The sequence below is a fragment of the Roseibium salinum genome, assembly GCF_026240905.1.
Lineage (GTDB): Bacteria > Pseudomonadota > Alphaproteobacteria > Rhizobiales > Stappiaceae > Roseibium > Roseibium salinum.
Genome location: NZ_JAPEVI010000003.1, coordinates 3410001 through 3466333, shown reverse-complemented (window position 1 = coordinate 3466333; position 56333 = coordinate 3410001). Strand labels below are relative to the sequence as shown.

Annotated in this window: 56 protein-coding genes (1 of these 56 only partly in view); 30 read left to right on the top strand and 26 right to left on the bottom strand. The window is 63.5% G+C overall.

What is annotated here, in order from left to right:
• Window positions 1–81: 81 nt before the first annotated feature.
• Window positions 82–399, top strand: coding sequence for a heavy metal-binding domain-containing protein (locus tag ON753_RS20585; protein WP_265964979.1), 318 nt, complete (start codon window positions 82–84; stop codon window positions 397–399).
• Window positions 400–545: 146 nt separating this feature from the next.
• Here ON753_RS20585 and ON753_RS20580 read toward each other — a convergent pair whose 3' ends face one another.
• The 4 genes from ON753_RS20580 to dut form a co-directional block, all read right to left on the bottom strand.
• Window positions 546–1073 (bottom strand): DUF2199 domain-containing protein, encoded by a 528-nt coding sequence (locus ON753_RS20580; RefSeq protein ID WP_265964977.1) that lies wholly within the window; start codon window positions 1071–1073, stop codon window positions 546–548.
• Between the two features lie 5 nt (window positions 1074–1078).
• Window positions 1079–2038 (bottom strand): cysteine synthase A, encoded by a 960-nt coding sequence (cysK, locus tag ON753_RS20575; protein ID WP_265964975.1) that lies wholly within the window; start codon window positions 2036–2038, stop codon window positions 1079–1081.
• 138 nt (window positions 2039–2176) lie between these two features.
• Window positions 2177–2836 (bottom strand): HAD family hydrolase, encoded by a 660-nt coding sequence (locus ON753_RS20570; protein ID WP_265964974.1) that lies wholly within the window; start codon window positions 2834–2836, stop codon window positions 2177–2179.
• Window positions 2837–2858: 22 nt separating this feature from the next.
• A complete protein-coding gene (gene dut, locus ON753_RS20565) occupies window positions 2859–3308 on the bottom strand; it encodes a dUTP diphosphatase (RefSeq protein ID WP_265964972.1) in 450 nt (149 codons plus the stop codon).
• A gap of 275 nt (window positions 3309–3583) precedes the next feature.
• Between dut and ON753_RS20560 the strand changes: the two genes are divergently transcribed.
• Window positions 3584–4369 (top strand): DODA-type extradiol aromatic ring-opening family dioxygenase, encoded by a 786-nt coding sequence (locus ON753_RS20560; protein WP_265964971.1) that lies wholly within the window; start codon window positions 3584–3586, stop codon window positions 4367–4369.
• Window position 4370: 1 nt separating this feature from the next.
• On the opposite strand, the gene coaBC is transcribed toward ON753_RS20560, so the two are convergent.
• Window positions 4371–5594 carry a bifunctional phosphopantothenoylcysteine decarboxylase/phosphopantothenate--cysteine ligase CoaBC gene (gene coaBC / locus ON753_RS20555; protein WP_265964970.1) on the bottom strand — a complete coding sequence of 408 codons (1224 nt, stop codon included), beginning with the start codon at window positions 5592–5594 and terminating at the stop codon, window positions 4371–4373.
• A gap of 41 nt (window positions 5595–5635) precedes the next feature.
• Window positions 5636–6847: a penicillin-binding protein activator gene (locus tag ON753_RS20550; RefSeq protein WP_265964968.1), complete on the bottom strand. Its 1212-nt coding sequence runs from the start codon at window positions 6845–6847 to the stop codon at window positions 5636–5638.
• A 208-nt stretch (window positions 6848–7055) separates the two neighbouring features.
• Here ON753_RS20550 and rsmI point away from each other — a divergent pair, with 208 nt between their 5' ends.
• The 4 genes from rsmI to ON753_RS20530 all read left to right on the top strand — a co-directional run bounded on the left by rsmI (window position 7056) and on the right by ON753_RS20530 (window position 9923).
• Window positions 7056–7970: a 16S rRNA (cytidine(1402)-2'-O)-methyltransferase gene (gene rsmI / locus ON753_RS20545; RefSeq protein ID WP_265964967.1), complete on the top strand. Its 915-nt coding sequence runs from the start codon at window positions 7056–7058 to the stop codon at window positions 7968–7970.
• A 3-nt stretch (window positions 7971–7973) separates the two neighbouring features.
• Window positions 7974–8360, top strand: a complete 387-nt coding sequence (locus ON753_RS20540; RefSeq protein WP_265964965.1) for a YraN family protein — start codon at window positions 7974–7976, stop codon at window positions 8358–8360.
• A 199-nt stretch (window positions 8361–8559) separates the two neighbouring features.
• Complete coding sequence (gshB, locus tag ON753_RS20535) at window positions 8560–9504, top strand: glutathione synthase (RefSeq protein ID WP_265964963.1); 945 nt, start codon at window positions 8560–8562, stop codon at window positions 9502–9504.
• Between the two features lie 89 nt (window positions 9505–9593).
• Window positions 9594–9923, top strand: a complete 330-nt coding sequence (locus ON753_RS20530) for an antibiotic biosynthesis monooxygenase family protein (protein WP_265964961.1) — start codon at window positions 9594–9596, stop codon at window positions 9921–9923.
• A 144-nt stretch (window positions 9924–10067) separates the two neighbouring features.
• Here the strand turns inward: ON753_RS20530 and hppD are convergent, their stop codons facing one another.
• The gene (gene hppD / locus ON753_RS20525) at window positions 10068–11180 is read right to left on the bottom strand and encodes a 4-hydroxyphenylpyruvate dioxygenase (protein WP_265964958.1); all 1113 of its coding nucleotides are present in this window, start codon (window positions 11178–11180) and stop codon (window positions 10068–10070) included.
• A 127-nt stretch (window positions 11181–11307) separates the two neighbouring features.
• Here hppD and ON753_RS20520 point away from each other — a divergent pair, with 127 nt between their 5' ends.
• Window positions 11308–11778, top strand: a complete 471-nt coding sequence (locus ON753_RS20520; RefSeq protein ID WP_265964956.1) for an Lrp/AsnC family transcriptional regulator — start codon at window positions 11308–11310, stop codon at window positions 11776–11778.
• 34 nt (window positions 11779–11812) lie between these two features.
• On the opposite strand, the gene ON753_RS20515 is transcribed toward ON753_RS20520, so the two are convergent.
• Together ON753_RS20515 and ON753_RS20510 are read right to left on the bottom strand one after the other, a co-directional pair.
• Complete coding sequence (locus ON753_RS20515; RefSeq protein WP_265964954.1) at window positions 11813–13288, bottom strand: MATE family efflux transporter; 1476 nt, start codon at window positions 13286–13288, stop codon at window positions 11813–11815.
• A gap of 117 nt (window positions 13289–13405) precedes the next feature.
• Complete coding sequence (locus ON753_RS20510; protein ID WP_265964952.1) at window positions 13406–14491, bottom strand: class I SAM-dependent methyltransferase; 1086 nt, start codon at window positions 14489–14491, stop codon at window positions 13406–13408.
• A 173-nt stretch (window positions 14492–14664) separates the two neighbouring features.
• Between ON753_RS20510 and ON753_RS20505 the strand changes: the two genes are divergently transcribed.
• Window positions 14665–15687, top strand: coding sequence for a GlxA family transcriptional regulator (locus ON753_RS20505; RefSeq protein ID WP_265964950.1), 1023 nt, complete (start codon window positions 14665–14667; stop codon window positions 15685–15687).
• Window positions 15688–15743: 56 nt separating this feature from the next.
• Here the strand turns inward: ON753_RS20505 and ON753_RS20500 are convergent, their stop codons facing one another.
• Window positions 15744–16283, bottom strand: coding sequence for a hypothetical protein (locus ON753_RS20500; RefSeq protein WP_265964948.1), 540 nt, complete (start codon window positions 16281–16283; stop codon window positions 15744–15746).
• Between the two features lie 142 nt (window positions 16284–16425).
• Between ON753_RS20500 and ON753_RS20495 the strand changes: the two genes are divergently transcribed.
• Window positions 16426–17163 carry a tellurite resistance TerB family protein gene (locus ON753_RS20495; protein WP_265964947.1) on the top strand — a complete coding sequence of 246 codons (738 nt, stop codon included), beginning with the start codon at window positions 16426–16428 and terminating at the stop codon, window positions 17161–17163.
• An 84-nt stretch (window positions 17164–17247) separates the two neighbouring features.
• Here ON753_RS20495 and ON753_RS20490 read toward each other — a convergent pair whose 3' ends face one another.
• Window positions 17248–18351 (bottom strand): citrate synthase/methylcitrate synthase, encoded by a 1104-nt coding sequence (locus ON753_RS20490; protein ID WP_265964946.1) that lies wholly within the window; start codon window positions 18349–18351, stop codon window positions 17248–17250.
• A gap of 46 nt (window positions 18352–18397) precedes the next feature.
• Here ON753_RS20490 and ON753_RS20485 point away from each other — a divergent pair, with 46 nt between their 5' ends.
• Window positions 18398–19597, top strand: a complete 1200-nt coding sequence (locus ON753_RS20485; protein WP_265964945.1) for a citrate/2-methylcitrate synthase — start codon at window positions 18398–18400, stop codon at window positions 19595–19597.
• A gap of 24 nt (window positions 19598–19621) precedes the next feature.
• On the opposite strand, the gene ON753_RS20480 is transcribed toward ON753_RS20485, so the two are convergent.
• Both ON753_RS20480 and ON753_RS20475 read right to left on the bottom strand, forming a co-directional pair.
• Window positions 19622–20455 carry an isocitrate lyase/PEP mutase family protein gene (locus ON753_RS20480; RefSeq protein ID WP_265964943.1) on the bottom strand — a complete coding sequence of 278 codons (834 nt, stop codon included), beginning with the start codon at window positions 20453–20455 and terminating at the stop codon, window positions 19622–19624.
• Window positions 20456–20682: 227 nt separating this feature from the next.
• On the bottom strand, window positions 20683–21144 hold the full coding sequence (locus ON753_RS20475) for a DUF1203 domain-containing protein (RefSeq protein WP_265964941.1): 462 nt from the start codon (window positions 21142–21144) through the stop codon (window positions 20683–20685).
• 493 nt (window positions 21145–21637) lie between these two features.
• Between ON753_RS20475 and ON753_RS20470 the strand changes: the two genes are divergently transcribed.
• The 11 genes from ON753_RS20470 (at window position 21638) to ON753_RS20420 (ending at window position 33295) form a co-directional block, all read left to right on the top strand.
• Window positions 21638–22504, top strand: coding sequence for a hypothetical protein (locus ON753_RS20470; RefSeq protein WP_265964940.1), 867 nt, complete (start codon window positions 21638–21640; stop codon window positions 22502–22504).
• A gap of 111 nt (window positions 22505–22615) precedes the next feature.
• A complete protein-coding gene (gene modA / locus ON753_RS20465) occupies window positions 22616–23377 on the top strand; it encodes a molybdate ABC transporter substrate-binding protein (RefSeq protein WP_265964939.1) in 762 nt (253 codons plus the stop codon).
• A gap of 23 nt (window positions 23378–23400) precedes the next feature.
• Window positions 23401–24108 (top strand): molybdate ABC transporter permease subunit, encoded by a 708-nt coding sequence (gene modB / locus ON753_RS20460; protein WP_265964938.1) that lies wholly within the window; start codon window positions 23401–23403, stop codon window positions 24106–24108.
• On the top strand, window positions 24101–25213 hold the full coding sequence (gene modC, locus ON753_RS20455; RefSeq protein ID WP_265964936.1) for a molybdenum ABC transporter ATP-binding protein: 1113 nt from the start codon (window positions 24101–24103) through the stop codon (window positions 25211–25213). The genes modB and modC overlap by 8 nt, the downstream gene beginning before the upstream one ends.
• Window positions 25214–25261: 48 nt before the next feature.
• Window positions 25262–27046: a sensor histidine kinase gene (locus ON753_RS20450; protein WP_265964934.1), complete on the top strand. Its 1785-nt coding sequence runs from the start codon at window positions 25262–25264 to the stop codon at window positions 27044–27046.
• A gap of 5 nt (window positions 27047–27051) precedes the next feature.
• The gene (locus tag ON753_RS20445; RefSeq protein WP_265964932.1) at window positions 27052–28386 is read left to right on the top strand and encodes a sigma-54-dependent transcriptional regulator; all 1335 of its coding nucleotides are present in this window, start codon (window positions 27052–27054) and stop codon (window positions 28384–28386) included.
• Window positions 28387–28507: 121 nt separating this feature from the next.
• The gene (locus ON753_RS20440) at window positions 28508–28939 is read left to right on the top strand and encodes a carboxymuconolactone decarboxylase family protein (RefSeq protein WP_265964929.1); all 432 of its coding nucleotides are present in this window, start codon (window positions 28508–28510) and stop codon (window positions 28937–28939) included.
• 1 nt (window position 28940) lies between these two features.
• Window positions 28941–29855 (top strand): RNA polymerase sigma factor SigJ, encoded by a 915-nt coding sequence (sigJ, locus tag ON753_RS20435; RefSeq protein WP_265964927.1) that lies wholly within the window; start codon window positions 28941–28943, stop codon window positions 29853–29855.
• Between the two features lie 270 nt (window positions 29856–30125).
• Window positions 30126–31133 (top strand): DctP family TRAP transporter solute-binding subunit, encoded by a 1008-nt coding sequence (locus ON753_RS20430; RefSeq protein ID WP_265964924.1) that lies wholly within the window; start codon window positions 30126–30128, stop codon window positions 31131–31133.
• Between the two features lie 128 nt (window positions 31134–31261).
• Entirely contained in the window at window positions 31262–31882 is a 621-nt protein-coding gene (locus ON753_RS20425; protein WP_265964923.1) for a TRAP transporter small permease, read from the top strand.
• Window positions 31883–31891: 9 nt separating this feature from the next.
• Window positions 31892–33295 (top strand): TRAP transporter large permease, encoded by a 1404-nt coding sequence (locus ON753_RS20420; protein ID WP_265964922.1) that lies wholly within the window; start codon window positions 31892–31894, stop codon window positions 33293–33295.
• Between the two features lie 271 nt (window positions 33296–33566).
• Here the strand turns inward: ON753_RS20420 and ON753_RS20415 are convergent, their stop codons facing one another.
• The 9 genes from ON753_RS20415 to ON753_RS20375 all read right to left on the bottom strand — a co-directional run bounded on the left by ON753_RS20415 (window position 33567) and on the right by ON753_RS20375 (window position 46534).
• Complete coding sequence (locus ON753_RS20415) at window positions 33567–33848, bottom strand: SCP2 sterol-binding domain-containing protein (RefSeq protein WP_265964920.1); 282 nt, start codon at window positions 33846–33848, stop codon at window positions 33567–33569.
• Between the two features lie 151 nt (window positions 33849–33999).
• Window positions 34000–35799, bottom strand: coding sequence for an IlvD/Edd family dehydratase (locus ON753_RS20410; protein WP_265964918.1), 1800 nt, complete (start codon window positions 35797–35799; stop codon window positions 34000–34002).
• An 18-nt stretch (window positions 35800–35817) separates the two neighbouring features.
• Window positions 35818–37464, bottom strand: a complete 1647-nt coding sequence (locus ON753_RS20405) for an HAD family hydrolase (protein ID WP_265964917.1) — start codon at window positions 37462–37464, stop codon at window positions 35818–35820.
• A gap of 660 nt (window positions 37465–38124) precedes the next feature.
• The gene (locus ON753_RS20400) at window positions 38125–39846 is read right to left on the bottom strand and encodes an ABC transporter ATP-binding protein (protein WP_265964913.1); all 1722 of its coding nucleotides are present in this window, start codon (window positions 39844–39846) and stop codon (window positions 38125–38127) included.
• Window positions 39847–39853: 7 nt separating this feature from the next.
• Window positions 39854–40810, bottom strand: a complete 957-nt coding sequence (locus ON753_RS20395; protein ID WP_265964910.1) for an ABC transporter permease — start codon at window positions 40808–40810, stop codon at window positions 39854–39856.
• A gap of 13 nt (window positions 40811–40823) precedes the next feature.
• Window positions 40824–41798: an ABC transporter permease gene (locus ON753_RS20390; RefSeq protein ID WP_265964907.1), complete on the bottom strand. Its 975-nt coding sequence runs from the start codon at window positions 41796–41798 to the stop codon at window positions 40824–40826.
• Window positions 41799–41896: 98 nt separating this feature from the next.
• Complete coding sequence (locus ON753_RS20385; protein ID WP_265964905.1) at window positions 41897–43480, bottom strand: ABC transporter substrate-binding protein; 1584 nt, start codon at window positions 43478–43480, stop codon at window positions 41897–41899.
• A gap of 122 nt (window positions 43481–43602) precedes the next feature.
• Window positions 43603–44772, bottom strand: coding sequence for an acetylornithine deacetylase (argE, locus tag ON753_RS20380; RefSeq protein ID WP_265964903.1), 1170 nt, complete (start codon window positions 44770–44772; stop codon window positions 43603–43605).
• A gap of 19 nt (window positions 44773–44791) precedes the next feature.
• On the bottom strand, window positions 44792–46534 hold the full coding sequence (locus ON753_RS20375; protein ID WP_265964901.1) for an adenylate/guanylate cyclase domain-containing protein: 1743 nt from the start codon (window positions 46532–46534) through the stop codon (window positions 44792–44794).
• Between the two features lie 192 nt (window positions 46535–46726).
• Between ON753_RS20375 and ON753_RS20370 the strand changes: the two genes are divergently transcribed.
• Window positions 46727–47086 carry an ArsC family reductase gene (locus tag ON753_RS20370; RefSeq protein WP_265964899.1) on the top strand — a complete coding sequence of 120 codons (360 nt, stop codon included), beginning with the start codon at window positions 46727–46729 and terminating at the stop codon, window positions 47084–47086.
• A gap of 37 nt (window positions 47087–47123) precedes the next feature.
• Here ON753_RS20370 and ON753_RS20365 read toward each other — a convergent pair whose 3' ends face one another.
• Complete coding sequence (locus ON753_RS20365) at window positions 47124–47540, bottom strand: YcbK family protein (RefSeq protein WP_265964897.1); 417 nt, start codon at window positions 47538–47540, stop codon at window positions 47124–47126.
• A 489-nt stretch (window positions 47541–48029) separates the two neighbouring features.
• Between ON753_RS20365 and purU the strand changes: the two genes are divergently transcribed.
• Window positions 48030–48887 carry a formyltetrahydrofolate deformylase gene (gene purU / locus ON753_RS20360; RefSeq protein WP_265964895.1) on the top strand — a complete coding sequence of 286 codons (858 nt, stop codon included), beginning with the start codon at window positions 48030–48032 and terminating at the stop codon, window positions 48885–48887.
• Between the two features lie 2 nt (window positions 48888–48889).
• Here the strand turns inward: purU and ON753_RS20355 are convergent, their stop codons facing one another.
• Window positions 48890–49390, bottom strand: a complete 501-nt coding sequence (locus ON753_RS20355) for a LysR substrate-binding domain-containing protein (protein ID WP_265964893.1) — start codon at window positions 49388–49390, stop codon at window positions 48890–48892.
• Window positions 49287–49814: a LysR family transcriptional regulator gene (locus ON753_RS20350; protein WP_265964892.1), complete on the bottom strand. Its 528-nt coding sequence runs from the start codon at window positions 49812–49814 to the stop codon at window positions 49287–49289. The genes ON753_RS20355 and ON753_RS20350 overlap by 104 nt, the downstream gene beginning before the upstream one ends.
• A 179-nt stretch (window positions 49815–49993) precedes the next feature.
• Between ON753_RS20350 and ON753_RS20345 the strand changes: the two genes are divergently transcribed.
• Entirely contained in the window at window positions 49994–50152 is a 159-nt protein-coding gene (locus ON753_RS20345; protein WP_265964890.1) for a hypothetical protein, read from the top strand.
• 35 nt (window positions 50153–50187) lie between these two features.
• Here ON753_RS20345 and ON753_RS20340 read toward each other — a convergent pair whose 3' ends face one another.
• Window positions 50188–50784, bottom strand: coding sequence for a LysE family translocator (locus tag ON753_RS20340; protein ID WP_265964889.1), 597 nt, complete (start codon window positions 50782–50784; stop codon window positions 50188–50190).
• 107 nt (window positions 50785–50891) lie between these two features.
• Here ON753_RS20340 and ON753_RS20335 point away from each other — a divergent pair, with 107 nt between their 5' ends.
• From ON753_RS20335 to ON753_RS20310, 6 genes are all read left to right on the top strand, one after another.
• Window positions 50892–52301: an aminotransferase-like domain-containing protein gene (locus ON753_RS20335; protein WP_265964888.1), complete on the top strand. Its 1410-nt coding sequence runs from the start codon at window positions 50892–50894 to the stop codon at window positions 52299–52301.
• A 232-nt stretch (window positions 52302–52533) separates the two neighbouring features.
• Window positions 52534–53310, top strand: coding sequence for an energy-coupling factor ABC transporter ATP-binding protein (locus tag ON753_RS20330; RefSeq protein ID WP_265964887.1), 777 nt, complete (start codon window positions 52534–52536; stop codon window positions 53308–53310).
• A complete protein-coding gene (locus ON753_RS20325; RefSeq protein WP_265964886.1) occupies window positions 53307–53915 on the top strand; it encodes an energy-coupling factor transporter transmembrane component T family protein in 609 nt (202 codons plus the stop codon). Before ON753_RS20330 ends, ON753_RS20325 begins: the two co-directional genes overlap by 4 nt.
• 139 nt (window positions 53916–54054) lie before the next feature.
• Complete coding sequence (locus ON753_RS20320; RefSeq protein WP_265964884.1) at window positions 54055–54609, top strand: biotin transporter BioY; 555 nt, start codon at window positions 54055–54057, stop codon at window positions 54607–54609.
• A 27-nt stretch (window positions 54610–54636) separates the two neighbouring features.
• Window positions 54637–56085, top strand: coding sequence for an AMP-binding protein (locus ON753_RS20315; protein WP_265964883.1), 1449 nt, complete (start codon window positions 54637–54639; stop codon window positions 56083–56085).
• Window positions 56082–56333, top strand: the 5' end (the start) of a protein-coding gene (locus ON753_RS20310; RefSeq protein ID WP_265964881.1) for a thiolase family protein. 903 nt of this gene lie beyond the right edge of the window; only the first 252 of its 1155 coding nucleotides appear in the window; it begins with the start codon at window positions 56082–56084; its stop codon lies beyond the right edge, outside the window. The genes ON753_RS20315 and ON753_RS20310 overlap by 4 nt, the downstream gene beginning before the upstream one ends.

Sequence of the window (56333 nt, the reverse complement as noted above, 5' to 3'; positions counted from 1 at the left end):
GCATTCCCCCGCGAATGCTTCCATGTCCTTGATCGTGCTTCTGGATCAACCGATCCACCATGAACTGAGAGGGGGAACCGCATGCTGATCACGACAACGAATACAATCCAGGGCAAGGACCTGGACTACAAGGGCCTGGTTACGGGCGAAGCGATCCTCGGCGCCAACCTGTTCAAGGACATCTTCGCCGGCATCCGGGACATCGTCGGCGGCCGGTCGGCCGCCTATGAAGAGGAACTTGCCAGGGCCCGCCAGATCGCACTCGACGAAATGTGCGCCCGCGCCGAGGCGCTTGGCGGCAATGCGGTGATCGGGGTCGATCTCGATTACGAAACCGTCGGCCAGAACGGCTCCATGCTGATGGTCAGTGCCACGGGAACGGCGGTCAAGATCCGCTGACCTCCATGACGGCAGATGTCCGCATCAGCGCCGGGTTCCCCGAGGACCAGAGACCTTTCGCTGCGCGGCGGTTCTGACGGGATGCGGTGAACGCGCGGCCGTAGGGGCCACGATCCCGTCGCCTCGCGCTCAGGTCCCGCTGCGCCTCAATGGGTCAGCAGCAATGCCAGTTCAACCGCCCGGTCCCAGGAAATTCCCTCTCGCTGGTCCACGGCGAGAGGGTGGTCCTGTTCGTCGTGAATGCGGATATGCGGCCGCTCCTCGCCCCAGATCACAGCCGTGGGGAGGCTGACGAGCGGCTCGCCCGGCTTGACATAGCCGGGCAGGCTTACGGCCAGCCAGCCGAAGGACTGGTGTCCCGTCTGGTCGCCGCCAAAGCTGTCGACATAGCGCTCGAAGCTTTCCTTGCTCTGGGACACCCACACGCCCCACAGAAAGCTGTCTTCCGTTTCCCGGATCGGAACCTCCAGGATCGCCCGGATGAAGAAGAATTCCTCATCGAGAACGCAAAGGTCGCTGTCCAGCCAAACCCGGCGAGCGCGCTCGTTTTCCGGGATGCCGAACGTGTGCGGCGGCTCGCTATAGGCAAATGACGGCCCGCCCTCGTGAATCTCCCCGCAGCAGGAGCATTTGAAGGCGAAGGTTTTCTTGCGGCCGTCAATTGCGATGGCCATGGGAATTACAGGCCCTCGAAGAGCGCGGTCGACAGATAGCGTTCCGCGAAGGACGGGATGATCACGACGATATTCTTGCCTTCCATCCCGTCGCGCTGGCCGACACGGATCGCGGCGGTGAGCGCCGCACCGGAGGATATGCCGACCGGAACGCCTTCGGTCCGCGCGACTTCGCGGGCCATGGCAAAGGCATCGTCGTTGCTGACCGACTGCACTTCGTCATAGGAGGACGTATCCAGAATGCCCGGCACGAATCCCGCGCCGATGCCCTGGATCTTGTGCGGGCCGGGCTGACCGCCGGAAAGTACCGGGCTGTCGGTTGGCTCCACGGCCACGACGAGCAGATTGGGATTGCGCGGCTTCAGCACCTGGGAGACGCCGGTAATCGTTCCGCCGGTGCCAATGCCGGAGACGAAGACATCGACCTTGCCGTCCGTGTCGTTCCAGATTTCCTCCGCCGTCGTGTTGCGATGGATTTCCGGGTTGGCCGGGTTTTCGAACTGTTGCGGCATGACGGAACCGTCGATTTCCTTCAGCAGTTCCTCGGCGCGGGCGATCGCACCCTTCATGCCTTTCGCGCCTTCGGTGAGCTCCAGCTCCGCACCCAGGATCTTGAACATCTTGCGCCGCTCGACCGACATGGTCTCCGGCATCACCAGAATGAGCCGGTAGCCCTTGGCGGCGGCAACGAAGGCAAGCGCGATGCCGGTATTCCCCGAAGTCGGCTCGACAAGCGTGGTCTTGCCCGCCTCGATCCTGCCGTCCTGTTCCATCGCCTCGATCATGGCGACGCCGATCCTGTCCTTGACGCTGGCGATCGGGTTGAAGAACTCGAGCTTGGCGAGCAGGTTGCCTTTCACGCCATGCGCTTCGGCGAGACGATCCAGCCGGACGATTGGCGTGTCGCCGATGGTCTGCGTGATGGAGGAATAGATCTTCCCGCGGCCGCTGGTCTTGATGGTCATCACTGTCTCCCGAGTTGTCCGGATCGTTTGTCGCCGGCATTTGAAATCGTGTCGTAGGATAGTACGGCTGCCTGCAAGTTTTAAGGGGCTTTCAGCGCCTTTGCGCGTCTGCCGGTAAAACCGTTTTCCCGCAAAACCTCATCTATTGGAAAACAGCAAGTCCGGCAGTTCCGCCATTGACTCAAACAGGATCGCTCCTGCCGAGATCATGGCGTCCCGGTCGCAGGACGGATCTTCGACGAAGGCGAAGGCGCGCATGCCGGCAGCCCGCGCGGCCATCACGCCGGGAACGCTGTCCTCGATGACCACGCAGTCCTGCGGGCTGTGGCCCATCGTGCGGGCCGCAAGCAGGAAGACATCCGGCGCGGGTTTGCCTTGCTGGCAATCCTGCGCGGAAAACAGCCGGCCTTCCAGGCGCGGCAACAGTCCGCAACTTCCGAGCGTCGTGCGCATCTTCTGGTATTTGCCGGACGAGCCGACGCAATAGGGCACGCCGCGCCGGTCCAGATCGTCCAGCACGGCTGCGACGCCGTGGATGGCATCGACACCGGCCTCGAATGCTTTCAGGTCGCGCCTGCGGACCTCATCCGGCCAGTCCGCCGGCAGCTTGCGGCCGATCAGCTCCTCGATCATTTCCTGCACGTTTTCCAGCGTCCGGCCCATGAAGCGCTGCTGGCATTCCTGCCCGCTCATCGGATGGCCCAGTTCGGTGACGAGCTCGGCCATGCTGCGGTTGGCCAGGCGTTCCGTGTCGACGAGAACGCCGTCACAGTCGAAGATAACGAGACTGGGGGTCATGATTGTCCGGGTTGGTTGAATGTCACTTGTGCCCCGTGGAGCCGAAGCCGCCTGCGCCGCGCCGGGTGTCGGGCAGGGCGTCGACTTCGCGAATCTCGGCCTGGAGAACCGGTGCGATCACCATCTGCGCAATCCGGTCGCCCCGATTGATCTCGAATGGTGCCTGGCCGAGATTGATCAGGATGACCTTCACTTCGCCGCGGTAATCCGCATCGATCGTCCCCGGCGTGTTCAGCACCGTGACACCGTGTTTGGCGGCAAGGCCCGACCGCGGCCGGACCTGTGCCTCATAGCCTGCCGGAAGCGCCATGGCGAGCCCCGTGGGAACCAGCGCGCGCTCGCCCGGCGCCAGGAAAAGCGGGCCATCGACGGCGGCGAGCAGGTCGAGACCGGCCGCCAGCTCCGACTGGTAGGCCGGCAGCGGCAGGTCCCTGCCATGATCGAGGCGTTTCAGGTCCACGGATATGGTCATTGTCGGAGTCCGGCTGTGAGGTGACGGGTGCCGGATCGGCCTGCTGCGTCCGGCCTGAGGGATCGGAATGCAGAAAAGCCGATCGCTTTCAAAATGCTCGGCTGTAGTGACGACATCCGGCCGGGGATGTCAAGAATGGAGCGGAAGGACGGCCGGACACCGGGAAGATCAGCCTATTGTTCAAGAATCCGGAACGAGCCTTCTCTTGAAACCGGTCTTCTGATGCCGTGTGGGCACTCTATCTTCGGGGGGAAACGATTGGCAGAGAGGCTGAAGTGACAGAGGTTCAATCCGTCGCCCCGGTATTTTTCGCGCATGGCGCACCGACCCTCGCGCTTGAAGACACCGCGGCAAGCCGGTTCCTGAAATCCTTTGCGGCCGGCGAGCCCAGGCCCGAGGGGATCGTGATCCTGTCCGCCCACTGGGAGACGGACGGCCTGAAGCTGTCCGCACCGGGGCCGCTTCGCACCTATCATGATTTCCGCGGGTTTCCGGCGCCGCTCTACGAGATCGAGTATCCGGCCTTTGCCGCCGAGGACCATGTCGACGAAGTGGCGTGCCTCCTGGAAGCAGCTGGCCAAGATGTGGAACTGGACAGCGACTGGGGCCTGGATCATGGCGCCTGGGTGCCGCTCTCCCTCGCCTTTCCGGAGGCCGACATTCCCGTCACGGCGCTGTCGCTGCCGCGCGGCAGCACAGCCGAATCGGTTTTCGCCCTGGGACGGACCCTGGCGCCCTTGAAGGAAAAGGGCTACCTGATCATCGGCAGCGGCAGCACCACGCACAATCTGCGCGAAATCCATCCGCAAGGCTCACAGCCGCCGCAATGGGCGACCGGTTTCGACCAGTGGCTGGACGCGGGACTGCGGTCTGGGTCAATCGACTATTTCAGGGATCTGGAGAATGCCCCGGATTTCCGCACGAACCATCCGACCGAGGAGCATCTCCTGCCGTTGTTCTTCCCCTTCGGCGCCGGCGGCCCGCAGGCAAAGCCGGAACTCCTGCACCGCAGCTATGAATACGGCACGATCAGCATGAGCTATTTCCGTTTCGCGGAATAGGTCAGCCTTTCAGCGCTTCGGCGGCCCGGGCGATGATCCGCCGGGCGACATCGGCCTTGCTCATTTCCGGCCAGTCTTCGACGCCGCTTCTCGAAACCAGCCGCACGGTGTTGGCATCGCCCCCCATGATGCCGGTTTGCGGGCTGACGTCGTTGGCGATGATCCAGTCGGCGTTCTTCCGCTCCAGCTTGGAGCGGGCATTGTCGATGAGGTTCTGCGTTTCCGCGGCAAAGCCGATCAGCAGTTCCGGCCTGAGGCTGTCGTGATGGCCGACGGTCGCCAGGATATCCGGGTTCTCGGTCAGCTGAAGGGCCGGCGGCTTGCCGCTGCCGTCCTTCTTGATCTTCTGGGCGCCTTCGCTGGCAACGCGCCAGTCGGCGACCGCGGCGGCCATGATGGCAATGTCGGCGGGCAGGTGCGTCTCCACGGCCGTCAGCATCTCGGCAGCGGATTGAACCCTGATCACCTCGACATTGGCCGGGTCCGGCAGATCGACCGGGCCCGAAACCAGCGTGACGCGCGCGCCGGCCGCATAGGCGGCTGCGGCCAGGGCGTGGCCCTGCTTGCCGGACGAGCGGTTGGCGATATAGCGGACCGGGTCGATCGGCTCATGGGTCGGGCCTGAGGTGATCAGCACATGCCGGCCGGCGAGCGGCAGGCGCCCCGCCTCGAGTGCCTCGTCCCGCAGGACCGCTTCTGCGGCCGCGACGATGTCCAGCGGCTCACTCATCCGGCCGAGGCCGGCCTCTCCCTTTTCCGCCATTTCGCCGGAGGCCGGTCCGCAGAACCGGATGCCGCGGTCCTTCAGCAGGGCAAGGTTGTTCTGCGTTGCCGGGCTCTGCCACATCTTGGGATTCATGGCGGGGGCCGCCAGCACCGGCGTGTCCGTCGCCAGTAGCACGGCGGTCGCCATGTCGTCGGCAATGCCATGGGCCATCTTGGCCATCAGGTTCGCCGTTGCCGGGGCGATCAGGATCAGGTCGTGATCGCGGGCAAGGCGGATATGGCCCACATCATGCTCGGCCTCGCGGTCGAAGAGGTTGGTGAAGACCTTTTCCGCGGCCAGGGCGCCGACCGCCAGAGGCGTGATAATTTCCTGCGCGCCCCGGGTCATCACCGGGATCACCCGGGCGCCGCGTTCCTTCAGCCGCCGGATCAGGTCGAGGGACTTGTAGGCCGCAATGCCGCCGCTGATGATCAGCACGATCTGTTTGCCGCTCAGCATGTTGACGCAACACTCCTGCTGGCCTGTTATGGCGCCGGGTTTCAGAACCCGGCCTGGAAATCCCTCGGCGCCGGCGAGATCACCTGCGCGCCGCTGCCGGTGACCTGATAGACCGCCAGGCCCCGCTGATTGAGGCCATTGGATTGGAAGCGGAACAGTCCGTCAATGCCGATGAAGCCGTCGCGGTTGGTGAGAATGCTCTGGTTGAAGCGCTGCGGACCTGCCGAGCGGATCAGGCCGGCGGCCAGCGTGACGCCGTCGTAAACCAGGCTGGCATTGCGGGGCGGGGCCGATCCGTAGGTGCTCTGGTAGCGCTGCGCAAAGGCCTGGAAGCCCTTGTCGTCGGGCCCTGCGAACCAGGCCCCGGCCAGAACCGGATTGTTCTTCACCTGCGGCGTGTCCCACTGGCCGGAGCCCAGCAGCTTGACGTTGCCGAGTGCAGCACCCTGGCTGACGAGGGTCTGCACGACCAGCGGCGGCACGCCGCCGCCCTCCGGTACGAACAGCGCATCGACACTGTTCAGGACGGAATTCAGCGCACCGGCCTTGGCCACCAGGTCGCTGGTATCCGAACCGCTGAGTTTGTAGCGCTGAATCGTTGCGATCCGTCCGCCGCCGCGGCCGACCTCCTGCCGGAAGGCGGCTTCGACGACCGCGCCGTAGGAGTTCTCGGGGACGAGGGCGGCATAGGAGCTTTTCTGCTGGCTGGTGGCATAGCCGATGATGCGTTTGACGTCGCCCTCCGGCAGGAAGCTCAGGAGGTAGACGCCCCGGGATGCCACCGACGTGTCCGTTGAAAAGGCGACCACCGGCACGCCCGTTGCCCGGGCGGCCTGGGCCGCGCCCGAAACGGCGGCCGAAAACACCGGGCCGAGGATCAGTTCGGCCCCTTCGGAAATCGCCGCTTGCGCGGCTGCCCGTCCGCCCTCGGCCGTTCCGCCCGTATCCTTCACAAGCAGCTGAACATCCGCGTTGGGGAAATTCTGGAGAGCAAGGGCCGCGGAATTCTTGAAGACGGTCCCGATCGAAGCGTTGCCGCCGCTGCTGGAGAGCGGCAGCAGCAGGCCGACGCGCACGCTGCCCGTGCCCAGGATCTCGCCTGTGGGCTGCGGTTGTGCGCCCGGCTGGATCTGCTCGCCCGGCAGGGAGCCGAGCGTGGAGCCCATGCACCCGCCAAGCAGCATCGTGCTGGCGCCCGCCAGCGCCGTCTTCAAGAAAACCCGTCTGCGCTGTTGCAAGATTTTGCCCCGCATGCCTCTCGCCATATTTATTAATCCACCCTCGCAGAAGACTTACGTATTCGGTGCGCGCCTGTAAAGATTTTGTGGTCTTTCAATGGCATATCGGCCGGATCATCGGTGGATTTGCCTTGCATCGGTTGCGTCCAGCAGGTAGCGCAAGGACTGGGACAGGACTTTGGACCGGGTTTTCCGGTCGGCAGGCCAGCGAAAAGGAGGCTCCATGGGGACCGGTTCACTCTCGGCGCCGGCGGACAAGAACCGTTACAGCCTCTCCGAACATGCCTTCACCGCGCCCAACCTGGAGCCTGCGCTCTACATCGTGTCAACTCCAATCGGCAATCTCGGCGACATAACGGTACGTGCGCTCGAAACCCTTGCGGCCGCCAGCGTCATCGCCTGCGAGGACACCCGGGTCACCTCCACCCTGACCCAGAAATTCGGCCTCAAGACGGCGCTGATGCCCTATCACGAGCACAATGCCGAAAAGCAGCGGCCGAAAATCCTTGCCGAGCTCGAGGCCGGCAGGGCCGTTGCGCTGGTTTCCGATGCAGGGACGCCGCTGGTGTCCGACCCGGGCTACCGGCTTGTTCGCGACGTCGTCGCCAGTGGCTTCAAGGCCATCCCGATCCCCGGCGCCTCCGCGCCCTTCGCCGGTCTGGTTGCCTCCGGCCTGCCGAGCGACACGGTGCTTTTCGCCGGCTTCCTGCCGCAAAAGGGCGGACCGAAAACCAGGCGGCTGGAAGAGATCTCCCGGATCCGGGCTACGCTGATCTTCTTCGAATCCCCGCACCGCACCGGCGCCACCCTTCAGCTGCTGGCCGGGGTTCTGGGCAGCGGGCGGGAAGCCGTCGTGGCGCGCGAACTGACCAAGCGCTTCGAGACTTTCGAGCGCGGCACGCTCGGCGAGCTGGCGGAGCGGCTCGCCGATCAGCCCATCAAGGGGGAAATCGTCATCCTGGTCGGTCCGCCTGAGGAAAGTCCGGAAGCCGAAGCCGCCGATCTCGACGCCCTGCTGCGCGAGGCCCTTCAAGACCTGCCGGTGAGCACGGCCGCCAAGAAGGTCGCCAAGGCAACGGGCCTCGACCGCAACGAGGTCTATAAACGGGCGCTTGACCTGAAGGCCGGAGACGACTGACCCGTGAAACGCGAGGACGGCACCGCCACAGAAAAACGCCGCCGCGCCCACGCCCGCGGCCTGTCCGCCGAGACCTGGGCCGCCTGGTACCTGCGGCTGACCGGCTGGCGCATCCTTAAGCGCCGCTACAAGACCGGGCAGGGCGAGATCGACCTGATCGCAAAGAAACGCAAGACGGTCGCCTTCGTGGAAGTCAAGGCAAGGAAAACGCGCGACGCCGCCGTGGAAGCGGTGACCCCGGCCAGCCAGAAGCGGATCTCCCGGGCGGCCAGGATCTTCGTCTCGCAGCATCCGAAAGCCGGCTTCTACACGCTGCGTTTCGACATCCTCGTCATCCGCCCCTGGTCCCTGCCGGAGCATATCGAGAACGCGTTCGAGGCGTGGGAGTAACCGGGCGACGAGGGCGAGCGCCGAATTTTCGGAAAACGGAACGACAGGCGAAACGCCACGAACCCGGAACACCGAAACATGGAGCAAGGACAGAGCGCGTTCCGCCCCCTCTGGACAAACCCGGTACCGGATCGCATATCTGGACCAACCGTTCTGAAAAGATCCCCCGCGCAATGTGCGCCCCGCCGGGAGTTGCCTCATGGCTTTGAAAGTTGCGGTCCAGATGGACCATATCTCCACCATCAATATTGCCGGCGACAGCGCATTCGCGCTGATGCTGGAAGCGCAGGCCAGGGGCCACGAGCTTTATCACTATACGCCGGACCGCCTGGCCATGCGGGGCGACGAAGTCTTCTGCACGCTTGAACCGGTCGAGGTCAGGGACGAAAAGGGCAACCATTTCACGCTCGGCGAAAGAAAGCGCTTCAACATGCGCGATATCGACGTGGTGCTGATGCGTCAGGACCCGCCCTTCGATCTGGCCTATATCGCGGCTACGCACATCCTGCAGAAAATTCACCCGCAGACCCTGGTGGTGAATGATCCGGTCGAAGTCAGAAACGCGCCGGAAAAACTCTTCGTCACGGAATTCGCCGATCTGATGCCGCCAACCCTGATCACCCGGGACAGGGTGGAAATCGACCTTTTCCGCGAGGAGTTCGGCGATATCGTCATCAAGCCGCTCTTCGGCCATGGCGGCGCGGCCGTCTTCCGCATCACCGGCGACGATCTCAACTACGGCTCTCTTTACGATTTCTTCGCCGCAACCTTCCGCGAGCCCTGGGTCATCCAGCAGTTCCTGCCGAATGTAAAACACGGCGACAAGCGCATTCTGCTGGTGGACGGCGAGTTTGCCGGCGCCGTGAACCGCGTGCCGGCAAAGGGCGACCTGCGCTCCAACATGGTGCGCGGCGGCGCCCCGACGGACAGCGATCTGACCGACCGCGAGCGCGAAATCTGCGCCCGTCTCGGCCCGGCGCTGAGGGAAAAGGGCCTCATTCTGGTCGGCATCGACGTGATCGACGGCTGGCTGACCGAAATCAACGTCACCGCCCCGACCGGCATTCGCGCCATCCGCAATCTCGGCGGCCCGGACGTGGCGGCGAAGGTGTGGGATGTCTTGGAAGCGAAGGTCGCCGCCTAGAACTGAGGATGCGTAAAATCGGCTCTTGACCTCAGCTTAAGTTGAGCTCCTATGAGTTGTCTCCATGTTGATTGACAAGGAGAAACAACATGTCTTCAGTCGTGCATTCGCAGTCCGTCTTTCGCGTCGACAAGTTTACCGTGCCGCTCGAAGCGCGCGAGGCCTTTCTCGAGCGTCTCAAAACGATCCGCGCGCTGCTGGAAGGGATCGACGGCTGTCGCCAGAATCTGGTGCTGGAACAGGGATCCGATTCGGGAGCGGCGAAATTCGCCACCATCGTCGAGTGGCGGGACCAGCGCGCTCTCGAAACGGCCAGGGAAAAGGTTGCCGCCGAATACCGGAAGGCGGATTTCAATCCGCAGGACTTCATGCGCCAGCTTGGCGTGACGGCCGACATGGGAAATTATTCGGTCGTTTAGCCCACCCGGCATCCGGGCCGGATGCCCCGAATCCCGGGCCTCCAGCCGCACCGGACGGCGGCCCGGAAACCGGATTTCCAAAAAAAACCTCCGCGTGGGCTGCGGAGGCAAAAAGTTGTGTGCTTAGACAATGCAACAGAGGGCCTACTCGGCAACCTCTGCTTTTAAAACACCTCGGCGCATCTGATCTTCCTCGATTGATTCAAAAAGTGCGCGAAAATTTCCTTCGCCGAAGCCCTCATCGCCTTTTCTTTGAATGAATTCAAAGAAGATAGGCCCGATGACGGTCTTCGAAAAAATTTGCAGAAGGATCTTCGTCGTGCCCCCGTCGACCACGCCTTCGCCGTCGATCAGGATGCCATGACGCTTCATGCGCTCGATCGGTTCGTCATGCCCCTGCACCCGCTCGCGGGACATTTCGTAGTAGGTGTCGGGCGGGCCCGGCATGAATTTCAGGTCGTTTCTGGCCAGCTTGTCGGTGCTCTCGTAGATGTCGTCCGTGCCCACGGCGATATGCTGGATGCCTTCGCCGTTGTACTTCTTCAGATATTCCTCGATCTGGCTGGTGTCATCCTTGGACTCGTTCAGCGGAATGCGGATCTTGCCGCAGGGGCTGGTGATCGCGCGGCTGACGAGGCCGGTGATGCGTCCGTCGATGTCGAAGAAATGGATCTGCTTGAAGTTGAACAGATCGCGGTAGAAATCCCACCACTTGTCCATATTGCCGCGATAGACGTTATGGGTCAGGTGGTCGAGATAATAGAAGCCGACGCCCTGCGGTTTCGGATCGGCCTCGCCGAGCCAGTCGAAATCCGTCGAATAGGCCGAGCCCTTGTCGCCGTAGGTGTCGACGAAATAAAGCAGCGACCCGCCGATGCCGACGATCGCCGGAACGTCCAGCGTCTTGTCGTCGCCCTCATAGGGTGTCGCGCCCTTGGCGACCGCGTGCTCGAAAGCCTTTTTGGCGTCGACCACGCGCCAGGCCATGGCCGGGGCGCACGGACCGTGCACGTCGACGAATTTCATGCCGTGGCTGCCCGGCTCGGCGTTCAGCACGTAGGTAATGTCGCCCTGGCGGTAGAGCGTGATGTCCTTCGTCTTGTGCCTGGCTACCGGCTCATAGCCCATCCTGCGGAACAGCGCGTCCAGCTTTTCCGGTTCCGGATGGGCGAATTCGACGAATTCGAAGCCATCGGTGCCGGCCGGATTGTCTTTGGTGATTTTGGCCGGCGGGGCGTCATGCGGAAACGGTCCCATGGCGGGTCCTCCTCTGTGATCTGTCTGGTTGCCCCAGAATGCAGGCGATGGGGCGCAGTGTGTGTGCAAAGCACGTAAAATCGCGTAAGTTCATGCACAGGATGTGCATGATTCAGAGGAGAGTTGCGTGGCGATTGCGCTGGATGGTTTTGATTTGAAGTTGCTGACCAGCTTGCAGGGCAATGCGGCGCTCACCAATGCCGAGCTCGGCCAGGTGATCGGCCTTTCCGCCAGCCAGGTCTCCCGCCGCCGCCAGAAACTGGAGGAGACCGGCGTCATCCGCTGCTACCGCGCCGCGCTCGACCCGGAAGCGCTGGGCCTCACCGTCACCGCCTTCGTCGGCGTCACACTCGGGGCACACAGCAAGGAAAACGCCAGAAAATTCCGCAACATGGTCACCGCCATGCCGGAAGTCCAGGAAGCTCATACGCTGACCGGCGATCTGGACTACATGCTGAAGATCGTCGTTCCCGACTTGAAGGCCCTCAGCCGCATCATCAATGACGAGCTCCTGCCCCAGGAAGCGGTGCACCACGTCAGATCGTCCATTGCCATGGAAACCCTGAAGGATGACAACCTGCTGCCGCTCGGAGGCTAGGAGTTCCGAGCGGCAGTCGTCGCGAGGTTGCGTTTCAGGCCCTTCCTGCTTCTGGCCGACCGGCGGGAATGTCTCCACGACGCGGCGGTTGGGCCGTGTTTTGAGGCGAGGGGCGGGGCAATGCCGGTGCGATGCCTGGCAGACGTATCCCGGCAAGCCGGGAGAGCGTCAGGACCGTTGTCACGAGCGTGCCCGCGGCAAGGCCGATCCAGATGCCGGTGACGCCGGCTTGCTGCACCTCGCAAAGGTAGATGCCAAGCGGGGCACTGACCGCCCAGTATCCGAAGAGCGCATAGACCATGGGCGCGCGGGTATCCTTGCGCCCTCGCAGAATGCCGGCGGCGGCCATGCCGGGATTGATGATGAACTCCATCACCCCGAGCATGATCAGCAGATTGAGCAGGATGCCGGCAGCCGCGCGGCCTGCCGCGCTGTCGTCGAGGAGGGCGTCAGCGAGCGGCCCCGCCCCGGCGACAACCAGCAGCAGGATCATGGTGCCGGAGACAAGCGACAGTCCGAGGCTGGCCGCGACCACCGCCTGGCCGGTATTCCGGTCGCCAAGGCTGTCGGCGCGCGCCATGCGCACCATGGACGCCTGCAGAAGCGCTGCGGGCAGCGCGTAGACCACGCCTGCGGTCCGCAGTGTCAGCGTGTGCGCGGCAACGTCCGCGGCGCCAAGGCGCGCCGCGTAGACGGTCGCGGCGAGGAAGATGCCTATCTCGGTGACGGTGGTAAGCCCGATCGGCACGCCGACCCGCAGAATCGCACCGATCCTGCGCCAATCGGGCCGCGCGTCGATCAACGCGGGCGCGGGGGGCGAGACGCGGCGGGCGACGGTGACGAGGACGGCGAGGCTCACGGCGGAAACGAGCAGCGAAGAGACGCCGGCTCCGGCTGGCCCCATGGCGGGGATAGGGCCGGCACCGGTCATGAAGACATGATTTGCCAGCCCGTTCAGCGGCAGCATGGCAAGCGTGACTTTCAAAAAGACTTTCGGCTTCTCGGCGGCCGTCAGGACCGTGCGGTAGAGCATCACGCCGAGCATCGGGACGAGCGTCAGGGCCATGGCGCGCGTGTAGCCCTGGCTCTGATCGAGCAGGGATGGATCGATGCCGAAGACGTTGAGCCACGAGGGCGCGAACCAGACCAGCGGAACCGTGAACGCCGCCAGCAGGGCCACGATCGCCCATCCGATCCGCTCGAGCCGCGCACGCTCGTGCGCGTCGGTGCGTGTCACTGCTGCCGTGTAGAACGGCGCGATGCCCGCCAGGACGCCGGCGCTCAGGTAGAAGAATATGGAGTAGAGGTCGCTGCCGACGGCAACCGCCGCCAGCGCCCGCGTGCCGAACTGCGCGGAAACCATGACCGTGTCGGTTATGCTCATGCCCATGTTGACGAGTGCGATCAGCATGATCGGCACTGCCAGCCTGATGAGCGCGCGCCCTTCCTCCAGGCGGAGGCGCCAAGGGGCGCCGGAGCCGGATGAAAATTCTTGAAGTGTCAGAGACATCTTGAAACTCGTATCCTTGAATAAGCCGGGTCAGATGGGCCGGAAGCCGTGAGGGCGGCGCAGAACCCGCACCGCCCCCTGACCGTCAGCCCGGTCGGGCCAACCCGTTTTTCGCTGTTACAGCCGCGCTTCCAGAACCAGGTTGAACGGCGTTTCGAATGCACGGCGGAACCGGGTGAACCCGGCCTTGCGGAACACGTCCGCCAGTCGTGCCTCACCGGCCTGTGCGCCGAGCACAAGGTGGCCGCCATCGGAGATCGCGTGGGCGCAGCAGATGGTCGTTGAGGCCGCGTAGTACATCCTGGCCACGGGCGAAATATTGTCCTCGACCCGGTCGTTGGCGAAAGGCTCGACCAGCATCACCGTGCCGTCGGGTGCCAACGCCTTGGCCGCATGCCTTGCCACCGCGACCGGATCGCCCATGTCATGCAGCGCATCGAAGAAGCAGATCAGGTCGTAGCCGGTGCCGGGATAGTCGTCGGCCCGCGCCGCCGCAAATGTCGCGCGCTCGGAAAGCCCGGCATCGGCGGAGATCTTCCGGGCTTCCGCCAGCGATTCCTGGTGGCTGTCGAAACCGTGGAAACGTGAGGCCGGGAAGGCCTGCGCCATCAGCATGGTTGAATGGCCGTGCCCGCAGCCGATATCGGCCACAAGGCCGCCCGCCGTGAGCTTTTCCGCCACGCCCTCGACTGCCGGCAGCCATTCGGAGACGAGACTGGCCTTGTAGCCATTGCGGTAGAAGGCGGCGACGCCGCAGGCGAGCCGTCCGTCATGGTCGCCCCAGGGAATGCCGTTTCCGGTCCGGAAGGCCTCCAGCGCCTTTTCCTCGTCGGCCCACATGGATGCGGGAACGGCCCAGGCGGTTGGAAGGAAAACGGGGCTGTCCTCATTGGCGAGGACCATCGCCTGTTCGGGCGTCATCTCGTAGGTATCGCTGTTCGCGTGGTAGGCGATGTAATCGCCCGCCACCTGCGAGTTGAGCCATTCGCGCACATAACGTTCGGCACAGTCGGCGCGGGCGGCGAGTTCGCCTGCGCTGAGCGGCCCGGCGCCGGCCATCGCCTTGTAGAGGCCGAGCCGGTTGCCAAGGCTGACCATGACGCCGCCATAGCCGGCGGAAAGGTCGCCGACCGCGCGTGCGACCAGCGCTTCGAGCTTCGCGGTATCGATTGGATCGTGGTGGGTATGCATGTTCTTGTCCATGTCTGCTGTCCGGACGCTCAGGGGATCTGAGGCCGGCTTCCGTCTTTCAGTGTCTTTTCGGGATGCGGCCGTGCCGTTGACACATCGGGCGCGAAATTAGACGTGGCGCGGCGGGTGCGAGAGAGGCAGAATGGCCGGAACCGTGCGAGTTGGGCCAATCAGGAGGGCAAACGGTGCCGAAGCGCGTCAGCATCGTGGTCTTTCGGGAGTGCGACCCGTCGATCATCTACGGCGTTTTCGATACGCTCTGGGCGGCGGGAAAGTTTTCGAATAATCCCCCGGACGAGCCGCTCTTCGAGCCGCGCATTGTCGCGGCCGAGCACGGACCGCTCGAACTCATCACCGGCGTCAGCATCATTCCGCAGGACTCGATCGACGACATCGAGGAGACCGATATCGTCTTCGTGCCGAACCCCGTGGTGTCGACGCCCGAGGAGCTTCACGCCCTCGATCGCCGGGTCATCGACTGGGTTGCGAAGATGCACGAAAAGGGCGCGCTGATTTGTTCCGCCTGTGGCGGTTCACTGGTCCTGGCTGCGGCGGGTCTGCTCTCGGGGCGCGAGTCGACGACGCACTGGAGCCATGTGCCGGTGTTCCGCCAGGAGTTCCCCGACGTCCGCCTGCATGAGGACCGTATCCTGGTCCAATCCGGCGAGGGCCACAACATCATCTCCTGCGGCGGTGCTTCGTCATGGCAGGACCTCGCACTGCTCCTGATCGCCCGCTATGGGAGCGGCAAGGAAGCGATCCGCATGTCCAGGTTCTTCCTCTACCAGTGGCACCGCGACGGACAGCTCCCCTATGCCTCGATGGCGGTCAATGTCGTCCATGCCGACGCCGTCATTCTCAAATGCCAGACCTGGATTGCACAGAACTACGAGCGCGCCGACGTGGTCAACGAAGTGGCGCGCGTATCGGGCCTGCCCAAGCGCACGTTCGACCGCCGCTTCAAGGCGGCCACCGGCTATTCTCCGCTGGCCTACGTTCAGGCGCTGCGCATCGAGGAGGCAAAGCAGATGCTCGAGACCGGCTCCGCGCCGGTAGATGCGATCGGCCGCGAGGTCGGCTACGAGGATGCCTCCTCGTTCAGCCGCCTGTTCCGGCGCCTGACAGGCATCTCTCCCGGCGACTACCGCCGCCGCTTCAGGATCCCCGACTATGCCCGGCCGATTTCCGAGAACGGGGCTGAAGATTGAGGTGAAGTGCCTGGTCGCCTGCGGTGATTGGCCGGGTACGACCGGGGAGGGAACTTTCAGAGTCCCAGTACACCCAGCAGGTCCGTCCAGAAATCCTTGCGCAAGCCGGGAAGATCCGGGGCCGGGTTTCCGAACGTGTCGGCAAGGCAGATGTCGGAGAAGCCCTTCTTCGCCGACAGGAGGCACCTGGTCTTCTCGCAGCTGATCATGTTGGAAAGATAAATGCGTTTTCCCGCATAGGTCTTGTAGGCAAGACTCGCCTTTTCCGGATCGCTGCCTGTGGTGAGCACGAAAGTCGGAAATTCGCTGCCGCGCGGCAGACCTCGGTCCTGCACGGAGTGGATATAAAGTTGCTGGTCGGGGGCATCGTCGGGCGAGCAGCCCTTGATGCTGAAGATGAAGAAGTTTCCGGTCGTGCTTTCGCCGGCGGCCGCCAGGGTTTCGGCATAGGCGTCCACGAGATCCTCGCGCCAGATTTTCCGGTAGGTGTCCGATTCATCATTGAGCGAGAGGGCGTTGACGGGTGAGCCTCCCGAAATCACCGGGACGAGGCAGCACCACAGAACGAGCTGCCGGACTGGAGTTTTGAGTTTCAAGACGGTCCTCGCATAGGTCGCGCAGGCAAAGTTCCGGGCCGCCGGAATGGACGCATTTGTAACGCGAACTTGCAGCGTGGTCATAAGATCCCATCTGATAGAACGACTTTGCCCGTTTCAGGGCCTTTTTAAGGAGCCGGACATGTTTGACGCAAAATCTTTGCTGGATCAGTTTCTGGGCGGCCAGGCCGGAGGTCAGTACGGCGGCCGGGGCGGGCAGGGCCGGTCGGGGGACCTGCTGTCCCAGGGCAAGGATCTCTTGTCGTCACAGGGCGGCGGGTTGGCGCTGGGCGGCCTTGCCGGCCTGATGCTCGGCACCAGGACCGGCCGGAAGATCGGCAAGAAGGCGGTAACTTACGGCGGCCTCGCGCTTGTGGCGGGCCTTGCCTACAAGGCCTACCAGGGACACCGCGCCAACCAGCAGAACCAGCCAAGGCCGCATTATCCGGAAGATGAGCCGATCCCGGTGGAAGCTCCGCGCGGCACCGCCTTCGACCCGGCCCGCCAGCCCGGCGGCGAAAACCAGTTCGCCCTGGCCCTGCTGACGGCCATGATTTCGGCAGCCAAGGCGGACGGTAACATCGACCGCGACGAGCAGGACCGGATCTTTGCCAGGATCGATGAAGCCGGCCTCGACAGCGAAGCCAAGGCCTTCCTGATGGACGAACTGCGCGCGCCGCTCGACCTCGACAGGGTCGTCGCCAGCGCCACCTGCGAGGAAACGGCCGCGGAACTTTATGCCGCCTCCCGCCTCGCCATCGATCCGGACCATCCGGCGGAAAAGGCCTACCTGCAGATGCTCGCCGCCCGGCTGGACCTGGACAGCGGACTGGTCGAGGAAATCGAGCTTGCCGTGCGCGAAGCCGAGACAGCGGGTTGAGGGAAAACCGCTACCGCCCTCTACCCGCCAAAACCGCCCGCCCGGGCATGTGTCGCCCGGGGCGGTCCCTGCTTCGGCCCGCCGCTATGCCGGCGTCGGCCCCACATAGCGTGACGACGGCCGGATCAGTTTGCCGCTTTGCTGCTGTTCCAGCACATGGGCACACCAGCCCGGCGTGCGGCCGGCGGCGAAGAGAGGGGTGAACAGCGAGCGGTCGACGCCGATCGCGTCGAGCAGGACCGCCGTGTAGAACTCCACATTCGTGTCGAGCGGCCGGTCGGGCTTTGCCCGTTTCAGCGCCGCAAGGGCGGCAGCCTCGATCTCCTCCGCAAGGCGGACCTTGGGATTGTCCGGCCCAAGCAGGCGCAAGCCGGCCGTGAGCACGTCCGCGCGCGGATCCCGGGTGCGGTAAATCCGGTGGCCGAAGCCCATCAGGCGTTCCTTGCGGGCAAGCGCGGCCGTAATCCAGCTTTCCGCATTCTCCGGACGGCCGATGGCGTCGATCATGTCGAGCACCGGACCCGGCGCCCCGCCATGCAGCGGCCCGCTCAGGGCGCCCATCGCCCCGAGAACCGCCTGTTTCAGATCCGCCTGCGTGGAGCCGATGACCCTCGCGGCGAATGTCGACGCGTTCAGCCCGTGATCGAGGATCGTCACCAGATACCGGTTCAGGGCGTCTGCGTGCGCTGCCGGCGGCAATTCGCCCGTCAGCATGCGCAGGAGATCCGTCGCGGTCTCCAGCGTGCTGTCGGGGGCAATGGGAAGAGCATCGCAGGCGATACGGTGGGATGCGGCCAGCAGCACCGGAAGGCCGCCGCTGATTGCCACCGCATCGCCCCGGCCGCCTGTCAGCGGAAGGGCGGCAAGGCCCAACTCGATGCGTTCGAAGACGGTGAGGTTCCGCGAGGCGGTTTCCAGCAGAGGCACTACGGCAAAGGCGGCCCGGCGGGCTTCGCCGAAAGCCTGCGGCAGGGATGAGGCGCCGGCGAGATCAAGATCCTGCCAAAGATGCTGGACCGCTGATTCGAACGGCATCGTGCCGGCAAGCTCTTCGATCCGTTTGCCGCGCAGGATCAGAATGCCGTTCCGGCCGTCGACATCGCTCAGTCTCGTTGTGGCGGCGACGACGCCCTCCAGGCCCGCGGTCGGGTCCGGCGTCATATGTGCCGGGTTTGGCGCTTCGGTCATGATAGTCTCCTTGCTGCTTTGCGCCAGATAGCGAGAAGAAATTGCATTGATCAATGTTGATAAATACAATCAATGCATGACCAAGCCGATCTATCTCTCCGCCCGCGAAGCTGCCGCCGAACTTGGCGTGCAGCCGGCCACCCTCTATGCGTATGTCAGCCGCGGGCTGATTTCCTCCGTCGCCGGCTCCGGAAAGCGGCGCCGCTACGATGCGGCGGATGTCCGCCGCCTGAAGGGCCGCAGGGCCGCCGAGGATCACAGCGGCACGCGGCCGCTGAACGGCGACCCGGTTCTGGAAACCGAGCTGACGCTGATTTCCGACGATGGCCCGGTCTACCGTGGCCGTCTGGCGACCGATCTTGCGGAAAACTCGACCCTGGAAACCGTCGCGACCCTGCTCTGGGGTTCGGAAGAGGATCCCTTTGCGGAAAGCGCACCGGAAAAGCCGCCCGCCCTGCCGCCGGGCCTCCGGCCGCTGGATCGGCTGATGATGGCCCTGGCCGCCTGGCCCCTGCAGGACAGGGCCGCTTACACCCAGGCGCCGAAGCTGCTTCAGATCAAGGGCGCGGCCCTGTTGCGCTACGCTACCGCCGCGCTCTTGGACACGGTCCCGGTGGAGACACCCATCCACACCCAGTTTGCCGAGGCGTACGGCGTTTCGGCCTCCGCCAAGAACGCCATCCGCGCGGCCCTGGTGCTCTCGGCCGATCATGAACTCAACACCAGCGCCTTTGCGGCGCGCTGTGCGGCCTCCACCAGGGCGCCGCTTCATGCCGCGCTCTTGTCCGGCCTCGGCGCCTTTGCGGGTCCGCGCCACGGCGCGGCCTCGGACCGTGTGGCGGCCTGGCTTGCGGAAGTGACGCCGGATACGGATATCGAAGCGGTTCTGGCGGACCGGCTCGGCCGCGGCGACACGCTGCCCGGCTTCGGCCACTCCGTTTACCGGAAGCGCGACCCGCGGGCCGACCGTCTGCTGGACATCCTTATCCGCAGGGAGACGGGAAACCCCTTCGTTCAGCGCCTGCCGCAGGTCGTCAATGTGGCTCACGACCTTTTCGGCCAGTCGCCCAATATCGATTTCGCCCTGGCCGCGGTGCAGAAAACCTACGACCTGCCGAGGGATGCCGGAAAAATGATTTTTTGCGCCGGGCGGGTCACCGGCTGGATCGCCCACGCGCTCGAGCAATATGCCGCCCACGAGCAGATCCGCCCGCGCGCGGCCTATGTCGGGGTGCGGCCGGGATGAAAAGGGGCCGCATGGCCGGGCAGTTCAAAGCCGCGATTTCAGAAAGTCTTCAAAGTCATGGGTGCCTTGTGCGCGGTCGAAACTGCCGAAGGCGCCGCTGTCCTTCATGTCTTCCGCCGCCGCCGTGAAGGCGCCATAGGCGATGCGGGCAAGGCCGGCGCCGATGGACACGCGCGCGACCCCCATGTCGCCCAGTTCCTTGCGGGTCAGATGAAAATTCTTGCGGCCCGCCAGGATATTCAATGGAGCGGCGACAGCGGACAGCACCTTGGCGATCTGCTCCTTGTCCTTCAGTTGCGGGGCATAGACGCAGTCGGCGCCCGCTTCCACAAAAGCGTTGAGGCGCTTGATGGTCTCGTCGAACTCGTACTGCGTCTGGACCGGCCCTTCGCTGCGGGCCGTCAGCACGAAATCCGGTGCCAGTCTGTTCTTTGTCTCGACCGCCGCCTTGATCCGGTCCACGGCAACATCCAGGGAATAGTACGGATCGTTCGGCCTGGTCGTGTAATCCTCGATCGAGCATCCGGCGAGGCCCACCTCGATAGCGCCCTTCACCGTTTCGGCCACGTCGTCCGGGCTATCGCCGAAGCCGTTTTCCAGGTCGCCGTTCACCGGCAGGCTGGTGGCGCCGATAATGTCGGCCGCATGGGCGAGGGCCGCCTCCCGGCTGATCATCCCTTCCGCGTCCTGGACACCCTGCGTCCAGGCATAGCCGGCGCTCGAGGTCGCCAACGCATCGAATCGCAAACCGTCCAGGATGCGGGCCGTGCCGATGTCGAACGGGTTGGGCATCAGAAAGGCACGGCGATCTTCGTGCAGTGCCTTGAAGGCGGCGCGGCGGTCTTCGATGGTGGGCATGGCGCAGGTCTCCCAGGTGGTTGCGTATCTAGAGAATGCTACCTGAAGTAACATTCGAAAGCGATTTCCATTTGGGAGCAACAATCCCAAAAGGCGTCCGTCACCGGAAGAACCAGTCTATCAGGAAACAGGGCGCCAGTTGAGATCGCAAATGCGGGGTGAGGTCGAAGCGGGCTCCCGGACACATGGTTCGTCCCGAACGCGGCCCGCTCCGGGATGGTTCCTCGTCAGGGCGCGCGCGTCACCTTCGCGGCGTAGCAGCCGCGGCCCGCATAATGCAGGTGGACATAGTTGACCTCCGGCCTGGCGAAGTAGGCCGGGAGCAGACCGGCAACCTCTTTGCCGTCGATCACCTCCGCATCGATGATGTCGTGGCGCTTGTTGAACGCCCGCACGGAGAGGAGGCGGCTGGAGATCGAAGCTGGAATCGTCCCCGGCTCCGGATGGCTTTCCTGCGCGCCTTCCATGACGAAGATGGCGTGCCTGGAACGATAGGGCGTCTGGTTCGGCTGGTGCTCGTAGTTGAGCAGGAAGACCCGCGCGCCCTCGGGCGCGTCCGCCAGCGAGACGCGGCAGGGAAAACGGCCGTCGGAAATATGCACCTGAATGTTCTTCTCTGTGCGTTCGGCCTCCGAAAGACCGCTGAGATGAGAAAAAGTTTCCGCCGGAAGCGGATGTACCTGAAACATGGGCTGGTCTCCTCTGCATGATCCGAAGAGACCCTATGCCGGCGCGCCGCCGCGGACGACCCGGTTTGCGAGTGCCGGAAAACGCCTGTGCCCGCCGGACGGTCAGGTGGAAGGAACCGGTGCGCCCACTGCGCTGCCTGCCGCTTGCTGGCGATGCCAGCCGGTCAGAAGGATCATGCCCATGATCACCAGATACGGCAGGTAGAACCGCGAGATCGTAGTGCGGAAATACCAGGTATTTCGCACAGATCGAGACGAACACCGCGTAGAGCAGCACGCGCGGCCGTTCCTCCATCTTGTCCGGTGACAGGCATCTTGCGAAAAACACGACCTGCGCTAACAGGAGCGCAAGCCACGTCTCGCTCATCATCGACCGGACGATCGCGCGCACCAGCATCTGCAGATAGACCAGGAGCGAGAACGGTGGATCGAAGTTCTCGAGCGTCGGCACATATTCCACGTGGCTGAACCACATGTGGACCCACCAGCCGGGATGATCCGCGCCCCGCGTCAGCCACAGATAGGCGGCGAAACAGACTGCGAAACAGCCGGTCATGCTCCAGCGGCCGGGTCCGTAGATCGCCGCAAAAACGAAAAACACGCCGATGAATGCCAGATGGTCCGGCCGGACCAGGAATGCGGCAATCAGGCTGAGCGCGGCCGGCAGGTCCAGCCGCTCCACGTAGAAAAGCGCACCCAGGAGCAGAAACACGGTGGCGTAGAGATCGGGCGTCAGCAACTGCGCCGCGTCTCCGAAGGCGGACAGGATCAGGAGAGCGACGACAACGGGCCCGTACATCAGCGTCCCAGTGCGGGCGAGCCAGATCAGCAGCAGTCCGCCGGTGACGACGGCGGAGGCGATCGATATCAGCCGCAACGCCTTGACCGGATCCATGAAGCCGGTCAGCAAACGGGCGGTTTCCAGGTAAAGGATCTTGATCCGATAGAAGCCCAGCATGGTCATGAAGGCGGCCGGATCTTCCGCCTGGCGGATGCGGTAGGCGCGGTCCCGGGTCAGGGTCAGGTATTCGCCGTCGGAGACGTTGTCCTCGACCAGGTTATAGGCCTGCCGGTGCAACTCGGCCGGGTCCGCAATCTCCGGCTCCAGAACCGTGGCGGTATAGGCGAACATGTCCCAGTTGGACAGCGGGAAAACCTGCGCCACAGTGGCGACCATGGCAATGAACAGACACAGTACGGCGGCGCCGATCCAGCTGCGGAGCGGACGATAGACGTCGCGGAGCGCCCGGTAGGTGAAGCGGAAACTTCCTTCCAGGCTGCGCCTGGCATGATTCGACACTGGCGGCCCCCTGACTCGAGCATCGCGAAGTTGTGCCATCTCCCGGTAAGGATTGCGTAAACGGCTTTCGCGTCTGCGCTGCGTCGCTATAGTGAGGACGTCGCCGGAGCATCCATTGGATGCCGTTTCGGCCGGCGTCATGCATGGTTGATAGATGGGATTGTCAGACAGATGTTTCGCCGCCTGCTCGTTTTCATGTGCCTGTTGCCGGCGTGTCTCGCGCCCGCCTCCGCCGAGCAGCCGCTCACCGTTTTTGCCGCCGCCAGCGTGCGCGAGGCGATGGAGCGGATCGGCGCTGCCTTTGAAGAACAAACCGGCACGCAGGTCGTGCTTTCCTTTGCCGGAACGGGCACATTGGCCCGGCAGGTGGAAGCGGGCGCGCCGGCCGACATCTTCGTGTCCGCCGATGCCGCCTGGATGGATTATGTCCGCGAGAGAGGCGCGGTCAGGGCCGATACGATCCGCGAAATCGCCTCCAACGCCCTTGTTCTGGTCGGTCCGTCCGGCAGTCCGGCAATCGAGCTGGACTCCGAAGGTCTGCGCGCCGTGCTCGATGGCGGCCGGATGGCAATCGCCGATCCGGAAACGGTGCCAGCCGGCCGCTATGGCAAGGCGGCGCTGGAGAAACTGGGGCTCTGGCAGGCGGTGTCGCCCCACCTGGCGCCGATGGAAAATGTCAGGATCGCCCTCGCCTCTGTCGCCCGCGGCGATACTCCGCTCGGGCTGGTCTACAGTACGGACGCGGCGATTGAGCCCGCGGTCTCCGTCGTGGCGCAACTGCCGCAGGCCAGCCATCCCCGCATCCGGTATCTGGCGGCCCTGACCACCTCCCGGGCGCATCCGTCCGCGCAGGGGTTTCTGGACTTCCTGGACGGTCCGCGCTCGGAAGAAGTCTTGCGTTCGCTCGGGTTTGTAACCGATAAGAACGAGTGACAAGTTTTACCAATTGAGCGCACGTGGATTTCTTCAACCTCCAGCCCGACGAGTGGCAGGCCCTCCAGCTGACCTTGAAAGTGGCGGCAATGGCGCTGCTTGTGACCCTGCCGCTCGCGGTACTCGTCGCCTATTTGCTGGCCCGCTTCCGGTTTCCCGGCCACGGGCTCGTCAACGCGCTTGTCCACATGCCGCTCGTTCTGCCGCCGGTGGTGACGGGCTACGTCCTGCTTCTCGCCTTCGGGCCCAAGGGGCCGGTCGGCAGCTTCCTGTCGGAGGTTTTCGGTCTAAGCTTTGCCTTCAACTGGACCGGCGCCGCGCTCGCGGCCGGGGTCATGGCCTTTCCCCTGCTGGTCCGGCCCATCCGGATCTCCTTCGAGGCTGTTGATCCGAGGCTCGAAGAAGCCGCCAAGTCCCTTGGCGCCCACCGGGCGGTTACCTTTTTCACGATCACCCTTCCGCTGGCTCTTCCGGGCATCCTGGGCGGGGCGATACTCGGCTTTGCCAAGGCGATGGGCGAGTTCGGCGCCACCATCACCTTCGTCTCCAACATCCCGGGCGAAACCCGCACGCTGGCCCTGGCGCTCTATACCGCAACGCAGACGCCGAGCGGCGACCTTGCGGCCCTGAGGCTCACCCTGATCGCCGCTGTCGTGGCCTTCGCCGCCCTCATTGCCTCGGAAGTTCTCGCCCGGCGCCTGCGGGCGCGGATGGGAGGCGGCCATGCTTGATGTCGACGTGGCCGGCCGTGTCGGCGAACTCGACCTTGCGGCCCGTTTCGAGAGCCAGGGCGGTGTCACCTCGCTGTTCGGCCAGTCCGGAGCCGGCAAGACCTCGCTCACCAACATGATCGCCGGGCTGATCAAACCGGCAGCGGGGCGGATCTCGGTCAACGGCACGGTTCTCTTCGATACGGACCGGGGCATCGACCTCTCCGTCCAGGCTCGGCGCATCGGCCATGTGTTTCAGGACGCACGGCTGTTCCCGCATCTGAGTGTCAGGGCCAACCTCACCTATGCGCGCTGGGCGGGCCGCAGGCACGGCACGCGGGATTTCGACGAGGTGGTCGATCTGCTCGGCCTGAACGCGCTCCTGGACCGCAAGCCGGAGACCCTGTCCGGCGGAGAAAAGCAGCGTGTCGCCATCGGCCGCGCCCTCCTCTCCGACCCGCGGCTGCTGATCATGGACGAACCTCTGGCCAATCTGGACCAGGCCCGCCGCAACGACATCCTGCCCTATCTCGACCGGCTCTGCATGGAAGCGGGCATCCCGATCCTTTATGTCAGCCATTCGATCGAAGAGGTCGCGCGCCTGTCCAACACGCTGGTGATCGTGTCGAACGGGCGTACGCTCGCCTTCGGGCCGGTCGCCGACATGCTTGCACGTACGGACCTGGGGCGGGCCACCGGCCGCCACGAGGCCAGCGCGCTCGTCAACGGTACCGTCAGGCATCTTGATCCGGAGTGGGATCTCACGCATGTCGATATCGGCGGCGCGGTCCTTCAGATACCTGATATGGCCGCTGAGCCGGGCGACGCGGTCAGGCTGCGCATCCGGGCCCGCGACGTCGCGCTTGCGCTCGTGCCGCCCGAGGGGCTGTCGATCCGCAACGCCTTTCCGGCGACGGTCCAGAGCATCTCGGAGGAAACCGGCCCATACGCCGAAATCCTCTGCTCGGTGGGTGATCAGACGATCCGCGCCCGCATCACCCGTGCCTCGGTCGCCGACCTTGACCTGGGACCGGGCAAGGCGGTCACCGTTCTGATCAAGTCCGTGGCCATCGACCGGCGGCAGCGCGCGCCTGCCCCGCCCGATGCCGCAGGTACGACACAATAGGGAAATGCTCTGGCTTCACGGAGGCAGCGGCTGCACTATACTGGCACGATGATACGCAAGACCGAGCGCCATACCTGGCGCAAGCTGAAGCTGGGGATCAACGTGGCGATGGTGATCGCCACGCTGGCGATCATGTGGCTGACGGGCCTTGCCAGCCTGCGCATCACGCTCGATGAATTGCAAACCCGGGCCGATGCGAACCTGGCGGTCCAGACGGCGGTTCTGGAGCGCCTGCTCGACAAGTTCCGCCTGCTGTCGCCCCTTTTGGCGCGCGGTCCGGATATCGGTCAGGTCTTCGACTCCAACGGGATTCCCGCCGATCCGGGCATTGCCGCGATCGCCGCCGGCATGTCGGGCGCCGAGGAGGTCTGGCTGATGGATCCGTCGGGGCGGGTCCTCGTCACCAGCCACGAGGGCGTTCCCTCCGGAGCGATCGGAGATGCACGGCAGATCCCCCGGGCGTTCGAACAGGCAAAACGGGGCCAGCTCGGCCGCCAGCTGATCCCCGGAACACCCGAACGCCTGGCGAACTATGTCTTCGCATCGCCTTTGCGCCGCGACGGCACGCTTATCGGCGTGCTTGCCGTCAGGGTAAGTCTTGATGATGTCGAACAGGCCTGGGCGCTGAGCAAGGATCCGATCGTTGCCCTGGACGGGCTCGGCCGGGTCGTCGTCACCAATGTTCCGGCGTGGCGCGGCAACTCCTTCGCCGACATCGATGCCGGGCACAATATTGCCGATCTGCTGCTGCCCGGGCGCCTGGAGCTGCTGCTGCCGATCGCGGGCACCGCGTCTTATCACATGGAACTGACCGAAGACCTGCCGGTTCTCGGCTGGACGGTCCGTACGCTCGTCGATGTCGAGGACGCGCGGCAGCGTTCGGGTTGGGCCATGCTGGTTGCGCTTCTGGTCTGCGTGATTGCCGCCGGCGGCATCTGGCTGCTGATTGCCCGGCGGGAGGAATTCCTCCGTCAGGAAAGGCGCACCCGCGCCGCTGCGCTGCGGCTGGAGCGCAGGGTCAAGAGCCGCACGGCCGATCTGCGCAAGGCGAATGCGATGCTGGAACAGGAGGTTCGCGAGCGTGAGCAGGCGGAAGCCAACCTCCGGCTGACCCAGGCCGAACTGGTTCAGGCGGCGAAACTGGCAACGCTCGGGCGCATGTCGGCGGCTCTCAGCCATGAATACAATCAGCCGCTCGCCGCCATCAGGTCCGACGCGGAAATCGCCGGCATGCTGATCGACCGCGGCCGCGCTTCCGAGGCGCAGGCCAATCTGACCCGGATCGGCGGCATGGTGACCCGCATGGCGGAAATCGCCAAGACGCTGAAGGGCTTCACCCGAAAGTCCGGCACGGACATCAAGCCGGTGTCCCTGCGCCAGGTGATCGACGAGGCCATGCTGCTGCTGCAGCCGCAGATCAAGCAGAGCAAGGTGAAGCTGGGCCTCTTCCTGCCGGAAGACGATCTTATCGTCAAAGGCGGCCGCATCCGCCTGGAGCAGGTGATCATCAACCTGTTGTCCAACGCTCTGGATGCCGCGGCCGCCAGCCCGGCACCGCACGTCCGGCTCCACCTGCGGCAGGAGGGTGAAGACGCGGTCCTGACCGTGTGCGACAACGGGCATGGAATCGATGAGGAGGCCATGCCGCAGATCTTCGACCCGTTTTTCACCACGAAGGATGTGGGAGCGGGGCTTGGGCTCGGCCTGTCGATTGCCTATAAGATCGTCCACGACTTCTCCGGCTCGCTCAAGGCGGCGAACCGGCTGGGCGGCGGCGCTGAGTTCACCATGCGTCTGCCGCTGGCGGATGAACGCATATTAGCGGCGGAATAAGGCAAATGGATCAGGCAACCGTCCTGTTGGTTGACGATGAAGCGGACCTGCGCGGCTCCCTGACGCAGGGGCTGGAACTCTCCGGACAGGAGGTGTTTGCCACGGGCACTCCGGAAGTGGCCCTGGAGCGCATCAACCGGAGCTTCTACGGCGTGCTGGTGACCGATATCCGCATGCCCGGCACCGACGGTTTCCAGGTCATGAAACGCGCCTTCGAAATCGACCCGGCCCTCCCGGTGGTGCTCATCACCGGCCACGGAGATGTGCCGCTGGCGGTGGAGGCCATGCGCGCGGGTGCCTATGATTTCATGGAAAAGCCCTTCTCCGTCTCCCGCCTCGCCTCCGTGGTGGAGCGGGCGCTCGACAAGCGCCGGCTGGTGCTGGAAAACCGGAAGCTGCGCGAGGAACTGGCCGACCGGACCGGGCTGGAAAGCCGCCTTGTCGGCCGCACGCCGGCCATGGAACTGCTGCGCCGCAACGTCATGGCCCTGGCCGGAACCAATGCCGACATTCTGATCCTGGGCGAAACCGGCTCCGGCAAGGAGGTGGTCGCCCGGGCGCTGCATGACGAGGGTCCGCGCAAGATCAACCCGTTCGTCGCCCTCAATTGCGGCGCCCTGCCGGCGGAAATCATCGAATCGGAGCTCTTCGGCCATGAAAAGGGGGCCTTTACCGGCGCCAGCGGCCAGCGCATCGGCAAGCTGGAGCATGCCCATGGCGGCACGGTGTTTCTCGATGAGATCGAATCGATGCCGCTGGAACTGCAGGTCAAGCTCCTGCGGGTGATCGAGACCCGCACCATCGAACGGCTCGGCTCCAACAAGCCGATCGAGCTGGATGTCCGTTTCATCGCCGCCACCAAGGAGGATCTGGAAGCGGCCGGCAAGGAGGGACGTTTCCGCCTGGACCTCTTCTACCGGCTCAACGTCGTGAATGTCGAAATTCCGCCGCTCCGCGAGCGGCTGGAGGACATTCCCCTGCTGTTCCAGCACCTGGCGGTGGAAGCGCGGGCCCGCTACCGGCGCGAAATCCCCGATATGAGCGAGGACTATCTGGTCGGGCTGATGTCGCGCGACTGGCCCGGAAACGTCCGCGAATTGCGCAACATCGCCGACCGTTTCGTGCTCGGTCTCGAACAGGTCTCCCGGCCGGAAGCCGGTTCGGGGTCGTCCCTGTTCGATCAGGTGGCGTCCTATGAACGGGCCCTGATTGCCGCCGAGCTCAAGCGCAACGGCGGCGCGATCAGGCCGACCTACGAAAACCTCGGCCTCTCCCGCAAGGCGCTCTACGAAAAGATGCGCAAATACGGCCTTGGCAAGGATGAGGCGCTGACGGCCTGAGAGCTGCCGGGGACCGCGGTGCCCTTGAGGGGTAAAAAATCTTCGCCTGCCGTGTCACAAACCGGAAGCTCCGGTCGTCATCACTGTGTCACTCCCTTTGACCTTTTGATGGAAGATACTGATGACGACTTCGAACCCTGTTAAATTCTACGAACTGGTCCCCGCCATCGTGAAGCGCTTCGTTTCGGCAGCCGAAGAGATCGGCAATGCCGAGATCGAGCCGAAGCTACGTCACCTGGTCGATCTGCGCGCGTCGCAGATGAACCAGTGCGCCTTCTGCGTGAAGATGCACACGAAGGAAGCGCTCGAGGACGGCGAAAGCCACGAACGGATCCAGCGCCTGACCGTCTGGCGGCACGTGAACGATTACACGCCCGCGGAAAAGGTGGCCCTTGCCTGGACGGAAGCCTTGACCAACCTTCACGTCGAAACCGATTATGGCCGCCTGCGCGAGGATTTGCGCAAGCACTTCAACGATGCACAGATCAGCGCGATCACCGCGGCCGTCGCCATGATCAACGTGTGGAACCGCGTGCAGGTGTCGAACCACTGAGATGACCGGACTTTCAGACCGCGAAACATTCGAGACCGCTCGCCCGCGCCTGCTCGGCCTCGCCTACCGCATGCTCGGATCCATGGCGGATGCCGAGGATGCGGTTCAGGACACTTTTCTGAAGTGGCAGGACGCGGACACGGCCGGCATCTCGAATGCGGACGCCTTCCTGACGACCGTCTGCACCAACCGCTGTCTGGATCTCCTGAAATCGGCGCACAAGAAGCGGGTCGACTATGTCGGCCCGTGGATCCCCGAGCCGCTTCATATCGAGCTGGGGACGACTCCGGAAAGCGATCTGGACCGGGCACAGTCGCTCACCACGGCATTTCTGCTGCTTCTGGAGCGCTTGTCCCCGAAGGAGCGCGCCGCCTATCTGCTTCACGAAGTCTTCGGCACGCCTCACGCCGAAGTCGCCCTCACCCTGGGAATCAGCGAGACGGCCGCAAGGCAGCTCGTCTCCCGGGCCGCCAGGCACATTACGAACCCGGTCGCCCGGTTCATTCCGCCGGCCGACCATCAGAACCGCTATCTGACGGCATTCGTCAACGCGCTCGAAACCGGGTCGACCGACCATCTGGCCGGCCTTCTGGCGGAATCGGTCCGGCTTCAGACCGATGGCGGCGGCAAGACCACGGCGCTCAGGCGCACCCTTGAAGGCGCGGCGACCATCAACAAATATATCTCGAGGATTCTCGGCCGACTGTGGGCGGGCGATCGCTGGGACTTCCTGGACATCAACGGCATTCGCGGCCTTGTCGTCTACGAGGGGTCGCGGGTCGCGACGGCGCTGACACTGGGCTATTCAGAAGACGGCAAGATCGATCAGGTCTACATCATCCGCAATCCGGAAAAGCTGAACAGGCTGACGGCGCCCCTGCGCCACCATCCCGAGAGCGGTGCGCTCTCGCACTGACACGCTTGCGCTTTCCGAAATTATTGCCGATCGAGCGGGCAAGTGTGTCGATCTCGACACATCGCCGTCCTCTCCATGTGTCGCCTTCCACCCAGTTTCGCGGCGGTTGCCCTGATGGCGGCTCTTCCCGTTTTTTGCTAATCTGCGGAAACGCGCGCTTTTCGAGAAGCGTGCGGCAGTTGGCACGACCCTTGCGATGAATGCGCCGACCAGCCACTGCGCTGTCCGGCCCGAATGGCCGTCATACTGAAATGTCTGGGAGGACATCCAATGAAAAAATTCGTAGTTGCTGCGGCAACCGCAGCATCCTTTGCCCTGTCCGCCAATGCCTTTGCGGCTGAATCCTGCGATGACGGCGAAATCGTCATCAAGTTCAGCCACGTGGTTGCCGCGACCGGCCACCCGAAAGGCGACGCGGCCACCCTGCTGGCCGAGCGCGTGAACAGCGAAATGGACGGCAAGGCCTGCATGCAGGTGTTCCCGAACTCGCAGCTCTTCGACGACGACAAGGTCATGGAAGCCCTGCTCCTCGGCGACGTTCAGCTCGCAGCCCCTTCGCTCTCCAAGTTCGAAGCCTATACGCTGAAGTTCCGCCTGTTCGACCTGCCGTTCCTGTTCCAGGATCTTGAGGCGGTTGACCGTTTCACCACCGGTGAAGACGGCAAGGGCCTCCTGAACTCCATGACCGATTACGGCTTCCAGGGCCTCGGCTACTGGAGTTCCGGACTGAAGCAGTTTTCGGCCAACAAGCCGCTTCTGGTGCCTGAGGATGCCAAGGGCCTGAAGTTCCGCGTGCAGACCTCCGACGTGGCCGTTGCCATGATCGAAGCCATGGGTGCAAACGCCCAGAAGCTGGCCTTCAAGGAAGTCTACGGCGCCCTGCAGACCGGTGTTGTCGACGGTCAGGAAAACTCCTGGTCCAATATCTACACCCAGAAGTTTTTCGAGGTGCAGGACGGTATCACCGAAACCAACCACCAGCTTCTCGCCTATCTGCTTGTCACCTCCGACGAGTGGCTGAACAGCCTGGAGCCGGACGTCCGTGACCAGTTCGTGACCATCGTCGAAGAGGTCACTGCAACTGCAAACGGAAACGTGGCCGAACAAGAAGCCATGAACCGTCAGCGCATCCTCGATGCCGGCACCACGATCCGCGAGCTGAACCCGGAACAGCGTAAGGCCTGGGTCGACGCGATGAAGCCGGTTTGGGACAAGTTCGAAGGCGATATCGGCAAGGACCTGATCGATTCGGCTGTCTCGGCCAACAACGCGAGCTGATTTTTCGGATCACAAGACTGCAAGTGAAGGGCCGGTTCGACCGGCCCTTCTTCAAAGGTCCGGCGGCCTGCCCTCATTGAGGCCGTCGAGACAAGAACAATCCGGCAGGCCTATTGCGGGGGAAACGAATGCAACGCGTCGACAATTGGGTCACGCGCTTTGAAGAGGGGGTTCTGGCCCTGCTTCTGGCGGCAATGACCATCGTATCCTTCACCCAGGTGGTGGCACGATACGGGTTTAACTCCGGTTGGACCGGAGCCTTGGAATTCACACGTATCCTGTTCGCCTGGCTGATCCTGTTCGGCATGAGCTACGGCGTGAAAGTCGGCTCCCATCTCGGGGTCGATGCCGCCATCCGCCTGTTTCCGAAGCCGGTGTTCCGCGCCGCGGCGGTCTTCGGCGCCGTGTGCGGTGCCGTCTATGCCCTGACGCTGCTGTGGTCCGAGTGGCTGCACATCTTCGGTCTTGAGACCCGGGGCGGCGCCATCGACTACTGGATGAAGATGTACAAGATCGGCATCGGTCTGGATGACCTGCGCTATCCCGATCCCATCATCGAAGCATTCGGCACGCAGGAGCGCGTCCAGCGCTGGATCGCCTATCTTATCCTGCCCGTCGGCCTTGCCCTGCTCCTGTTCCGCTGTATTCAGGCGGCCTGGCAGATCATTACCGGTCAGCGCGAAATGATGATCGCCGCCCATGAGGCGGAAGATCTCGTTGCTGAAAACAAAGACGTTCTGAAAGGCTGAGGCGGGCATATGGAAGCTGCAATTCTCTTTATCCTCGTCCTGGGCTTTCTGTTCCTGGGCGTACCCATCGCCATTTCCCTCGGTCTTTCGAGCGTTCTGGCAATTGTCTTCTTCTCCACCGACTCCCTGTCGTCGGTCGCCCTGCAATTGTTCACGGCGTCGCAGAACTACACGCTCCTGGCGATCCCGTTCTTCATCCTGGCATCGGCCTTCATGTCCACCGGCGGCGTTGCCCGGCGCATCATCCGCTTCGCGATCGCCTGCGTCGGCCATCTCCGCGGCGGCCTTGCCATCGCGGCGGTGTTCTCGTGCATGCTGTTTGCCGCGCTTTCCGGATCGTCTCCGGCAACCGTGGTGGCCATCGGCACCATCGCCATCGCGGGTATGCGTGAGGTCGGCTACACCAAGGACTTTGCTGCCGGCGTCATCGCCAATGCCGGCACGCTCGGCATCCTGATTCCGCCATCCATCGTCATGGTGGTCTATTCCGCCGCCACGGACGTGTCCGTAGGCCGCATGTTCCTGGCCGGCGTCATTCCCGGCCTCGTTGCCGGCCTGATGCTGATGGCGGCCATCTACATCAATGCCCGCATAAAGAACATGCCGAAGCAGCCCTTCGCCGGTTTCGGGGAAATCCTGAGCGCCGGCGCGGAAGCCGGTTTCGGACTGCTGCTCATCGTCATCATCCTGGGCGGTATCTATGGCGGGATCTTCACCCCGACCGAGGCTGCGGCGGTGGCGGCGGTCTATGCGTTCCTGATCGCGATATTCATCTATCGCGACATGGGGCCGCTCAAGGACGTGCCGATGCGCAAGGACGGCGAAAGCATCCCGTCAGCGATCTTCCGGAACGTCTGGCTGACAATCGTCTACTTCCTGCCCGGCTGCTTCCACGCTGATACCAAGAAGGTCCTGACGGACGCGGCCAAGACGACGATCATGCTGATGTTCATCATCGTCAACGCCCTGCTGTTCGCGCACGTCCTGACATCCGAGCGCATTCCGCAGGCGATCACCGACTGGATGATCGGCGCCGGCTTCAACTGGTTCACCTTCCTGATCGCGGTCAACATTCTGCTGCTGCTCGGCGGTCAGTTCATGGAACCGTCCGGCCTGCTGCTGATCGTGGCGCCGGTGGTCTTCCCGATCGCGATGGAACTGGGCGTCGATCCCGTCCATCTCGGCATCATCATGGTGGTGAACATGGAAATCGGCATGATCACGCCGCCGATCGGGCTCAACCTGTTCGTCACGTCGGGGATAACGGGCATGAGTCTGGTGCAGGTCGTCCGGGCGGCGCTGCCCTTCGTGATGATCCTGTTCCTGTTCCTGATCCTGGTCACCTACATCCCCGCCATGTCCACCTGGCTGCCTTACAGCCTGATGGGGCCGGAGATCATAACAAACCGGTAACGGCCCGGACCCTATCGGAACTTCAGGCGGCGGCTCTTCGGGGCCGCCGCTTTTCTTTGCGCCGTTGCGGCCACTTCAACCTCATCCTGGGGAGCGAGCTTGCTCGCGTCTCGAAGGATGGGCGGCACACACCGGGGCAAGCGGCTCATCCTTCGAGACAGCGCTCTCGCGCTTCCTCAGGATGAGGTCGGAAAAGCGGAGGCGGCGCACAAAAAAGCCGGCTCCCGCGGGAGCCGGCCCTCATTGTCTCTGCTTGGAAATCCAATATGGATCAGACGATGCTGCCCAGCTTCATGGCGACGCTCATGTCGCCTTCCACCTGCATCTTGCCGCCCATGAAGGCTGCCGTGGGGCTCAGGTCGCCGGAGAGAAGATCGCCGAGGTCGTCGGCCAACATCTTGATCGTGCAGTCGGCTTCGCCGTCTTCGTTGGAAACGTTGGAGCCCTTCAGGAAGATGACCCCGGTCTCGCCGAGATCGAACTTGACGCTGTCATCGATTCCGCCATCGGCAACTTTCGCGCGGACGCCTTCAGTGAGCTGTTCCAAGGACATATTTTCTTCTCCCGATTGGTGAGGCGTGAGCCTGCTGTTGCTGTCTTGAAGCATGCCGTTTACGTAATCGTCAAGAGTGAAACGGCGAAGCTTCGCGTGTTTCCTCAACAGGATCGCTGTTCCATGGTGGATGCAGCGGGCCTGCCGCGGTTCAATGATTGTCCCGCGGCAGGCCCTTTGTGTGAGCGACGTCCTGATATTTGACTGCCGGTTCCAGAACCATGCCCTTGTCGAACTGGCCGACCATGGAGCGCTGGATCTCCTGCCAGGGCGTCTGGCTCTCCGCTATCGCGAAGCCGCCGGCGGCTTCAAGGTCGGCGCGGCGCCGAGCCAGCTCCTCATCGGAAATCAGAATGTCGGCCGTGCCCTTTTTCAGGTCGATGCGCACCCGGTCGCCGGTTTTCAGAAGCGCCAGGCCGCCCATGGCGGCCGCTTCCGGTGAGGCGTTGAGGATCGAAGGCGATCCGGACGTGCCGGACTGGCGGCCGTCACCGATACACGGCAGCGCGGTGATGCCCCGTTTGATCAGCGCCGCCGGCGGCTGCATGTTCACGACCTCCGCGCCGCCCGGGTAACCGATCGGCCCCGTGCCGCGGATGAACAACATGCAGAACTCGTCGATTTCCAGCTCCGGATTGTCGATGTTGTCGTGATAGTCCTCCGGCCCCTCGAAGACCACGGCCCGGCCTTCGAAGGCCTCCGGGTCATCCGGGTTGGACAGATAGCGCTGCCGGAATTCCTCGGATATGACGCTGGTCTTCATGATGGCGCTGTCGAAGAGGTTGCCCTTCAGGTTGATGAAACCGGCATTTTCCATCATCGGCCTGTCGTAGGGCTTGATCACATCCGGCAGGTCCGTCGTGATGCCCTCGCAGTTTTCGCCGATCGGCCTGCCATTGGCGGTGATCGCGTCCGGATGGGGCAGCTTGCCGTGGCGCATCAGTTCGGCAACGACGGCCGGCACGCCGCCGGCGTGGAAATAGTCTTCGCCCAGATAATCTCCGGCCGGCTGCAGATTGACCAGCAGCGAAATGTCGTGACCGATCCTCTGCCAGTCGTCGTTGGTAACCTCGATGCCGAGATGACGCGCGACGCCGTTGAGGTGGATGGGCGCATTGGTCGAGCCGCCGATGGCGGAATTGACCACGATGGCGTTCTCGAACGCCTCGCGGGTCATGATGTCCGTGGGTTTAAGGTCCTCCCGCACCATGTCGACAATGCGCCGTCCGGTCTCATAGGAGATCGCGCCGCGCTCCCGGTAAGGGGCCGGGACCGCCGCCGCGCCGGGCAATTGCATGCCGAGGGCTTCGGCGAGGGAGTTCATCGTCGTCGCGGTGCCCATCGTGTTGCAATAGCCGACGGAAGGGGCGGAGGAAGCGACGAGATCCATGAAGCCTTCATAATCGATTTCACCGGCGGCAAGCATCTCGCGTGCTTTCCACACGATGGTTCCGGACCCGGTGCGCTCGCCCTTGTGCCAGCCGTTCAGCATCGGGCCGACGGAAAGCGCGATCGCGGGAATGTTGACGGTCGCGGCAGCCATGAGGCAGGCGGGGGTGGTCTTGTCGCAGCCGATGGTCAGCACGACGCCGTCGATCGGATAGCCGTAGAGCAGTTCGACAAGTCCGAGATAGGCAAGGTTGCGGTCGAGAGCCGCGGTCGGCCGTTTGCCGGTTTCCTGGATCGGATGAACCGGAAACTCGAATGCGATGCCGCCGGCGTCCCGGATCCCCTCGCGCACGCGCTTGGCCAGTTCCAGGTGGTGACGGTTGCACGGGGAAAGGTCGGAGCCGGTCTGCGCGATCCCGATGATGGGCTTGCCGGACTGCAGTTCTTCCCGGGTGATGCCGAAATTCAGGTAGCGCTCGATATAGAGCGCGGTCATCCCCGGATTGTCAGGATTGTTGAACCAGCATGCGGACCGCAGCTTCGGTTGTTTCGTGTCGCTCATGGCGCCTCGTCCCTCGACTTAATCGCTTTGATCAGCGTTGAATCGATAAACACCACGCGCCGGAGACTGTAAAGGCGGCGTTTTCCGAAATCCGTTCGGGGCAGCGTTCAAAACGACGCAGCGGGCTTGCCCAGGGTGTCGGCGACGGAGAAGCGGGCAAAGGCCCACAGGATAGCAAGGCAGGCCGCAAACAGGAGGGGTGCGAGCGCGAGGGGAGCCAGCGCGAACGCGCCGCCGAGGCCGCCGACCGCCCAGATCCCGGTCAGCAGGCGCCTTGCGCGCACCGCGAGCCGGTTGCGGCGCATGGCAAGTGCTTTCAGGGCCGGAAACGCGCCGATGTCGTCGGTGTTGCTGACGGCGATCGGAGCCTGTTCCCCCGGTTCTGCGCCGGCGGGAACGCAGTCGCGGAGTTCCAGGCAGGTCCGGTCCCGCGACAGGGTCAGAGACGAGCGGATCCTGCGGAAGGAGCCGGCGTGCGGCTTCCTGTGCGGTTTCGCCCGGTTTGGGGTCGTTCAGGATCTCAAGGCCGAGCATGTCCGCCAGCGCCTCGCGGGTGTTCCGGCTGTCGCCGCTGAACAGCCAGGGCACGAGGCCTTCCGCGCGCAGGGCCAAGCCGGCAACGCCGGCATCCTGCCGCAGCGTGCCTTCCAGCCCCAGCACGCCGACCACGCGGCCGCCGACGGCAACGCGCAGCACCGTCTTGCCGTCCGCCTCCAGGGAGCGGGCGATTGCGTCGGCGGTGAAACTGTCGATCTTGAGCCGCTTCAGGAGATCGGTCGTGCCGATCACGACGGTCTGTCCGCCGAGGAGCGCGACAACGCCAAGGCCGGGGGCCGGTTCGAAACGGTCCGGGCATTTGACGGCCACGTGCCATTGGGAGGCCAGCTGGCGAAGGGCGACGGCAACGGGATGGGTGGATTGCGCCTCCGCCGAGGCGGCGACCGCCAGCAGCGTCCGGGGCTCGTTGTTGAACGCCATCACGTTGGTGACCATCAGGTCCGGTCCGGACATCACGGCAGCCTTGTCGATGACGATGTCCCGGGCACGGGCAAGTCTGGTGAAGGCGCCGGGCGCAAGGTCACGGGCCCCGGCCGAAAGCGCCGCCTGGTGAAAGACCTTGTCCGCAAAGGCATTGATCCCGTCGATCAGGTGCGGCCAGGACAGCAGCAGCGTGGACGCCAGCGCCGCCGGCACGAAGGCCGGATCAACAAACCACCAGAGCGCGGCTGAAAGCGCGGTCAGCGCCAGCGAACAGCCGGCCTCTGTCAGCCCGCTCCGGTCGCCGCGCGGCGGCAGCAGGGCAACGCCAAGCGCCCGCAGGGCCATCAGAAAGGCGGCGGCCGTGGCCGGCACCGGCGCGGCGTCGGGCGCCACGCCCGACAGCAGCAGACCGGCGGAAAGCACCAGGAGAACCGTGGCAACGGCGACGGTGAACAAGCTCAGCGGACGCCCGGCCATTGTGTTGAGCGAGAAGGAAAGCGCCAGCAGCGAAAAGATCGAAGAAAACATGCCGAAGATAAGGGCGCTGTACTTTCCGAAAACCAGTATCGGCTCATGCGCCGCCTGCATGTCGGCGGTCATCGAAAAGGCGGAAAGGGCCAGAAATACAATCGTAAGCCCCAGAAATCCGAGCCATAGAACTGATATGAAATTTGTTTTCGGCATGGCCGTTTGCTTTCGTCCCTGACAGTCTTCGCCGTCACCACCGGGTGGAGCCGAAGAAAAACGCGGCCGCGCACTCGGGTGACGACTTCAAGATGCGGAACAGGAATTTTTCAGGCAATGCCGTTGAGTCACCCAGGCGGCCGGTTTGCCGTCAGGACGGGCAAGGCCTAAGGAAAACTGCCGAGGATTTACGCCATGCAGCGGTTGTGGCCCGCCGCGGACACGTCCTCATTTCATGTTGAGAAATGAGAGGCTGACGTATTATCGCCCCGGTCGAAGTCACCGGGGCGGATTAGCGTCCCTTCCGGTGCTGATTTTATTCAGCGAGAGCCCCGAAAATCCAATCTTTACTTTTTGTTTACCATGTTCATCTGGAGAAAACGGGCGAAGATCGGCCGAGTGACAATAGATCCGGAGCGGACTCCTCATTGCTGCGGGAGATTCAACTGACCGGAGCAGGCAATGCATCCGGAAGGCGGCAAAAACTGCCGGGTTACAGACTTGGTTGTGGTTATTTTGTGGCGCTCGGCCGGGAATCGGGGCTGGGACCTGAGTCAAGTCGTGCGTTCGTGTGAGTCCCAAAAAGACTCTGTATCAGGGACTTAGCGATTCTCCGCCGGCTGTGGAGGCGTGCAGGCCCCGTTTTCGCGCACAGCGCGGTCACGCGCTCTCCAGATTGGCGCGTGACAGCAGTTCCATGGACGGCATCAGGCTCAGGAGCTCTTGCGTATAGGCGTGCTGCGGCGCTTCGAAGAGCCGGTCGCACTCGGCAACCTCGCACAGCTCGCCGTTGCGCATGACGCCGATGCGGTTGCACATCTGCCGGATCACGGCGAGATCGTGGCTGATGAACAGCATCGTCAGGCGCAGCTCCTCCTGCAGGTCCTTCAGAAGGTTCAGGATCTGGGCCTGGATAGACACGTCGAGCGCGGATGTCGGCTCGTCGCAAATGAGAAAGCGCGGCCGGGTGGCCAGGGCCCTCGCAATGGAGATGCGCTGGCGTTGGCCGCCGGAGAATTCGTGCGGGAACTTCTTCCCGGCGGCAACGCCGAGGCCGACATGGTCCAGAAGATCGTCGACGATCCCGCGGACTTCCGCATTGCTGGAGGCCAGCCTGTGGAACTTGATCGGCTCCGCGACGATGTCCTTCACCCGCATGCGCGCGTTGAGCGAGGAATAAGGGTCCTGAAAGATCATCTGCATCTGGCGGCGCATGGCCAGAACGTCCCTGCGGTTCTTCAGCGACGTGAGTTCCGTCGTTCCGAACCGGACGGAGCCGTCCGTCGGCTGGTAAAGGCCGGTGATCAGCCTTGCGATGGTCGATTTGCCAGAACCGCTTTCGCCGACGAGGCCGAAAGTCTCGCCTTCCGCTATGTCGAAGCTGACCTTCCGGACCGCCTGAAAATACCTTCGCCGCGAAGGAAAGATGGAGCTGCGCGTTTCGAAGCGCATGTCGAGATCGCGGACCTGCACCAGCGGGCCGGTGACCTTTTCATACTCGCGCACCTTTCCCAGCCAGTGAGTGGCAAGGTTGATCTTCTTTTGCGGCGTGCCGGCCTTCTCGATGTAGTCGACCACCGGAAAACGCTCGACCCGGATATCGGGCCGGGGCACGGCGGAGATCAGGCTCTGCGTATAGGCGTGCCTCGGAGCGCCCAGCACCTGTGTGGTTTCGCCATATTCGACCAGCTCGCCGTGATACATGACGGCCACGTGGTCGGTGATGTCGGCGATCACGCCCATGTCATGGGTGATCACCATCATGGCGACGTTGCGCTCCTCGCAGAGCTTTTTCATCAATTCGAGGATCTGCGCCTGGATCGAGACGTCGAGGGCGGTCGTCGGCTCGTCGGCGATCACCAGTTCCGGCTCCGCGCATAGCGCCAGGGCGATCACCACCCTCTGGCGCATGCCTCCGGAAAACTGATGCGGATACTGCCTGATCCGCTCTTCCGGGTTCGGAATGCCGACCGCATCGATCAGCTCCACCGCGCGTTGCCGCGCCTGGCCGGCCGAGAGCGGCAGATGGGTGCGGATGGTTTCCACCAGCTGGGATTCCACGGTCTGCAGCGGATCGAGGGAGGTCAGCGGATCCTGAAAGATCATGCCGATCTTGCGGCCGCGCAAACGGCGCTTCTGCCTGTAGGGCAGCTGGTCGATCCGCTGGCCGTGCAGATGGATCTCTCCGCCGGCGATATGCCCCGGTTCCTGCAGGAGGCCGATCACGGCATTGCCGACCGTCGACTTGCCCGCCCCCGATTCGCCGACGACGCCGAGGATCTTGCCGGCCTCGACGCTCAAGGTGACATTGTCCACGGCGACGAAGACCGATTTGCGGCCCGGGAACTCGACCGTCAGATCCTTGATTTCAAGAACGCTCATGCCGCCCTCACCGCAGTTTCGGGTTGAGGGCGTCGCGCAGCCAGTCGCCCAGAAGATTGACGTTCAGCACCAGCAAGGCGAGCGCCACGCCGGGGAAGATGGCGATCCACCATTCGCCGGAATAGAGAAAGTCGTTGCCGATGGCGATCAGCGTGCCGAGCGAAGGCTGGGTGGGCGGCATGCCGACCCCCAGGAACGACAGGGTTGCTTCCGTGACGATCGCCAGCGCCAGATTGATGGTCGCGATCACCATCACCGGCCCCATGACGTTCGGCAGGATGTGTCGGGCCATGATGGTCACCGGGGGGATGCCGATGACCCGGGCGGCCTGCACATACTCCTTGTTCTTCTCCACCATGGTCGAGCCGCGCACGGTGCGGGCATATTGCACCCAGAAGGACAGGGCCAGGGAGACGATCAGGATGTAGAAGGCGAAGACCTCCCGGTCGACGGATCCGAAAATGCCGCTGGCAACACCGTCGATCAGCAGCGCGATGAGGATGGCCGGAAACGTCAGCTGGACGTCGGCAATGCGCATGATGATCGCATCGACGCGGCCGCCCAGATAGCCTGCGATCAGCCCCAGCGTGATGCCGATGACCGCCGCCGCGATGACGGAGCAGAAGCCGACGATCAGCGATATGCGCATGCCGTAGAAGATGGCGGAGAGAAGGTCGCGGCCCTGATCGTCGGTCCCGAGCACGAAGCGCGGGTCGGAATACTCCATCCAGAGCGGCGGAACCCGCGCATCCATGATGGTGATCGATGCCAGGTCGAACGGGTCGTGCGGCGCGATCCAGGGTGCCAGAAACGCAAGCAGGAACAGGATCAGCGTGCCGCAGGCGGCAATCACCGCCACCTTGGATTGCAGGAACGAGTGGAACATGTCGCTGTCCAGGATCCTTGCCAGGCGGCCGGGCGCCGCTGGCATCTGGTCAGGGGCATCTTCGGAGACGTATGGCATGGCTCAGGTCTCCTTACGGCCGTCCGACCCGCAGACGCGGATCGATGAGGAAATACAGGATGTCGACGATGAAGTTGATCGCCACGAACATGAAGGCGGTCAACAGCAGGTAGGCGGACATGATCGGGATGTCGACGTTCTGGACCGCCTGCAGGAACAACAAGCCCATGCCCGGCCACTGGAACACCGTCTCGGTGATGGTTGCGAAGGCGATGATGGCCCCGAGCTGCAACCCGGTGATGGTGATGACCGGTACGAGCGTGTTCTTCAGTGCGTGGCGGAAGTTCACGATCCGGTCCGGCAGGCCGCGGGCGCGGGCGAACTTGATATAGTCGGTCCGGATGACCTCCAGCATTTCGGCGCGGATCAGCCGCATGATCAGGGTCATCTGATAAAGGCCGAGCGTGATCGACGGCAGGATCAGCGCCTTCAGCCCGGAAACGGTCAGAAAGCCGGTGGTCCACCAGGAGCCGATCTGGACGGTCTCCCCGCGCCCGAAGCTCGGCAGCCACTGCAGGGTCACGGAAAACAGGAAAATCAGCAGGATGCCGATAAAGAAGGTCGGCAGCGAGATCCCCACCAGCGACAGGGACAGAAACAGTTTCGAAATGGGGGATTCCCGATTGAGACCCGCATAGATGCCCATCGGAATGCCGACGAGGAGCGCGAACAGCGCCGAGGTGAAACTGAGCTCCAGGGTCGCGGGGATGCGCTTGGCGAAGAGGTCGGAGACCGGCTGGCGGAACTGGTAGGACGTACCGAAGTCGAACTGCACCGCCTTGGTGGCGAAGCGGAAGAACTGCACGGCAACCGGGTCGTTCAGGCCAAGGCGTTCTCTCAGCGCCTCCCGCTCTTCGATCGAGGTTTCGATCCCGACCATCTGGTTGATGGGGTCACCGACGAAACGGAACATGGTGAAGGCAAGCACGGCCACCACCAGCATGACAATCATCGCCTGCAAGAGGCGGCGCGTCGCAAAACCAATCATTATGACTCTTCAGGGCTGGCTCAATCCGACTTCTGGATTTCGGGCATGAAATACGCCCCCGGCGCGGGGCCGGGAGCGTGAGAAGCGACGTGCCTGGATCAGTTCTTGGTCACGAAACGGAACTTGAACTGGTTATCGGCACGCTGGACGACATTGACATCGTCCGAAACACCCCAGGCCAGGCTCTGCTGGTGCAGCGGGATGTAATAGGCGTTGTCGTGGCTGATCTTGAACGCCTCGGCAATCAGCGCGTCACGCTTTTCCGGGTCGATCTCGACGAGGATCTGGTCGGTCAGGGCGTCGATCTGCGGATCGCAGAAACCGCCGTTGTTGAACGGCGAGCCTTTTCCGGTTTCATCGCGGCAGTTCATCAGGTTGTCGAGCACGTTCCAGCTGTCGAAGGACCCCGGGGTCCAGCCGAGCAGGTAGAAGGATGTGTCATAGTTGCCGGAGGCCAGGATACGTGCGAAGTACTTGGCTTTCGGCTGGGCATTGAGGTTCACCTTCACGCCGATGCGCGCCAGCATCGACGCAACCGCCTGGCAGATGGCTTCGTCATTGACGTAGCGGTCGTTCGGGCAATCCATGCCGATGGAAAAGCCATCCGGATATCCGGCTTCCGCCAACAGCGCCTTTGCGGCTTCCGGGTCATACGGATGGCGCTCGAATTCATCGGACCTGGAGAACAGGAGCGGTGAAATCATGATTGCGGAAGGCGTCGCCAGGTCGCGCATGACCTTGGTCTTGATCGCGTTGATATCGATCGCCTGGTAGAAGGCCTTGCGGACTTTCGCATCCTTGAGCGGGTTCTTGCCCTTGACGTCGGAATAGAGCAGCTCGTCGCGCATCTGGTCCATGCCAAGGAATATGGTCCTGAGCTCGGGACCGGTCATGGCCGACGTGCCCTGGTTGTCGTTAATGCGTTTGATGTCCTGCACCGGAATGGGATAGACCATGTCCATCTCGCCGGACAGCAGCGCGGCCACGCGGGTCGCGTCCGAGCCGATGGGCGTGAATTCCACAGTGTCCAGATTGTGCTTGGGCTCGTCCCACCAGCCGTCGAATTTCTCGTAGACGGTTTTGACGCCGGGCTCATGGCTGACGAGCTTGAACGGGCCGGTGCCGTTGGCGTTCAGCGCCGCGTGATTTACCGAGGTATCCGATGCGGAGGTGACCTTGACCGCATCGTTCTCGCTCGTCCACTCCTTGTCCATGATGTAGAACGTATCCCACTCGTAATGCAGGATCGGGTTCGGACTGGAAAGAACGAAGTCGACGGTGTGGTCGTCAACGATCTCGACTTTCATGTCGGCCGGCACGCGCGTGCTCAGGTCGGACCCTTCAGAGCGCACGCGCTCGACGGAAAAGGCCACGTCTTCTGCAGTGAAGTCGCTGCCATTGTGAAATTTCACACCCTCGCGCAGATGGAAGCGCCAGCGGTTCGGCTCCAGGATTTCCCAGCTTTCCGCAAGCGCGGGCTCGATTTGAAGATCCGGACCGCGCCGCGTCAGGCCCTCATAGGTGTTGCCGAGTGCCGACAGCGTGAAGGTCTCGTTGAGACTGTACGGATCCAGGGCATTCAATGCCCCCTGAAACGCGAATTTGAGTGTTTCGGCCTTGGCGGCAGATCCAGTTCCCGCAGCCAGCAATGCCGCGGCTAAGACGAATGACTTCTTGTACATGTTCCCCTCGTTTTTCCGGTTTCCCGAATTGCAGTCTGAGCGCCTCCGCTGTTTTCACGATTGCACGCCCACCTTGCCCGACTATGACACTGTAAACGTTTGCATTCAAATCCGATCAACCCTCAGTTATCCACAGACGCCAATCCGTCCAGCAGGCGGTCCAGAAACGCGGCGCACCGGTCAAGTTCGGCAAGTTCGATATATTCGTCCGGCTGATGGGCCTGATCGATGGATCCGGGTCCGCAGACCACCGTCGACAGCCCGTGGTTCTGGAAAATGCCGCCTTCGGTCGCGTAGACGACCACGCTGCGTGCATTGTCGCCCGTCAGTCGCCGCACGACGGCCTCCGCCCGGCCGTCGTCTTCCTGCCGCAGGCCGGGGACGTTGGCGATTTCCTCCACGTCGATCCGGCAATCTGCGGAGACGGCGCGCATGCCGGGCACCACGTCCTGCTCGATGAACGACTTGTAGGCGGCGATCCAATCCTCCGCGCTTTCCCCCGGCAGCAACCGGATATCCGTCATGAATTCGCAGTGCTGGGCGGTGATGTTATGGGCCTGGCCACCGGAAATCGTGCCGCAGTGGAGCGTCGTGTAGGGCGGTTCGAACGGGCAGTCCGGATCGGCCTTTGCCCGGTTCTCGGCCGTCTTGCCGTCCAGCCAGGTGATCAGCCTGGCCGCCGCTGAAATGGCCGAAACGCCCCGGTGCAACTGGCTGGAGTGAACCGGATGGCCATGAATGCGCGTCTTCAGGAGCGCGATGCCCTTGTGACCGGTGACCACCTTCATGCGGGTCGGTTCGCCGACAATGACGAAATCCGGCCGTGGCCCCGTGTCGAGCAGGTCGCGGATGAGCGGCGACGCGCCATGGCAGCCGGTTTCCTCGTCATAGGAAAGAGCAATGTGGACAGGCCTCTTCAGGTCCGCGGCCAGAAAGTCCGGAACCTTGGCAAGCACCGTTGCCGCAAAGCCTTTCATGTCGGCCGCTCCGCGCCCGTAGAGCCGGCCCCCTTCCTCCCACGCGTTGAACGGGTCCTGCGTCCAGGCCTGTCCGTCGACCGGGACCACATCCGTATGCGCCGACAGCACGACACCGCCATCGACGGCCGGCCCAACAAGGGCATGCAGCCCGGCCTTTTCGCCGGTGGCATCGGGAACGCGGACGGAGGTCACCCCGAGGCCGGCGAGATAGTCTTCGACAAAGGCGATCAGGCCGAGATTGCTGCGGTCCGAAACCGTGTTGAACGAGATCAGCGTCTCCAGCATCTCCCGCGGGGAATAGGAACGACTCACAGGGCCTCCGGTGTCTTGGTCAAGTGGCTGAAACGGCCTGATCGTCAGGCACGAAGAGGCCAGCTAAGCTGACAACCGTATATATCTGCAAGGGAATTTCCTTGCCCCGCAGCGTGATTTCAGCGGGCTCCGCGAGCGGAATAGTGGCCTCTGCCAGGTCGATCACGGCCTTGGAGACGGCCAGAAAGCTGTTATGGGCCTTGTTTTCCGTCTCCAGCCGGCTGGCCGTGTTGACCACATCGCCAAGCGCCGTGAGGCCGCTCCGTTCGCCCGTGGCGCCGGCGGCGCCGATTCGTCCTAGAATGGCGGGCCCCAGATGCAGTCCGATCCCGAGGCGGATCGGGTCGCGGAACTGCGGCCCCTTTTCCGCCTCCAGGGCTTTCATGACCTCTTCGATGCGCCGGCAGGCCCGCAGCGCCTGCCTTGCGCCGGTCTTAGCGTCGACCTTCATGCCGAAGATCGCCATGATGCCGTCGCCGATGAACTTGTCGACATGCCCGCCTTCGGCATGAATGGCTGCCGAGGCCTGGTCCAGATACCTGTTGAGCAGATGCACGACGTCGTAGGCCAGCTGGGATTCCGTGATGCGGGTGAAATTGCGCAGGTCGACGAACATCACCGCCACGTCCTGTTCCACCCCCCAGTAATAGGCATCGGACAGGTGTTCGCTGTTTCCCGTACCGGCCTTGGCAGGCACCAGCGGCCGGACTTCAATGTCTTGAGCGGGGCGGACCTGGCAGGCCAGCCGGACGTTTTCCCCAGCCGCGATCCGGGCAAGCACGGCCGCCTCGGCCGGCCCCGGCTTGTCGAGCTGGTTCGCGCCTTGAAGGATTTTCACCCGGCATGTGGAACACCGTGCCCGCCCGCCGCATACCGCCGCGTGCGGAATGTTCTTCATGCGGCTGATCTCAAGAAGCGTCGGCCCGGGGGAAACGTTCACTTTCAGGCCGCCGGGATAGGTCACGGCAATGCCGGACGTGAAACGCTGGGACAGATAACGCATGAGGACGATCAGCAGACTGATCGCAATGAGGCTGAGGACGAACGCGCGCAACTCCGCGACCAGTTCTGCTGCCCAGAGCTGCTGCTCGGGGGTGATCTTCACGGCGACGTCCCGAGTGAGCGCCAGGCGCCGGGCGCCTTCGATCCAGCCCCACAGCGCAAGCACCGGCACGGCGATCGCGAAGCCGGCAGCGACGATCCGCAAGCGGCGGTAGGCAGGATAGAGCCGGAGCCAGAAATGCAGTCCGATCATGGCGTGCGACCACACCACCAGCAGCAGGATGGACTGGGTGAGGGCACTGTCCGGCCACAGGATGGTCAGCATCTGCGGATAGACGGGGGAAAACCCGAACTGCTTGGCGACCCCCATGGTGGTGGCGACGTGCGGGATCAGCGCCCAGGGGATGTATAGGCCGAGCGCCAGTTGAAAGAATTCCCAGCGCGGCATCTTCAAAGTGCGCCGCTTGCCGGTCCGCCACAGGGCCAGGGTGACGTGGATGATCGCCGCGGATATGAGGGCCATCTCGCCCAGGGGACTGCGCCAGACCCAGTAGTGCCACACGGAAGCCTTGTCCATCGCCTCGACGGAAATGATGCCAAGGGAATGATTGAGGAAGTGGCTCAGGCAGAAGATGAACAGGACGAGGCCGCTGCCGAGCCGCAAACGCTGCCGCCAGTTTCCGGCTCCCGGCCTCTGTCTGCGTTCCGGGTTCGGGAGGGCAGGCTTGACGGGGAGGGTGGGGGATCCGGAGACGGTCATGTAAGTCCTTGCACATCCTTGTGAACGGTCTCATGCGGACCCTGCGGAAATCAGTGACCCGGCCGCGCAGCCGCGTCAAGCCGCAACTCCGGCGAGCCGTGACCCGGACGGTGGAAAGTCGTTCGGAGGCCTTGAAACTGGGCTCGCAACAGGCAACTGTCCCGGCGGAAAAGGCGACAGGGAAATCCATTCATGAAGGTTTACGGCATCAAGAACTGCGACACCGTCAAGAAGGCGCGCAAATTCCTGGAAGAAGCCAGTGTGGACTATGAGTTCCACGATTACAAAAAGGACGGCGTGGATGGCGACAAGCTGGCGGCATTTGTCGGCGAGTTCGGCTGGGAGACGGTCCTGAACAGGCGCGGCACCACGTGGCGGAAGCTGGACGAGGCAACGCAGGACTCGGTGGTCGACGCCAGGAGCGCCCTCGACGTCATGATGGAGAACCCCTCGGTCATCAAGCGCCCCATCGTTGAAGGCGAGGTGAAGAACTTTATCGGTTTCGATCCCGTTGCCTGGGAAATGGCGCTGGAACTCGGTGAACTGAAATAGGTCCTCACCACACTCCCCGACGTCTTCAATCCGGTGACTACCAGGTCCGGCGCGGGCCCGTGTCGATGTGATAGTGGCCTGAAGAATAGTGCTTGTAGCCGCCGACTTCCGGCTGGGCCTTCAGAAAGGCGATGACGGAAGACGGATCGCCGGCAACCGAAAAATCGACTGCGCGGCAATTCAGGTGGTAGGATTTCCTGGCGCCGCCCTTCCACCAGTTTTCCAGCCACCAGCGTTTGGTGGAATTGATCGTGACCTCGCCATAATGGCTCGCCACCCGGTTGAGAACCTTCTTCAGCTTGCGCGGCACGCACCAGGAGCTGTCGTTATAGTCGATGTCATTGTGGGAAGCTGTCATCCAGCCCATGCCGGTCACGCCTGCGACCGTGCCGCAGCCGGCAAGCGTGGCGGTAAATCCGATAAAAACGATCCAGGCGATGAGGCGTTGACGCATGACGGGCTGGCCTTGTCGAAATCTGTTTGTAGGTCGTCCCCCGCGGCAAGGCTCGTGCAATTTGATTAAAATTCTCATGAGAAACATGGTTAACGCAGCCGGAAAATGACGGCTTGTTGTGATGCGGATGTGAGCGGGGCGTAGGCCGCTATCGGTGTTTTGACCGAGCCCATGGCCGCGATGCCCGTCACTATCTGGGACGGCTGTCGGAAATGCGTGCCGCCGTGCCGGAATTGCAAGCTCAGATCACCTGCGAAACTGGTGGAAAATAGCGCCGGAAAGAGCAGCGCAGGCTGGTCATCCGGAGAACGCCCGGGAAGCTTGCTGCGGCGCTGCGAAGGAAGGTCCGGACAAGGAGTCGTTCCGCAAAACCCTCACTCCGGAAAGACCGGAAATTTTGCCCGGCCTGCGGGATTCGGGCCGGGACCTGGCGACTGAAACACGATATCAACGGGCTGTTGCCCCGATAGATCTGGAGACTGGAAGAACATGCCGGATAGCCTTTACGTTCTGACGCTGTCATGCGCGGACAAGCCCGGAATTGTTGCCGCCGTAACAACCGAACTGGCCGAGTTCGGGGCCAATATCGCCGAAAGTGGCCAGTTCTGGGACCGGGTCACCAACCAGTTCTTCCTGCGCATCGCGATCCTGGCGCCGGAAGGTGTCACGCTGGACAGCGTGCAGCGGGCTCTGGACCCGGTAATCACGCGTTTCGACATGAAGGCGAAGCTCGTCGATGCCGCCAGGCGGCCGAAGGTCATCATCATGGTGTCCAAGTTCGACCACGCGATGCAGCATCTGCTTTATCAGATCCGCGTCGGGTGGATGGATGCCGAAGTCGTGGCCATCGTTTCCAACCATCCGGACGGCCAGCGGACCGCCGAACATGAAGGCATTCCCTATTACCACTGGCCGGTGAACAAGGAGAACAAGGCCGAGCAGGAAGAAAAACTCCTGAAGCTGGTCAAGGAGACCCGCGCCGACCTCGTTGTGCTGGCCCGCTACATGCAGGTGCTGTCCGACAACCTGTCCAAGCGCCTGTTCGGCAAGGTGATCAATATTCACCACTCGTTCCTGCCGAGCTTCAAGGGCGCAAAGCCCTATCACCAGGCCCATGCGCGCGGCGTGAAGATGATCGGCGCGACCGCTCACTACGTGACGCCGGATCTGGACGAAGGCCCGATCATCGAGCAGGACGCCGAACGCGTCAGCCATGCCCTGTCGGCCGACGATTTCGTCGCCCGCGGACGGGACATCGAATCCCGCGTGCTCGCCCGCGCCGTGAAGTACCACCTGGAAAACCGGGTGATGATTGTCGGCAACAAGACGATCGTGTTCGCGACGTAATATCAGGCAACAGCCGCCAACGGGGCCGGAACGGGCATGCCGTCCCGTTTGACCTCGGAACAGACCCAATCGCGGAACAGCCGGACCTTCCGGCTGGTCCGGTTGGCCGGCGCATAGCTCAGATACCAGCTTTCGCTCTCCGCCTCGCACACCAGTTCGAACGGCTGGATGAGCTGTCCCGTTTCCAGCGCGGTCTTGCAGAAATAGGGCGTCAGGATCGCAACGCCCTGGCCGGCGATCGCCCTGTTCGCCTCCAGGGCCTGCGAGCCCATGCGGGAACTGGGATACCGGCTCAGGTCGACATCGGCCAATCCGGCGGCCTTGAACCAGATTTCCCACCAGGGATCCTGCGGGTCGACCAGCGGCAATTGCAGAAGGTCTTCCGGCCGCTCGAGCCGCTTAACGGTCGCGGCGAGCGTAGGGCTCAGCATTGGCGAAAACTCCGCCCTGACGATTTTGTAGGCGATCCAGTCCTTTGGCGGTGCCTTGCAGGCCGAGACCACAACGTCGGCATCGGCAAATTGCGGGCTCGAGATCGGGACCGTAGGGCAGGATGCGCACGGCGATGTCGGGGTTCTGCATCTGGAAATGCACCAGCCGGTTCGCCAGCCAGTTGACGGCGAATGTCGTGTTGCTGGAGACCACGAGCTGCCTGGCATTCTGGTCGGTCACGTCCTCGAATGCGCTGCGCAGCGAAGAAAAGGCGTCGACCACCTTGGCGGCCAGTTGCGCGCCGTGATCCGTCAGCTCGATCTTGCGGGCCTTGCGCGTGAACAGCGCAAAGCCGAGCCGCTCCTCCAGAAGCTTGATCTGATAACTGACCGCGGCCTGGGTCATGCCGAGTTCTTCACCGGCGCGGGTAAAGCTCAGATGGCGGCTGGCCGCTTCAAAGGCGCGAATTGAAGAAAGGGGTGGCAGGTTGATCATAATGCATAAGGCTCCCTTATGCATAGCTAGCGAGATTTCATTGGTAAGGCAAGCGCAACGGACCGATATCTACGGCATGAAACCGAGGATTTATGGTGATGCCTGAGTCTGCTTGTTGCCAATCCGCGAACGTGACTGCCGCGGCGAAGGAGCGATTTCCCCTAACAGGATTTATCCTCATGGCCTTCCGTCGCATGACGGCTCCAAGGCGCAAGCGTCTTGCCGTGGGCGATCTGCCGCCGGAACTGCTTCGGGATATCGGTTTTGATGCGGAGCAGCGCCGGCCGAATTCTCTGGAAGACAAATGGCGCCTGGAAATGGAGTTGCAATCCAAGTGACCGGGCGCCGTTCGGGGCAGTCCGCTGATCCGGTCTTAAAGGACCAGCGCCCACAGCGTGGCGCCGAGCATGGCCACTGCCATCACAACCGTGATCGCCCGCATCACGGCGCCTTCGCCGATCAGAGCAAGAATGGAAACCCCTGCTAGCGCCCACAGCGAGTGAAAGAAGAGGCCGCCGAGCGTGAAGCCGCTCACCAGGATCAGGGCGTTTTCATGGACGCTGAGACCGTTTCCGGCGAAAAAGGTCGAAAAGGCCACCAGGTTCATCGCCCAGGTTTTCGGGCTGAGCGGGTGGATCAGGAGCCCTTCCCAGAAACTGGGCGGCGCCACTTCGCCCTTGGGTCTCACGCTCAACGAGACAATCCGCCACGCGAGATAACTCATATAGGCCATGCTCAGGACCTTGAAGACGGTGACAATCGGCCCGCCGGCCGCCATCACGTGGCCGAGGCCATAGGCCACGCCGAGTTTCAACGGCAGCGACCCGAGCATCGAGGCGACGATGACCGGAAACGCGGTCCGGTAACCCGACGATGCGCCGATGGCCAGAAAGGTCAGGTTCCCGGGGCCGGGCGTCCCGGTCATGACGATGACGAACACCGCGAAGGCGAGGAGTGTGGCGAGTTCCATGGAGTGTCTCCGGACAATGTATCGTTCGTTTAGATACAATCGATACAAATTGGCAGGAGCACTAATTGTCTTGAAGAAGTGTATCCGTCAATGATAACATTGTTCTCATGACAATGTGGGTTCCGGATATAGAACGGGCGCAGGGCCCGATTTACCTGGCGATCGCCGACGCGCTCGAATCGGACGTCAAGACCGGAGCCCTAGCGCAGGGCGACCGGCTGCCCCCGCAGCGGGAACTGGCCTACCGGCTCGGCGTCACCCTCGGCACCATCACCCGGGCCTATGGCGAGGCCGAGCGGCGGCGGCTGGTGAAGGGCGAAACCGGGCGCGGCACCTATATCGCCTCGCAAAGCCTGAAGGTTTCGCCGCTGGCCCCCAAGGAGGATGAGCCGGAAACCTGCGACCTTGCCCGCAACTTCGCCTACCCGCATCTCAACCCGAGCCTCGCGGAAGGGCTGATGCGCGTGGCGAGGACGGCGGGCATCGAACGGCTGAACGGTTTCGTGCCGTCCGAAGGCCTGAAGACACACCGGGAAACCGGCGTTCTGGTGTTCAAGGACTATGGGCTGGATGCCGATCCGGCCCGCGTCGCCGTTACCTGCGGCGCCCAGCACGGCATCCAGGTGACCTGTCAGGCCCTCTTCCGGTCCGGCGACGCGATTGCCGTCGACCGGTTCACCTATCCCTCGATCTTCAGTTCGCTTGCGGGGTTGGGCCTGAAGGCGGTGCCGGTACCGGCGCTGCGCCGTGACGATGGCGGGCTTGGCGCAATGGATCCGCAAGCCCTGGCCCGGGCCGCCACGGCCTATGGTGTGAAAGGCGTCTTCCTGATGCCGAACATGCAGAACCCGACGACCCACACCATGTCGGTCGCGGAACGCGAGGATCTGGTCCGCGTGGCCCGCGCGCACGATCTGCACATCGTCGAGGACGATCCCTATACGCCGTTCCTGCCCGACCCACTGCCGGCCTTCGGCGCGCTCGCGCCCGAACGCACCGCCTCCATCGCCAGCATCTCGAAGGTCTGTTCGCCGGGGAGCCGGATCGGTTTCGTCCATGTCCCGGCGCTTTTCGGCGACAGCATCCGCAACAAGATCGGCGAGAGCACCTGGATGGCCTCGCCGATCACCGCGGAGCTGATTGCCGGCTGGGTGCGTGAAGGGCTTCTCTTCAAGGCCTTGCGCCTCAAGCGGAAAGCTAATCGCGAACGGTTCCTGAGCGCGCGGAAAATCCTGTCTCCCCATTTCCTTCAGGGCGACACCAACAAGGTGTTCGGCTGGCTGCGCCTGCCGGACCCTGTCGACCCGGACGCACTCCAGGCGGCGCTCGGCCATCAGGGCGTTTCGGCGCTTTCCTCCCGCTACTTCCAGGCAAAGGACCACACGCCCGCTCCTTACCTGCGCATCACCTTCGGCTCCGAAGAGTCCGACGAGCGTTTCTGCTGGGCCCTGGAACGGATCAAGGCGACCATTGACCAATTGGCCGACTTGCCGGATCTCACCCGTCCGGTAGGCTGACCGGCCCGGGTTCGCCGGCAGGGCAGGCCTCTTGCATCGTCATCCGGGATCGGTGGGGCGAGGTCCAAAGATCTGTGGCTCTCCGGCCCCGGCCCGCGCGCCGGCGCAAAGCGATGACGATCCGAGGGTTGGTTATCAGCCTGCTGGCCCGACAGTGCTTTGACAACGGGCCTGATCCGGTCGATAAGCGCCCCATCGAGGCAGCAGGACCGGGCGCTCCTGACGAGGTGACATGGCTTTTTGGTCAAAACAGAACAGCGGCAAAAAGCAGAGCGTATGCGACCCGCAGGCGAATCCCTATGCGGTGTTCGCCGATGTCGGTCTCGCCATCGGCCGCAAGCGCATCCTGGAAGGACTGTCCCTCACTCTTTCGGAGGACCGCGTCGGGGTGATCGGTCTCAACGGCTCCGGCAAGAGCACCTTCATCAGGCTGCTGAACGGGTTGCGCATGCCGGACAGCGGATCGCTGACCCTGTTCGGGGCCCCGGCCGATCAGGCCGCACCCGAACTGCCGCGCCATGTCGGCTTCGTGTTTCAGAACCCGGATCACCAGGCGATTTTCCCGACGGTCGAGGAAGAGATCGCCTTCGGCCTCACCCAGCTCGGCGCCGATAAAAAGGAAGCCCGCGCCCGCGCGGGCGAATTTCTGGCACGGCACGGCTGTCAGGAACTGGCCGGCAGCCCGGTCGCCGAACTCTCCGAAGGCCAGAAGCAGCTCATCTGCATTCTGGCGGTCCTCGTCATGGAGCCACGCCTGCTTGTCCTGGACGAGCCGATGACCAGCCTGGATGCGCTGGCCTCGGGACGGATCCGCGACATGCTGTTCTCGCTGCCGCAGAAGATCGTCATGGTCAGCCACGATCTCAGCCATTTTGCCGGCTTCGACCGCGTGATATGGCTTGAGGATGGCGGCGTGCGCATGGACGGAAACCCGCATGAAGTGATTTCAGCCTACAAGCGGGATATCGACCGCAGGCTGGGGTCCAGGCCGGAGCTCGCAGTGCTTTGATCTCGATTTACCTCAAGGGCAACAGCTGGGCGCACAAACTGCCTGCAGGTCTCAAGCTGCTGACCGTTGCGGTCGGCAGCCTGGTGCTGTTTCGCGTGACCACGCCCTGGATCTTCCTTCCCTGTCTCGTCGCGGTGATCGCAATGTATGCTTCCCTCGGCCGCGAGGGCCTCCGGCAGCTCAAGCTGCTGCGCGGGCTGACGGTGTTTCTGGTGGTCATCCTTGGCCTGCACTGGTTCTCAGGAACGATGGAGGAAGGCGCGGCGGTGGTCCTCCGCCTGATCGTTCTGTTCCTGGCGGCAAACTTCGTCTCCATCACCACGCGCATGGACGACATGCTGGACGCCGTCCTGCCGCTCTTCAAGCCGTTGGAATGGTTCGGCATCTCGCCGAGAAAGCCGGCGCTGAGCGTTGCGCTGGTGCTGCGCTTTGCGCCGCACCTGATGCAGGTGTTCTCCATGCTGCGGGAAGCCTGGCAGGCTCGTACCGGCTCGAAGACGTCTTGGCGCCTGATCGCCCCGTTTGCCGTTCAATCGCTGCGCATGTCCGACAACGTGGCGGAGGCTCTCAAGGCACGCGGCGGTTCGGAAGGTCTGTCAAGGTAACCCTAAAACCAGCTGCCCGCGTCTGGCAATTTTCGCGGTTTTGCGCTATCCGGCCATTCCATGACGCTGCAAAACGAGATCTGGTCCGGAAACGTGGATAAGGCAGCGGCAGTAACATCAACAAGAAGGTAGAAAACCTATGGCTGACCGTTCTCTTGTCCATATCGCATTCTACGCGGCGCTGATCGCGGCTCTCGGCCTGATCCCGCCTGTTGCCATTCCCTTCATGGCCGGCGTTCCCATTACCGCGCAAACGCTTGGCGTCATGCTGGCCGGGGTCATGCTCGGCCCGGTCCGTGGCGGCCTCGCCGTTCTCCTCTTCCTGTTCCTGGTCGCCCTCGGCGCACCGTTCCTGTCCGGCGGCCGCGGCGGCCTGGGCGTGTTCCAGACGGCCTCGGTCGGTTTCCTGATCGGCTGGCCGGTCGGCGCATTCGTCGCCGGATGGATCATGCGGGCAACCGGCGACATGAACGTATTGCTTGCGTCCGCGATTTCCGCGGTCATCGGCGGCATCATCGTCGTCTATGCCTTCGGCATTGCTGGAGTCTCGATCATCGCCGGACTTCCGCTCGCGCAAGCGGTCGTCGCCAGCGCCGTCTATATTCCGGGCGATCTCATCAAGGTCGCCGTGACCGCCCTTGTGACCCAGACCGTGGCGCGCGGTCTGCCCGGCGCCCTGCTTTCACGCGCTTGAGGCAATCCTCGTTGGGGCCGGTACAGCATGGCCTATATCGGCGACCAGCTTGATATCTTCGCCGGCAAAACTCCCGACGGCACCGCGCTGACATGCGGCGCGGTTGAGGTAAGCTGGCGGGACCTGTTCAGAGCAATCGGCTCGGCGGAAAACCACATCCGCCGCCTCTCGCCGCGCGGTGGGCGCATCGCCCTTCTTCTGAGAGACCCGGCGGAGCTGATCGTCTGGTTTTTCGCCTGTGCCCGCACGGCGCGCGTTGCGGTGGTCATGGACCCCGACTGGCCGCCAGCGCAGAAAACGGCCGTCCTTGCCGGAATAGACGCCGACTTGGAGATCGACGCGGCCGCCTGTGCGGCTTTGCGCGAGGTTTCTGCCGCGGCGCCAGCCATATCAAGTCCGGCAGAAGAACCGCCCCCCGCAGAAGATGACTTCTTCTACGCCGGGTTCACCTCCGGCTCGAGCGGTACTCCGAAGGGATATATTCGAATGCACGGCTCCTGGCTGGAAAGCTTCGCGCTGACAAGGCGGGAATTCCCGACCGCGCCAAGGCCCCCGGGCCGGGTGGTGCTCGCCGGGCAGCTCACCCATTCCCTTCATCTTTACGGCGCCGTTTGCGGCCTTGCCTCCGGTCAGGAGGTCGTGCTGCTGCCCCGCTTCGAACCGCGCGCCGTGCTGGCGGAACTGCGCAACGCGCCGGCGGGCGCGGTTCTATATGCAACCCCGACGCAGCTCCACTATCTGGCGGAAGGGGCAAGCCGCGGCGAGCCGGTCGAAACCGTCGTCCAGGTTTTCGCAAGCGGCGCCAAATGGCGGGACGAGGACCGCCGGGCCCTGCGCAAGGTGTTTCCCAAGGCCGATCTGATCGAATTCTACGGCGCCTCGGAAGCCAGCTTCATCACCGTCGCCAAACCTGAGGAAAATGTGCCGGCCGGTTCGGTCGGGCGGGCGGCCGCCGGTGTCCGGATCGCCATCGGCGATCCGGCGGCCCCGGCTCCCGCCGGCGTGACCGGCTCCATCTGGGTGAAAAGCAGTTTGCTCTTTTCAGGCTATATCTGCGGACATGCGCCCGAGACCCGCTGGCAGGACGGCTGGCTGACCTTGGGCGACCACGGCTTTGTGGATGCCGCCGGATTTCTGTTCCTGACCGGCCGCGAAAACCGCATGATCATCACCTCCGGACTGAACGTCTATCCGGAGGAGGTGGAAGAGGTCCTGTCCGCGCACCCGGCGGTCGCCATTGCCGTGGTGGCAGGGCTGGCTGACAAGGTTCGCGGACAGCGGCTGGAAGCGGCCGTGCAACTCTCCCTGCCGCTTGAGGATGCCGAAACCGTGCTACTGCGCCACTGCCGGGCCCATCTTGCCGCCGGCAAGTTGCCCCGCAAGATCCATGTCCGCCACAGGTTGCCGCTGACGGCCGGCGGAAAACCGGATATTCAGAAGATCATTGCAGAACTTCAGCGCAAGGAGAGCATGTGACACGCCGGGCAGTCATCGTCGCGGCCAGACGCACGGCCATCGCCCCGCGCGGTGGCGCGCTGGCCTCTTTCCAGGCAGATGAACTGGCGGCACCGGTGCTGGCCCGGCTGATTGAAGACGCCGGCCTGGCCGCGGACATGGTCGACCAGGTGATTCTCGGCAATGCGCTCTATGGCGGCGGCAATCCCGCACGCCTCGCTGCCCTGCGCGCCGGCATTCCCGCATCGGTTCCGGCACTCACCGTCGAC

Excerpts from the sequence above, each read along its gene's own strand:
- ON753_RS20585 (WP_265964979.1), top strand. The coding sequence starts at position 82 with ATGCTGATCACGACAACGAATACAATCCAGGGCAAGGACCTGGACTAC.
- ON753_RS20580 (WP_265964977.1), bottom strand. The coding sequence starts at position 1,073 with ATGGCCATCGCAATTGACGGCCGCAAGAAAACCTTCGCCTTCAAATGC.
- cysK (WP_265964975.1), bottom strand. The coding sequence starts at position 2,038 with ATGACCATCAAGACCAGCGGCCGCGGGAAGATCTATTCCTCCATCACG.
- ON753_RS20570 (WP_265964974.1), bottom strand. The coding sequence starts at position 2,836 with ATGACCCCCAGTCTCGTTATCTTCGACTGTGACGGCGTTCTCGTCGAC.
- dut (WP_265964972.1), bottom strand. The coding sequence starts at position 3,308 with ATGACCATATCCGTGGACCTGAAACGCCTCGATCATGGCAGGGACCTG.
- coaBC (WP_265964970.1), bottom strand. The coding sequence starts at position 5,594 with ATGCTGAGCGGCAAACAGATCGTGCTGATCATCAGCGGCGGCATTGCG.
- ON753_RS20550 (WP_265964968.1), bottom strand. The coding sequence starts at position 6,847 with ATGCGGGGCAAAATCTTGCAACAGCGCAGACGGGTTTTCTTGAAGACG.
- rsmI (WP_265964967.1), top strand. The coding sequence starts at position 7,056 with ATGGGGACCGGTTCACTCTCGGCGCCGGCGGACAAGAACCGTTACAGC.
- gshB (WP_265964963.1), top strand. The coding sequence starts at position 8,560 with ATGGCTTTGAAAGTTGCGGTCCAGATGGACCATATCTCCACCATCAAT.
- ON753_RS20530 (WP_265964961.1), top strand. The coding sequence starts at position 9,594 with ATGTCTTCAGTCGTGCATTCGCAGTCCGTCTTTCGCGTCGACAAGTTT.
- hppD (WP_265964958.1), bottom strand. The coding sequence starts at position 11,180 with ATGGGACCGTTTCCGCATGACGCCCCGCCGGCCAAAATCACCAAAGAC.
- ON753_RS20515 (WP_265964954.1), bottom strand. The coding sequence starts at position 13,288 with ATGTCTCTGACACTTCAAGAATTTTCATCCGGCTCCGGCGCCCCTTGG.
- ON753_RS20510 (WP_265964952.1), bottom strand. The coding sequence starts at position 14,491 with ATGGACAAGAACATGCATACCCACCACGATCCAATCGATACCGCGAAG.
- ON753_RS20495 (WP_265964947.1), top strand. The coding sequence starts at position 16,426 with ATGTTTGACGCAAAATCTTTGCTGGATCAGTTTCTGGGCGGCCAGGCC.
- ON753_RS20490 (WP_265964946.1), bottom strand. The coding sequence starts at position 18,351 with ATGACCGAAGCGCCAAACCCGGCACATATGACGCCGGACCCGACCGCG.
- ON753_RS20480 (WP_265964943.1), bottom strand. The coding sequence starts at position 20,455 with ATGCCCACCATCGAAGACCGCCGCGCCGCCTTCAAGGCACTGCACGAA.
- ON753_RS20475 (WP_265964941.1), bottom strand. The coding sequence starts at position 21,144 with ATGTTTCAGGTACATCCGCTTCCGGCGGAAACTTTTTCTCATCTCAGC.
- ON753_RS20470 (WP_265964940.1), top strand. The coding sequence starts at position 21,638 with ATGATCCGCGCCCCGCGTCAGCCACAGATAGGCGGCGAAACAGACTGC.
- modA (WP_265964939.1), top strand. The coding sequence starts at position 22,616 with ATGTTTCGCCGCCTGCTCGTTTTCATGTGCCTGTTGCCGGCGTGTCTC.
- modC (WP_265964936.1), top strand. The coding sequence starts at position 24,101 with ATGCTTGATGTCGACGTGGCCGGCCGTGTCGGCGAACTCGACCTTGCG.
- ON753_RS20450 (WP_265964934.1), top strand. The coding sequence starts at position 25,262 with ATGATACGCAAGACCGAGCGCCATACCTGGCGCAAGCTGAAGCTGGGG.
- ON753_RS20445 (WP_265964932.1), top strand. The coding sequence starts at position 27,052 with ATGGATCAGGCAACCGTCCTGTTGGTTGACGATGAAGCGGACCTGCGC.
- ON753_RS20440 (WP_265964929.1), top strand. The coding sequence starts at position 28,508 with ATGACGACTTCGAACCCTGTTAAATTCTACGAACTGGTCCCCGCCATC.
- sigJ (WP_265964927.1), top strand. The coding sequence starts at position 28,941 with ATGACCGGACTTTCAGACCGCGAAACATTCGAGACCGCTCGCCCGCGC.
- ON753_RS20430 (WP_265964924.1), top strand. The coding sequence starts at position 30,126 with ATGAAAAAATTCGTAGTTGCTGCGGCAACCGCAGCATCCTTTGCCCTG.
- ON753_RS20425 (WP_265964923.1), top strand. The coding sequence starts at position 31,262 with ATGCAACGCGTCGACAATTGGGTCACGCGCTTTGAAGAGGGGGTTCTG.
- ON753_RS20420 (WP_265964922.1), top strand. The coding sequence starts at position 31,892 with ATGGAAGCTGCAATTCTCTTTATCCTCGTCCTGGGCTTTCTGTTCCTG.
- ON753_RS20415 (WP_265964920.1), bottom strand. The coding sequence starts at position 33,848 with ATGTCCTTGGAACAGCTCACTGAAGGCGTCCGCGCGAAAGTTGCCGAT.
- ON753_RS20410 (WP_265964918.1), bottom strand. The coding sequence starts at position 35,799 with ATGAGCGACACGAAACAACCGAAGCTGCGGTCCGCATGCTGGTTCAAC.
- ON753_RS20405 (WP_265964917.1), bottom strand. The coding sequence starts at position 37,464 with ATGCCGAAAACAAATTTCATATCAGTTCTATGGCTCGGATTTCTGGGG.
- ON753_RS20400 (WP_265964913.1), bottom strand. The coding sequence starts at position 39,846 with ATGAGCGTTCTTGAAATCAAGGATCTGACGGTCGAGTTCCCGGGCCGC.
- ON753_RS20395 (WP_265964910.1), bottom strand. The coding sequence starts at position 40,810 with ATGCCATACGTCTCCGAAGATGCCCCTGACCAGATGCCAGCGGCGCCC.
- ON753_RS20390 (WP_265964907.1), bottom strand. The coding sequence starts at position 41,798 with ATGATTGGTTTTGCGACGCGCCGCCTCTTGCAGGCGATGATTGTCATG.
- ON753_RS20385 (WP_265964905.1), bottom strand. The coding sequence starts at position 43,480 with ATGTACAAGAAGTCATTCGTCTTAGCCGCGGCATTGCTGGCTGCGGGA.
- ON753_RS20375 (WP_265964901.1), bottom strand. The coding sequence starts at position 46,534 with ATGACCGTCTCCGGATCCCCCACCCTCCCCGTCAAGCCTGCCCTCCCG.
- ON753_RS20370 (WP_265964899.1), top strand. The coding sequence starts at position 46,727 with ATGAAGGTTTACGGCATCAAGAACTGCGACACCGTCAAGAAGGCGCGC.
- ON753_RS20365 (WP_265964897.1), bottom strand. The coding sequence starts at position 47,540 with ATGCGTCAACGCCTCATCGCCTGGATCGTTTTTATCGGATTTACCGCC.
- purU (WP_265964895.1), top strand. The coding sequence starts at position 48,030 with ATGCCGGATAGCCTTTACGTTCTGACGCTGTCATGCGCGGACAAGCCC.
- ON753_RS20350 (WP_265964892.1), bottom strand. The coding sequence starts at position 49,814 with ATGATCAACCTGCCACCCCTTTCTTCAATTCGCGCCTTTGAAGCGGCC.
- ON753_RS20345 (WP_265964890.1), top strand. The coding sequence starts at position 49,994 with ATGGCCTTCCGTCGCATGACGGCTCCAAGGCGCAAGCGTCTTGCCGTG.
- ON753_RS20340 (WP_265964889.1), bottom strand. The coding sequence starts at position 50,784 with ATGGAACTCGCCACACTCCTCGCCTTCGCGGTGTTCGTCATCGTCATG.
- ON753_RS20335 (WP_265964888.1), top strand. The coding sequence starts at position 50,892 with ATGACAATGTGGGTTCCGGATATAGAACGGGCGCAGGGCCCGATTTAC.
- ON753_RS20330 (WP_265964887.1), top strand. The coding sequence starts at position 52,534 with ATGGCTTTTTGGTCAAAACAGAACAGCGGCAAAAAGCAGAGCGTATGC.
- ON753_RS20320 (WP_265964884.1), top strand. The coding sequence starts at position 54,055 with ATGGCTGACCGTTCTCTTGTCCATATCGCATTCTACGCGGCGCTGATC.
- ON753_RS20315 (WP_265964883.1), top strand. The coding sequence starts at position 54,637 with ATGGCCTATATCGGCGACCAGCTTGATATCTTCGCCGGCAAAACTCCC.